At 72.0% G+C, this 52,693-nt stretch carries 70 protein-coding genes and 1 pseudogene (1 of these 71 cut by a window edge); 60 read left to right on the top strand and 11 right to left on the bottom strand.

The window, feature by feature from the left end; genetic code table 11:
- The 28 genes from J2S22_RS26735 to J2S22_RS26600 all read left to right on the top strand — a co-directional run.
- Positions 1–192, top strand: partial view of a hypothetical protein gene (locus J2S22_RS26735; protein ID WP_272778841.1) — the 3' portion only. Its footprint begins 177 nt before the window's first position; 192 of the gene's 369 nt are visible here — the last part of the coding sequence; its start codon lies off the left edge, out of view; the stop codon is at positions 190–192.
- Entirely contained in the window at positions 189–863 is a 675-nt protein-coding gene (locus J2S22_RS26730) for a helix-turn-helix domain-containing protein (protein ID WP_272778840.1), read from the top strand. Before J2S22_RS26735 ends, J2S22_RS26730 begins: the two co-directional genes overlap by 4 nt.
- Positions 844–1,554 (top strand): DUF3164 family protein, encoded by a 711-nt coding sequence (locus tag J2S22_RS26725; RefSeq protein ID WP_272778839.1) that lies wholly within the window; start codon positions 844–846, stop codon positions 1,552–1,554. Before J2S22_RS26730 ends, J2S22_RS26725 begins: the two co-directional genes overlap by 20 nt.
- Before the next feature lie 15 nt (positions 1,555–1,569).
- Positions 1,570–1,728 carry a hypothetical protein gene (locus J2S22_RS26720; RefSeq protein WP_272778838.1) on the top strand — a complete coding sequence of 53 codons (159 nt, stop codon included), beginning with the start codon at positions 1,570–1,572 and terminating at the stop codon, positions 1,726–1,728.
- Positions 1,729–1,739: 11 nt separating this feature from the next.
- Positions 1,740–1,934, top strand: a complete 195-nt coding sequence (locus J2S22_RS26715) for a hypothetical protein (protein WP_272778837.1) — start codon at positions 1,740–1,742, stop codon at positions 1,932–1,934.
- Positions 1,931–2,326 carry a LexA family protein gene (locus J2S22_RS26710; protein WP_272778836.1) on the top strand — a complete coding sequence of 132 codons (396 nt, stop codon included), beginning with the start codon at positions 1,931–1,933 and terminating at the stop codon, positions 2,324–2,326. The genes J2S22_RS26715 and J2S22_RS26710 overlap by 4 nt, the downstream gene beginning before the upstream one ends.
- Complete coding sequence (locus J2S22_RS26705; RefSeq protein WP_272778835.1) at positions 2,323–3,099, top strand: regulatory protein GemA; 777 nt, start codon at positions 2,323–2,325, stop codon at positions 3,097–3,099. Before J2S22_RS26710 ends, J2S22_RS26705 begins: the two co-directional genes overlap by 4 nt.
- Entirely contained in the window at positions 3,096–3,365 is a 270-nt protein-coding gene (locus J2S22_RS26700; RefSeq protein ID WP_272778834.1) for a hypothetical protein, read from the top strand. Before J2S22_RS26705 ends, J2S22_RS26700 begins: the two co-directional genes overlap by 4 nt.
- Entirely contained in the window at positions 3,362–3,895 is a 534-nt protein-coding gene (locus J2S22_RS26695; RefSeq protein ID WP_272778833.1) for an ASCH domain-containing protein, read from the top strand. The genes J2S22_RS26700 and J2S22_RS26695 overlap by 4 nt, the downstream gene beginning before the upstream one ends.
- Positions 3,892–4,272, top strand: coding sequence for a hypothetical protein (locus J2S22_RS26690; RefSeq protein WP_272778832.1), 381 nt, complete (start codon positions 3,892–3,894; stop codon positions 4,270–4,272). The genes J2S22_RS26695 and J2S22_RS26690 overlap by 4 nt, the downstream gene beginning before the upstream one ends.
- On the top strand, positions 4,269–4,583 hold the full coding sequence (locus J2S22_RS26685; protein WP_272778831.1) for a hypothetical protein: 315 nt from the start codon (positions 4,269–4,271) through the stop codon (positions 4,581–4,583). Before J2S22_RS26690 ends, J2S22_RS26685 begins: the two co-directional genes overlap by 4 nt.
- Positions 4,546–4,950 (top strand): hypothetical protein, encoded by a 405-nt coding sequence (locus tag J2S22_RS26680; RefSeq protein ID WP_272778830.1) that lies wholly within the window; start codon positions 4,546–4,548, stop codon positions 4,948–4,950. The genes J2S22_RS26685 and J2S22_RS26680 overlap by 38 nt, the downstream gene beginning before the upstream one ends.
- 5 nt (positions 4,951–4,955) lie before the next feature.
- Entirely contained in the window at positions 4,956–5,150 is a 195-nt protein-coding gene (locus J2S22_RS26675; protein ID WP_272778829.1) for a hypothetical protein, read from the top strand.
- Position 5,151: 1 nt separating this feature from the next.
- Entirely contained in the window at positions 5,152–5,700 is a 549-nt protein-coding gene (locus J2S22_RS26670; protein WP_272778828.1) for a GcrA family cell cycle regulator, read from the top strand.
- Positions 5,701–5,702: 2 nt separating this feature from the next.
- Positions 5,703–5,921, top strand: a complete 219-nt coding sequence (locus J2S22_RS26665; protein ID WP_272778827.1) for a hypothetical protein — start codon at positions 5,703–5,705, stop codon at positions 5,919–5,921.
- Positions 5,918–6,154 carry a hypothetical protein gene (locus J2S22_RS26660; RefSeq protein WP_272778826.1) on the top strand — a complete coding sequence of 79 codons (237 nt, stop codon included), beginning with the start codon at positions 5,918–5,920 and terminating at the stop codon, positions 6,152–6,154. The genes J2S22_RS26665 and J2S22_RS26660 overlap by 4 nt, the downstream gene beginning before the upstream one ends.
- The gene (locus tag J2S22_RS26655) at positions 6,151–6,375 is read left to right on the top strand and encodes a hypothetical protein (protein WP_272778825.1); all 225 of its coding nucleotides are present in this window, start codon (positions 6,151–6,153) and stop codon (positions 6,373–6,375) included. The genes J2S22_RS26660 and J2S22_RS26655 overlap by 4 nt, the downstream gene beginning before the upstream one ends.
- On the top strand, positions 6,372–6,731 hold the full coding sequence (locus J2S22_RS26650) for a winged helix-turn-helix transcriptional regulator (protein ID WP_272778824.1): 360 nt from the start codon (positions 6,372–6,374) through the stop codon (positions 6,729–6,731). The genes J2S22_RS26655 and J2S22_RS26650 overlap by 4 nt, the downstream gene beginning before the upstream one ends.
- Before the next feature lie 89 nt (positions 6,732–6,820).
- Positions 6,821–7,690: a glycoside hydrolase family 108 protein gene (locus tag J2S22_RS26645; RefSeq protein WP_272778823.1), complete on the top strand. Its 870-nt coding sequence runs from the start codon at positions 6,821–6,823 to the stop codon at positions 7,688–7,690.
- Positions 7,687–8,085, top strand: a complete 399-nt coding sequence (locus J2S22_RS26640) for a hypothetical protein (protein ID WP_272778822.1) — start codon at positions 7,687–7,689, stop codon at positions 8,083–8,085. Before J2S22_RS26645 ends, J2S22_RS26640 begins: the two co-directional genes overlap by 4 nt.
- Positions 8,075–8,314, top strand: a complete 240-nt coding sequence (locus tag J2S22_RS26635) for a hypothetical protein (protein ID WP_272778821.1) — start codon at positions 8,075–8,077, stop codon at positions 8,312–8,314. Before J2S22_RS26640 ends, J2S22_RS26635 begins: the two co-directional genes overlap by 11 nt.
- Entirely contained in the window at positions 8,311–8,685 is a 375-nt protein-coding gene (locus J2S22_RS26630) for a DUF2730 family protein (RefSeq protein WP_272778820.1), read from the top strand. The genes J2S22_RS26635 and J2S22_RS26630 overlap by 4 nt, the downstream gene beginning before the upstream one ends.
- A 5-nt stretch (positions 8,686–8,690) precedes the next feature.
- Entirely contained in the window at positions 8,691–8,984 is a 294-nt protein-coding gene (locus J2S22_RS26625; RefSeq protein ID WP_272778819.1) for a VpaChn25_0724 family phage protein, read from the top strand.
- A 1-nt stretch (position 8,985) separates the two neighbouring features.
- Positions 8,986–9,636 carry a DUF3486 family protein gene (locus J2S22_RS26620; RefSeq protein WP_272778818.1) on the top strand — a complete coding sequence of 217 codons (651 nt, stop codon included), beginning with the start codon at positions 8,986–8,988 and terminating at the stop codon, positions 9,634–9,636.
- Complete coding sequence (locus J2S22_RS26615) at positions 9,633–11,276, top strand: hypothetical protein (protein ID WP_272778817.1); 1,644 nt, start codon at positions 9,633–9,635, stop codon at positions 11,274–11,276. The genes J2S22_RS26620 and J2S22_RS26615 overlap by 4 nt, the downstream gene beginning before the upstream one ends.
- A 260-nt stretch (positions 11,277–11,536) precedes the next feature.
- Complete coding sequence (locus J2S22_RS26610) at positions 11,537–13,180, top strand: DUF935 domain-containing protein (protein WP_272778816.1); 1,644 nt, start codon at positions 11,537–11,539, stop codon at positions 13,178–13,180.
- A gap of 4 nt (positions 13,181–13,184) precedes the next feature.
- On the top strand, positions 13,185–14,654 hold the full coding sequence (locus J2S22_RS26605) for a phage minor head protein (RefSeq protein WP_272778815.1): 1,470 nt from the start codon (positions 13,185–13,187) through the stop codon (positions 14,652–14,654).
- A gap of 36 nt (positions 14,655–14,690) precedes the next feature.
- Positions 14,691–14,906 (top strand): hypothetical protein, encoded by a 216-nt coding sequence (locus J2S22_RS26600; RefSeq protein WP_272778814.1) that lies wholly within the window; start codon positions 14,691–14,693, stop codon positions 14,904–14,906.
- 104 nt (positions 14,907–15,010) lie between these two features.
- Here J2S22_RS26600 and J2S22_RS26595 read toward each other — a convergent pair whose 3' ends face one another.
- The gene (locus tag J2S22_RS26595; RefSeq protein WP_272778813.1) at positions 15,011–15,514 is read right to left on the bottom strand and encodes a hypothetical protein; all 504 of its coding nucleotides are present in this window, start codon (positions 15,512–15,514) and stop codon (positions 15,011–15,013) included.
- Positions 15,515–15,712: 198 nt separating this feature from the next.
- Between J2S22_RS26595 and J2S22_RS26590 the strand changes: the two genes are divergently transcribed.
- The 26 genes from J2S22_RS26590 (at position 15,713) to J2S22_RS26465 (ending at position 35,324) form a co-directional block, all read left to right on the top strand.
- On the top strand, positions 15,713–16,228 hold the full coding sequence (locus J2S22_RS26590; RefSeq protein WP_272778812.1) for a phage virion morphogenesis protein: 516 nt from the start codon (positions 15,713–15,715) through the stop codon (positions 16,226–16,228).
- A 271-nt stretch (positions 16,229–16,499) separates the two neighbouring features.
- Positions 16,500–17,558 carry a phage protease gene (locus J2S22_RS26585; RefSeq protein ID WP_272778811.1) on the top strand — a complete coding sequence of 353 codons (1,059 nt, stop codon included), beginning with the start codon at positions 16,500–16,502 and terminating at the stop codon, positions 17,556–17,558.
- Entirely contained in the window at positions 17,558–18,406 is an 849-nt protein-coding gene (locus J2S22_RS26580; RefSeq protein ID WP_272778810.1) for a hypothetical protein, read from the top strand. Before J2S22_RS26585 ends, J2S22_RS26580 begins: the two co-directional genes overlap by 1 nt.
- A gap of 14 nt (positions 18,407–18,420) precedes the next feature.
- Positions 18,421–19,314, top strand: a complete 894-nt coding sequence (locus J2S22_RS26575) for a Mu-like prophage major head subunit gpT family protein (protein WP_272778809.1) — start codon at positions 18,421–18,423, stop codon at positions 19,312–19,314.
- A gap of 11 nt (positions 19,315–19,325) precedes the next feature.
- Entirely contained in the window at positions 19,326–19,754 is a 429-nt protein-coding gene (locus tag J2S22_RS26570; RefSeq protein WP_272778808.1) for an HI1506-related protein, read from the top strand.
- A 132-nt stretch (positions 19,755–19,886) separates the two neighbouring features.
- Positions 19,887–20,081 (top strand): hypothetical protein, encoded by a 195-nt coding sequence (locus J2S22_RS26565; RefSeq protein WP_272778807.1) that lies wholly within the window; start codon positions 19,887–19,889, stop codon positions 20,079–20,081.
- A gap of 2 nt (positions 20,082–20,083) precedes the next feature.
- Positions 20,084–20,335 (top strand): hypothetical protein, encoded by a 252-nt coding sequence (locus J2S22_RS26560; RefSeq protein WP_272778806.1) that lies wholly within the window; start codon positions 20,084–20,086, stop codon positions 20,333–20,335.
- Positions 20,336–20,337: 2 nt separating this feature from the next.
- Complete coding sequence (locus tag J2S22_RS26555) at positions 20,338–20,766, top strand: gp436 family protein (protein WP_272778805.1); 429 nt, start codon at positions 20,338–20,340, stop codon at positions 20,764–20,766.
- A 43-nt stretch (positions 20,767–20,809) separates the two neighbouring features.
- The gene (locus J2S22_RS26550; RefSeq protein ID WP_272778804.1) at positions 20,810–21,391 is read left to right on the top strand and encodes a hypothetical protein; all 582 of its coding nucleotides are present in this window, start codon (positions 20,810–20,812) and stop codon (positions 21,389–21,391) included.
- Positions 21,391–21,666: a DUF2635 domain-containing protein gene (locus J2S22_RS26545; RefSeq protein WP_272778803.1), complete on the top strand. Its 276-nt coding sequence runs from the start codon at positions 21,391–21,393 to the stop codon at positions 21,664–21,666. The genes J2S22_RS26550 and J2S22_RS26545 overlap by 1 nt, the downstream gene beginning before the upstream one ends.
- Positions 21,667–21,688: 22 nt before the next feature.
- Entirely contained in the window at positions 21,689–23,164 is a 1,476-nt protein-coding gene (locus J2S22_RS26540) for a phage tail sheath subtilisin-like domain-containing protein (protein ID WP_272778802.1), read from the top strand.
- Positions 23,165–23,203: 39 nt separating this feature from the next.
- Positions 23,204–23,569 carry a phage tail tube protein gene (locus tag J2S22_RS26535; RefSeq protein WP_272778801.1) on the top strand — a complete coding sequence of 122 codons (366 nt, stop codon included), beginning with the start codon at positions 23,204–23,206 and terminating at the stop codon, positions 23,567–23,569.
- 23 nt (positions 23,570–23,592) lie between these two features.
- Positions 23,593–24,114 carry a phage tail assembly protein gene (locus J2S22_RS26530; RefSeq protein WP_272778800.1) on the top strand — a complete coding sequence of 174 codons (522 nt, stop codon included), beginning with the start codon at positions 23,593–23,595 and terminating at the stop codon, positions 24,112–24,114.
- A complete protein-coding gene (locus tag J2S22_RS26525; protein ID WP_272778799.1) occupies positions 24,111–24,239 on the top strand; it encodes a hypothetical protein in 129 nt (42 codons plus the stop codon). Before J2S22_RS26530 ends, J2S22_RS26525 begins: the two co-directional genes overlap by 4 nt.
- A 4-nt stretch (positions 24,240–24,243) precedes the next feature.
- Positions 24,244–26,073: a phage tail tape measure protein gene (locus tag J2S22_RS26520; RefSeq protein WP_272778798.1), complete on the top strand. Its 1,830-nt coding sequence runs from the start codon at positions 24,244–24,246 to the stop codon at positions 26,071–26,073.
- A gap of 4 nt (positions 26,074–26,077) precedes the next feature.
- Positions 26,078–27,376, top strand: a complete 1,299-nt coding sequence (locus tag J2S22_RS26515; protein ID WP_272778797.1) for a DNA circularization N-terminal domain-containing protein — start codon at positions 26,078–26,080, stop codon at positions 27,374–27,376.
- The gene (locus J2S22_RS26510; protein WP_272778796.1) at positions 27,373–28,557 is read left to right on the top strand and encodes a phage baseplate assembly protein; all 1,185 of its coding nucleotides are present in this window, start codon (positions 27,373–27,375) and stop codon (positions 28,555–28,557) included. Before J2S22_RS26515 ends, J2S22_RS26510 begins: the two co-directional genes overlap by 4 nt.
- Complete coding sequence (locus J2S22_RS26505) at positions 28,557–29,150, top strand: phage baseplate assembly protein domain-containing protein (protein ID WP_272778795.1); 594 nt, start codon at positions 28,557–28,559, stop codon at positions 29,148–29,150. The genes J2S22_RS26510 and J2S22_RS26505 overlap by 1 nt, the downstream gene beginning before the upstream one ends.
- Before the next feature lie 87 nt (positions 29,151–29,237).
- Entirely contained in the window at positions 29,238–29,639 is a 402-nt protein-coding gene (locus tag J2S22_RS26500; protein ID WP_272778794.1) for a hypothetical protein, read from the top strand.
- Positions 29,636–30,103, top strand: coding sequence for a phage GP46 family protein (locus J2S22_RS26495; RefSeq protein WP_272778793.1), 468 nt, complete (start codon positions 29,636–29,638; stop codon positions 30,101–30,103). The genes J2S22_RS26500 and J2S22_RS26495 overlap by 4 nt, the downstream gene beginning before the upstream one ends.
- Positions 30,103–31,191 (top strand): baseplate J/gp47 family protein, encoded by a 1,089-nt coding sequence (locus J2S22_RS26490; protein ID WP_272778792.1) that lies wholly within the window; start codon positions 30,103–30,105, stop codon positions 31,189–31,191. Before J2S22_RS26495 ends, J2S22_RS26490 begins: the two co-directional genes overlap by 1 nt.
- Complete coding sequence (locus J2S22_RS26485) at positions 31,188–31,820, top strand: putative phage tail protein (protein WP_272778791.1); 633 nt, start codon at positions 31,188–31,190, stop codon at positions 31,818–31,820. The genes J2S22_RS26490 and J2S22_RS26485 overlap by 4 nt, the downstream gene beginning before the upstream one ends.
- A gap of 10 nt (positions 31,821–31,830) precedes the next feature.
- Positions 31,831–33,030 (top strand): hypothetical protein, encoded by a 1,200-nt coding sequence (locus tag J2S22_RS26480; RefSeq protein WP_272778790.1) that lies wholly within the window; start codon positions 31,831–31,833, stop codon positions 33,028–33,030.
- A gap of 14 nt (positions 33,031–33,044) precedes the next feature.
- Positions 33,045–33,410, top strand: coding sequence for a hypothetical protein (locus tag J2S22_RS26475; protein ID WP_272778789.1), 366 nt, complete (start codon positions 33,045–33,047; stop codon positions 33,408–33,410).
- The gene (locus J2S22_RS26470) at positions 33,407–34,963 is read left to right on the top strand and encodes a sialate O-acetylesterase (protein WP_272778788.1); all 1,557 of its coding nucleotides are present in this window, start codon (positions 33,407–33,409) and stop codon (positions 34,961–34,963) included. Before J2S22_RS26475 ends, J2S22_RS26470 begins: the two co-directional genes overlap by 4 nt.
- A 10-nt stretch (positions 34,964–34,973) precedes the next feature.
- Positions 34,974–35,324 carry a hypothetical protein gene (locus J2S22_RS26465; protein ID WP_272778787.1) on the top strand — a complete coding sequence of 117 codons (351 nt, stop codon included), beginning with the start codon at positions 34,974–34,976 and terminating at the stop codon, positions 35,322–35,324.
- Here the strand turns inward: J2S22_RS26465 and J2S22_RS26460 are convergent.
- The 5 genes from J2S22_RS26460 to J2S22_RS26440 all read right to left on the bottom strand — a co-directional run bounded on the left by J2S22_RS26460 (position 35,269) and on the right by J2S22_RS26440 (position 40,027).
- Complete coding sequence (locus J2S22_RS26460; RefSeq protein WP_272778786.1) at positions 35,269–35,559, bottom strand: hypothetical protein; 291 nt, start codon at positions 35,557–35,559, stop codon at positions 35,269–35,271. The two genes, J2S22_RS26465 and J2S22_RS26460, sit on opposite strands and share 56 nt — an antisense overlap.
- Before the next feature lie 319 nt (positions 35,560–35,878).
- Complete coding sequence (gene glpX, locus J2S22_RS26455; RefSeq protein ID WP_272778785.1) at positions 35,879–36,901, bottom strand: class II fructose-bisphosphatase; 1,023 nt, start codon at positions 36,899–36,901, stop codon at positions 35,879–35,881.
- Between the two features lie 48 nt (positions 36,902–36,949).
- Positions 36,950–38,293, bottom strand: coding sequence for a homoserine dehydrogenase (locus J2S22_RS26450; RefSeq protein ID WP_272778784.1), 1,344 nt, complete (start codon positions 38,291–38,293; stop codon positions 36,950–36,952).
- 48 nt (positions 38,294–38,341) lie between these two features.
- Positions 38,342–39,559 carry an LL-diaminopimelate aminotransferase gene (locus J2S22_RS26445; RefSeq protein WP_272778783.1) on the bottom strand — a complete coding sequence of 406 codons (1,218 nt, stop codon included), beginning with the start codon at positions 39,557–39,559 and terminating at the stop codon, positions 38,342–38,344.
- Between the two features lie 129 nt (positions 39,560–39,688).
- The gene (locus J2S22_RS26440; protein WP_272778782.1) at positions 39,689–40,027 is read right to left on the bottom strand and encodes a hypothetical protein; all 339 of its coding nucleotides are present in this window, start codon (positions 40,025–40,027) and stop codon (positions 39,689–39,691) included.
- A gap of 933 nt (positions 40,028–40,960) precedes the next feature.
- Here J2S22_RS26440 and phaC point away from each other — a divergent pair.
- The 4 genes and pseudogenes from phaC to J2S22_RS26420 all read left to right on the top strand — a co-directional run bounded on the left by phaC (position 40,961) and on the right by J2S22_RS26420 (position 44,561).
- On the top strand, positions 40,961–42,706 hold the full coding sequence (gene phaC / locus J2S22_RS26435; RefSeq protein WP_272778857.1) for a class I poly(R)-hydroxyalkanoic acid synthase: 1,746 nt from the start codon (positions 40,961–40,963) through the stop codon (positions 42,704–42,706).
- A 225-nt stretch (positions 42,707–42,931) separates the two neighbouring features.
- Positions 42,932–43,621 (top strand): CBS domain-containing protein, encoded by a 690-nt coding sequence (locus J2S22_RS26430; RefSeq protein WP_272778781.1) that lies wholly within the window; start codon positions 42,932–42,934, stop codon positions 43,619–43,621.
- 55 nt (positions 43,622–43,676) lie between these two features.
- Positions 43,677–43,791, top strand: a pseudogene (locus J2S22_RS26425) (AbrB/MazE/SpoVT family DNA-binding domain-containing protein); the annotation flags it as partial.
- Positions 43,792–44,153: 362 nt separating this feature from the next.
- Positions 44,154–44,561 (top strand): hypothetical protein, encoded by a 408-nt coding sequence (locus J2S22_RS26420; protein WP_272778858.1) that lies wholly within the window; start codon positions 44,154–44,156, stop codon positions 44,559–44,561.
- 143 nt (positions 44,562–44,704) lie between these two features.
- On the opposite strand, the gene argC is transcribed toward J2S22_RS26420, so the two are convergent.
- The gene (gene argC, locus J2S22_RS26415) at positions 44,705–45,763 is read right to left on the bottom strand and encodes an N-acetyl-gamma-glutamyl-phosphate reductase (protein ID WP_272778780.1); all 1,059 of its coding nucleotides are present in this window, start codon (positions 45,761–45,763) and stop codon (positions 44,705–44,707) included.
- Between the two features lie 198 nt (positions 45,764–45,961).
- Here argC and J2S22_RS26410 point away from each other — a divergent pair, with 198 nt between their 5' ends.
- Positions 45,962–46,546 carry a methylated-DNA--[protein]-cysteine S-methyltransferase gene (locus J2S22_RS26410; protein WP_272778779.1) on the top strand — a complete coding sequence of 195 codons (585 nt, stop codon included), beginning with the start codon at positions 45,962–45,964 and terminating at the stop codon, positions 46,544–46,546.
- 108 nt (positions 46,547–46,654) lie between these two features.
- Here J2S22_RS26410 and J2S22_RS26405 read toward each other — a convergent pair whose 3' ends face one another.
- The 4 genes from J2S22_RS26405 to J2S22_RS26390 all read right to left on the bottom strand — a co-directional run bounded on the left by J2S22_RS26405 (position 46,655) and on the right by J2S22_RS26390 (position 50,118).
- Positions 46,655–47,647 (bottom strand): MBL fold metallo-hydrolase, encoded by a 993-nt coding sequence (locus tag J2S22_RS26405; protein ID WP_272778778.1) that lies wholly within the window; start codon positions 47,645–47,647, stop codon positions 46,655–46,657.
- A 99-nt stretch (positions 47,648–47,746) separates the two neighbouring features.
- Positions 47,747–48,295, bottom strand: a complete 549-nt coding sequence (locus J2S22_RS26400) for a DedA family protein (RefSeq protein WP_272778777.1) — start codon at positions 48,293–48,295, stop codon at positions 47,747–47,749.
- Positions 48,296–48,465: 170 nt separating this feature from the next.
- Positions 48,466–48,759 carry a hypothetical protein gene (locus J2S22_RS26395; protein ID WP_272778776.1) on the bottom strand — a complete coding sequence of 98 codons (294 nt, stop codon included), beginning with the start codon at positions 48,757–48,759 and terminating at the stop codon, positions 48,466–48,468.
- 15 nt (positions 48,760–48,774) lie between these two features.
- On the bottom strand, positions 48,775–50,118 hold the full coding sequence (locus tag J2S22_RS26390; protein ID WP_272778775.1) for a S8 family serine peptidase: 1,344 nt from the start codon (positions 50,116–50,118) through the stop codon (positions 48,775–48,777).
- A 250-nt stretch (positions 50,119–50,368) separates the two neighbouring features.
- On the opposite strand from J2S22_RS26390, the gene parE reads away from it, so the two are divergent.
- The gene (gene parE / locus J2S22_RS26385) at positions 50,369–52,465 is read left to right on the top strand and encodes a DNA topoisomerase IV subunit B (RefSeq protein WP_272778774.1); all 2,097 of its coding nucleotides are present in this window, start codon (positions 50,369–50,371) and stop codon (positions 52,463–52,465) included.
- Positions 52,466–52,693: the final 228 nt, after the last annotated feature.

The raw sequence follows: 52,693 nt of genomic DNA, 5'->3' as shown, positions 1-52,693 counted from the left end.
GCGCGCGACGATGGCCTCGGCGGCGCCGTGCCGCGGCCGTCGGCCGAGCCGCCGATCCCGTCGGATCACCTCACCACGCTGGTGGCGATCGCCTCCGGCCAGGTGCCCGGCGTGGTGCTGCTGCCGGTGCGCCACCAGGCGGCGCCGCGCTTCGGCGAGGCCGGCGGCCCCATGGGAGGCGACGCGGCATGAGCGACGGCACCGTCAGCATCCGGATGATCCTGCGCGCCGTCGGGCTGGCGTGGGGCATTCCCGGCCACGTGATCCGCTCGGCGCGGCGCACCGCCGACGTCGCGGCGCCACGGCACGCCGTCTGCCTGCTCGCCCGGGAGATGACGCAGCTGAGCTTCCCGGCGATCGGCCGCCTGCTGGGCAACCGCGACCACAGCACCATCATCCAGGCCGCCCAGCGCGCCGAGGAGCTGGCCGCCACCGATGCGGGCTTCGCGCACCGCCTGTCGGTGGCGCGGCAGACCGTTCTCACGTCGCTCGGCACGGCCGAGCAGTGGCAGGACGCCGACGCCGTCCAGATCGCCGAGCGCGTGATGGCCGCCGACCCGTGGCGGGCCGCGACCGACCTCGCCGTCGACGAGGTCGTCGCGGTCGCGGCCCGGGCCGTCGCGCTGGAGGAGGTCGCGGCGACCTCCTATCGGCTGCTCGCCCTGCTCGACGAGCACGACCGGCTGCGCCGCGGCGGCTTCGCCGACGCCGCGGCGATCCGGCGCGCCAACGACATCGCCGTGCAGGCCCGTGCCTTCGCCGATGCCCTCGCCGATGCCCTGCAGGGCCTCGGCTACGAGTACGCCGAGCCCGCCGAACTCCCCCAGCCCCAGGAGACCGCCGATGCAAGTCCTCGCCCCTGACGGCACGCCCGTCGACACCGGCGCCTATGCGGCGTCGACGCCGCCCGCGCCGCCCGCGCCCGCGCCCGACACCGGCGTGATCACGGTGGGCCCGCACCGCTACATGCGCGATGCCGCCGGCCGGCTGGTGCCGGTCGAGACGGTGCGTCCCGAGCACCTGCTGGAGGACCAGATGGTCCGCAAGATCGTCGGCTATGCCGAGGATCTGTCGGCCCAGATCGCCCGCTTCCGCGGCCACACCTTCGACGACGTCGCCAGCTTCGCGGAGTTGATCAGCGAGCGCTGGGGCGTCAAGTGCGGCGGTTCGCGTGGCAACGTGACCTTCACCAGCTACGACGGCTGCCTGAAGGTCCAGGTGCAGGTGCAGGACCAGATCGGCTTCGGGCCCGAGCTGCAGGTCGCCAAGACCCTGGTCGATGCCTGCATCACGGCGTGGTCGGCCGACTCGCGGCCGGAGATCCGGGCCCTGGTCGAGCACGCCTTCCAGGTCGACCAGGAGGGCCGGATCAACCGCGCCGCCCTGTTCCAGCTGCGCCGGCTGCAGATCGACGACGCCGGCTGGATCAGGGCCATGGAGGCGATCGGCGCCGCCATTCGGGTGATCGGCTCGAAGCAGTACGTGCGCTTCTACAAGCGCGCCACCCCGCGCGACGCGTGGGTTCCCATCACCATCGACCTCGCCAGCGCCTGATCAGGAGAGTCGCCGATGTTGAAGATGACCGAGCCCGGCGAATGGCGGTGGCGCTTCGCGCTGCTCCCGTTCCGCTTCACCGACACCTACACGGGGCAGTCCGTGTGGATCTGGTGGCACTGGTACCGCATCCGCCAGCACGGGGCGGTGACACAGATCTGGATCAGATCCTGAAGGAGACCGTCATGACATCCCCGACCACCCCGCCCACCGACGCCACCATCCAGCGCGCCGGCTGCGCCATGGGCGGCAACACCGTCACGCTCACGCTCACCTGCACCACGGTCCCGGCGGCGCGCGATCTGTTCCGCCGGCTCAATGCGGCGGTCGAGCGCGGCGAGCTGACCACCCTGCTGCGCGCCGGCGAGGTGTCGCCATGATGGGGCTCACCGCACGCCAGCGCGAGACGCTCGACTGGATCACCCGCTACATGGCCACCCACACCCACGCCCCGAGCCTGCGCGAGATCGCCGCGGGCCTCGGCATGGCGACGCCCAAGCAGGCGCAGGCCGTGCTGCAGCGTCTGGAGGATCGCGGCCACCTCACCTGGCGCCGGGGCGCGGCCCGCTCCATCGTGCTGACCGGCGCCGCCTCGCCGCCCGTTCCGGCCGGCCTCCCGGCCGATCTGCAGGCCCGGCTCGCCGCCTACTGCGCGTCCGCCGGGCTCGCGCCGGCCGACGTCGTCGCCCGCGCCGTCTCGGACCATCTGCAGGCCGCGCACATCAGGACGGTGTGTGCCGCTGCCGGCGTCACCGCGGTGGTGTCGTCATGACCGCCGCCGCCCCCACCTCCGGCCCGGCCTCGTCGCGTCAGATCGGCGCCATGCACGCGCTCAAGGCGCGGCTGGGGCTCGACGACGCGGCCTATCGCGACCTGATCGAAGGCCTCACCGGCCAGCGCTCCGCCAGGGCGCTCACCGGCGCGCAGGCCGGCGTCGTGATCGACCACTTGAAAGTGCTATCGGGCCAGCGCCCGAACGTCCCTCGAACGGCCTTCGAGAGCGGCCTGCCGGCGACGCTGCCGGCCAGCCTCGCCCCCGAGCCGCTGGCCAAGGGCGCGCTGACGATCGACGGCCCCTACGGCGCCAAGCTGCGCGCCCTGTGGATCGCGGCGCACGACCTCGGCGTGGTGCGCGACCGCACCGACGTGGCGCTCGTCCGCTTCGTCGAGCGCCAGACGAAGATCGCCCATCCGCGCTGGCTGCGCGACGCGGCCGACGCCATGAAGGCGATCGAGGCGCTGAAGGGCTGGATCGCGCGGGAGGGCGGCGTGGACTGGCCGGCCCGCGACAAGCAGCAGACCAACGAGCAGCACGCCGCCGAGGTCAAGCGCGCCGTGATCACGGCGCAGTGGCTGGGCCTGGTGAAGCTCGGCGCCGTGCGGGTCTACATCGCCGCCCGCCCGCTCGAGTCGCTGGACGGCTACGCGCTCAAGGTCGCCGGCCGGCCGGGCTGGGCCCAGTTCCAGCCGCACGATTACGCCGTCGTGCAGGCGGCGCTGGGCCGCAAGCTGCGCAAGGCGCTGGCCGGGAGGGCAAAGCCGTGAGCAGGCACCCGAAGGCCGTGGCGCTGTCGAAGGAGCTCGTCGCGATGCTGGCGGCCCATCTCGACGACGGCGGGTCGTTCCCGGAGATCGCGGGCGCGGTGACGTCCGCCGTCGCCCTGGTGCTCGGGCTCGCGTCTCGGGCCGAGCGCGCGGCGGTGGTCGAGACGATCGTCGAGAAGCTGCCGGAGACGGCCGAGAAGATGGCCGTGCTGGTCGTCGAGACGCGGCTCCACATGGCGCTCGGCGAGACGGGAGGGGGGTCGTGAAGATCATCACCGTCTTCCAGCCCTGGGCCTCGCTGATCGCCATCCAGGCGAAGCCGTACGAGTTCCGTGAGCGGCCCTACAACCACTACATCAATCCGCCCGAAACCGGCGAGCGGATCGGCATTCATGCGGCGCAGCGGCCGGTGCGGCTCTCGGAGGTCGGCAATCTCCTGGACCGTCTCGACTCGCACGATCCGGACGACACGCCGTGTCTCGTCGAGGAGATCGCCCGGCCCTTCCTCATGCGCGCCTACGCATGGCTCGTCGCGGAGCGCGAAGCCGGCCTGCGGCGCCGGCGCTCCGCCGCCGTGACGGTAGACACCGCCGAGATCGCGGCCGCCATGGGCCACGCCGACGCACTGCGATTGCCGCTCGGCGCCATCGTCTGCACGGCCGTGATCGGCAAGCCGATGCGTGGCGACGACACCTTCAACTGGGGCTGGCCGATGCAGGACGTCGAGCCGGTCGTGCCGCCGTTCCCCTGCAAGGGATCGCAGGGCTGGTGGCAGTACAACGGGGCGCTGTCATGACCGCCGCATCGTCCTCTGCTCGTGAGATCGCGCTGGAGCGGCCGCAGATCCGTGTCGCAGCCAGCGCGGCCGGGCACACCGTCGTCCAGTTCCAAGGCGTCTTTGGGGCATTCAGCGCATGGCTGACTGCCGCCCAGCGCCGGCTGCTGGTCGCTTCGCTCCGTCACGTGATGGACAGCCGCACCCTGGGCGGCCTCACCGTCACGATCGATCTCGATGTTTCTCCAGACCATCCGCCACGTCGGGCCAGCGCGGTGTTGATCTCGTCGGATGGCGCGAGCCTGGTACTGGCGCTCCTTGGATTCGACGATCAGGTGCTGGCCGCATCGCGCCTCGACCAGGCATCGATCGACATCCTGCAGGGAGAGCCCGGGTGAACGCCATCGTGATGCCGGCCGAGAGCTTCGCCGAGCTGGCCTTCGAGCTGCGCGTCTATGCGCGCCGCGAATGCGCCTCGAACCTCGACGTCGAGGTGTTCCTGGCGTCGCAGCCGGGGGGCCCGACGCCGGATCACCGACGCCTCGTCGCGGACCTGCAGGCGTCGGCCGAGCGGATCGGCCGCGCCGCCATGCTCCTCTCGCTTCTCGCTCCTCACGAGGCCGCGGTGCGGGCGCTCGTGGCGGCTCCCGTTCCCGCACCGGAGAACGTTCATGGCCTTCGAGCAGCTGATCATCGCGTCGCCGGCTGACGCCTGGGATGCGCGCGTCTCCCTCGTGTGCCTCGGCACCGCCGCCCGCCGGAGCCCGAAGCCGAGCATGACGGTGATGCTGAGCCGTGCCCTGATGGCGCGCGCGAAAGTCTATCACGAAGACCGGTTCGACGTGCTGCTCGGCACCGGCGACGACGCCGGCATGATGCGGCTCGTTCGGGCGAAGAATGGCGCGGCGAAGGGCGTCGTCGTCGGCGGCGGCAAGGCGATGAAGATCAACTGCGGCCATGTCGCCCGCTTCGGCGAGAGCGCGCAGCCGCGGCAGGACTGTGCGGTCGACCTTCTGGCCGACGGCGCGATCGAGATCACCCTCCCGCGCTGGGCGCTGGCGAGCGAGACGGAGTGACGCCCATGCCCGTGCATCTCGGCCGCGAGATCTTCCCAGACGAAGTGATGACGGCCGACTGGGGCCGCGTCATGCGCATCTTCCTGGAGCGCGTGAAAACCCTGCCTCTCGCGGGCACGTCGGCCCGCGACCTGATCGACCTCTGGATGCACGAGCTGAAGATCAGGCGCCGCAACGCGGCTCGCCGCCGGGAGGCGTGAGATGTGGACCCTCGATCGCATCGACACGCTCAAGTCGCTGTGGAGCGCCGGCCGCAGCGCCGCCATCATCGCCTGCGAGCTCGGCGTCACCCGCAACGCCGTGATCGGCAAGGTGCACCGGCTGCAGGAGGCGGGCGAGTTCGACACCTTCCCGCGGCCGCCCGGGCCGCCGGTGGTGCGGCTGCCCAGCGGCCCGGCCCGCAAGGCGCCGGCGGCCCGGCCGCCGAAGCCCCCGGCCGAGCCCCGGACGAAGCCCGCCAAGCCGCGGCGGGCGACGCTGCTGCGGCAGATGGGCATGGACGTCGTGCCGGCCACGCCCGCGCAGGCGCGGCCCGAGCAGCTGGCGGCGGAACGCAGCACGGCCTGGACGCGCGCCGAGGTGCGGGCGCCGGGCGAGCGGCCTTGCACCCTGATCGAGCTGACGCACGACCGCTGCCGCTGGCCGCTCGGCGATCCGGCCGCCGAGAGCTTCCGCTACTGCGGCGGGGCGCGCGCTCACAAGTCCTACTGCGCCCACCACGGCGCGCTCGCCTACCAGCCGAGGAGGTGATCATGTCGGTCGACGACGAGGTGACGGTGCGGGTGCTGGAGGCGCTGCCGACGACCCGCCGCGAAAAGGGCCTCTCCCTGCACGGCGTCCAGAAGGACGCCGGCGTCTTCGCCCCCGTGACGGTCTACAACGAGCTGCAGGCCCTGAAGCGCAAGGGATGCGTCGAGGCGGAGCGCGGCCGGGTCCGCGGGCGGGACGGGGACCTCTGGAGGCGCACATGACGCTCGACGTCACCGTCTCCGACCACGCGGTGCTGCGCTGGCTGGAGCGCGAGGGCGGGCTCGACGTCGAGGCGGTGCGGCGCGCGCTCGCCGCGTCGGTCGGCCGCGCCGTGGCGGCCGCCGACCGGGTCGGCGGCGGGCGCTACCGGATCGTCACCGACACCTCGACGTTCGTCGTCGTGTCCGGCGTCGTCGTCACGGTGCTGCCGAGCCGGCGGGGGGCGCGGCGATGAAGCGATACGGCACCGTCGATTTCGAGCAGGTGGTCGCGGGCGAGGAATACCTGCGAGCCATCGACGAGCTGTGGCGCGGCGCCGGCTACAGCCGCGCAGGGGCGCGAGGGTGGGCCGACGGCGCAGGGCATTTTTCGGTGACGCTGACCTGGAGCCTGACCACGAAAGGCGGCGCCCAGCGCCTCGCGACCTACACGATCAAGAGGCTGCGCCGAGCATGACCCCGCTCCCCGATCCGCCGCCCGAGGTGATGCGGCTCGCCGAGGTGATCGGCGTGCCGGCCGCGCTGGCGCTGATCGAGGCGTTCCCGGGCCTGCGCGTCTACGTCCCCAAGGCGCCGACCGAGCGCATCGTCTCGGCGATCGGCACCGCGGCGGCGGCGCAGCTCGCCCGCGCCTATGGCGGCGAGTATCTCAAGGTGCCGTCCGCCAAGCCGTGGCGGGTGGCGATCTACCGGGGCCGCGGCCTCTCCTACGCGGAGATCGCCCGCCGCACGGGCTTGTCAGAGGACGGCGTCTGGCGCATCTTGTCGCGCGCCGAGATGACCTCGCCGCAGCTCGACCTGTTCGAGCGCTGAGGGCCTCCGAGCCCCTCACACCCGCCGCGGCGGGCGTGCCCCGAAATCCGGATCCCACCTAGTGTCATCCCCGCTCCTGGGGGATGGCCGTGAAGCAGAATTTCGCGAAATCGCTGCAGCGCGTGCTCGTCTACGAGGGCGGGTACAGCAATCATCCGAGCGACCCCGGCGGCCCGACCAACAAGGGCATCATCCAGCGCGTCTACGACGGCTACCGGAAGGCGGAGGGCCTGGAGCCGCGCAGCGTGCGCGAGCTGACCAAGGCCGAGCTGACCGACATCTACAGGCGCCAGTACTGGGACAAGGTCCAGGCCGACCGGCTGCCGGCCGGCGTCGACTTCGTCATGTTCGATTCGGCCGTCAACTCCGGTCCGTCGCAGGCCACCAAATGGCTGCAGCGCGCGCTCGGCAGCGTGCAGGTGGACGGCGAGCTGGGCGAGGCCACGATCGCGGCCGCACAGGCGCATCCGGATCACGACGCGCTGATCGCCGGCGTGCTGTCGCGCCGGCTCGGCATGCTGCAGAACCTGCGCACCTGGTCGGTGTTCGGCGTGGGCTGGGGCCGCCGCGTCGCCAGCGTCCGGGCGATCGGCCAGGCCTGGGCGGCCGGCAGCGTCGGCCCGCCGCCCCAGGTGTCGGTGCACGAGGAGGGCGGCGCCGCCAAGGCGCTGCCGTCCGACGTCGCGCTGCCCAAGGTCTCGGCCGAGGCCGGCACCACCACGGCGATCGGCGGCGGCGGCGTGGCCGCAACGATCGACCAGGCCAAGGACGCGCTCGCGCCCGTCGTCGGCACCAGCAAGACCATCGACCTGATCTTCACCGTGCTGACCGTGGTCAGCGTCGCCGTGGTGATCGGCGGCGCCGGCTGGGCCCTGTGGGCCGCCATGAAGCGCCGCCGCGCCGAGCGCGCCTGGTCGGGCGAGGCGACGGCCGATCTCGACAGCGGGGTGCCCGCATGACCATCGCCCGTATCGTCGCATGGACCCTCGCCGGCGGCTGGAAGAAGCTCTTGCTCGTCTTGGTCGCGCTGGCCATCGGCTGGCTGGTGTGGGCGATCTGGGACGCCGGCTACCAGACGGCCGAGCAGAAATGCGATGCCGCCGCCGCGCTCGCCCGCGCCCGGAAGGCCGAGCGCGAGCGCGACGCCGCCGGCACGCTCGCGACATCCCAACAGCAGACCGCCGCCGCGCTCGCCGCGCGCGACCTCGCCGCACAGGAGCAGATCCGTGACCTCACCTCCGAGATCGAGCGGCTGCGCGCCGCGGCCCGCCCGGGCGTGGCGCCGGGCGCCGGCGCTCTGCTCGACGATCGTTGCGGCCTCACTGATCGGGGGCTGCAGCTCCTTGGGCGGTAGTGCCGTCAGGCCCGAGACGACCGCGGCGATCCCGCCGGCGCCGGCCTATCTGCAGCCGGTCGCCGTGCCGGCGCCGAAGCGGGGCGAGAACGCCCTGCTGGTCGCCAAGCGCGAGAAGCTCGGCCGCGAGAAGGCGAACACGATCATCGGCGCCGCGAGGCGCGACTGGACCTGCATGCGCACCGGCCTCGCCGGCGAGGCGGCGGGCAACTGCGGGAGCGCGAAGTGAGCGTCGACGCCACGCTGCTCGCGCTGGCCGGCCCGGCCGTCGCGCTCGCGGCGCTCGCCTACACGATCGTGCAGACGCGCAAGAAGGCCTCGGCCGAGGCGCTCGCCAAGATCGAGGGAAAGGTCGAGGCGAAGGCCGACGCCGCGGTCGTCACCGCGCTGGCCGGCCGGATCGACGACGTGACCCACCGCGTGACGAAGGTCGAGGACGAGATTGCACACATGCCGGATCGCGAGACCACCCACCGCCTCGAGCTGTCGATCGCCGAGATGCGGGGCGAGATGAAGACGCTGGCCGAGCGGATGAAGCCGGTCGCCGCCATCAGCGAGCGGCTGCAGGAGCTGATGCTGCAGGAGGGCCGACCCCGGTGAACACCATGGACCGCATGATCCGCGAGGAGGCCCGACTCATCCTGCTGCGCACGCTCGCCGGCCAGGTCGACGGCCGGCTGAACTCCGAGCTGCTGCGCCTGCAGCTGACCACCTTCGGCATCTCGAAGCCGCGGCCGTGGGTGCACGACGAGCTGGCCTATCTGGCCGAGATGGGCGCCGTGACGCTCGTCGACGCCGGCTCCGTGCGGGTCGCGACCCTGACGGCGAAGGGGCAGGAGCACGTCGACCGCCTGCGCGTGATCGAGGGCGTCAAGCGCCCGTCGCCGCCCGAGGCCTGAGATGGCGCAGGGCCGCGGCCAGATCTCCGCCCTCGACCGCCTGCCCGACTGGGCCGACGAGGCGAAGCTGTGGGCGTTCGGCGAGCTGAAGAAGCGGGAGCGGACGCAGCTCGACATCCTGGAGGAGTTCAACGCCCGCCTGCGCGCCGCCGGCCTCACGGCCGGGGTCATGGACCCGCCGCAGGTCTCGCGCTCCGCCTTCAACCGGGCCTCGATGCGGCTCTCGGTGCTCGGCCGCCGCCTCGCCGAGGCGAAGGAGATCGCCGCCGTCCTGGCGCCGAAGCTGGAGGAGGCCGGCGACGACTCCCTCACGCTCCTGGTGTCCGAGTCGATCAAGATGCTCGCCCACGAGATGCTGTCCAACGCCGGCGAGCTGGAGGCCGACGGCGACACGGCCCAGATGCTGATGTTCACCGGCCGCGCCCTGGAGCACGCCGAGAAGGCCAAGCGCATCAGCAGCGACACGCGGGTGAAGCTCGAATCGGAGTGGCGGGCCAAGACGGCCAAGACGGTCGACGCGGTCGCGAAGCAGCAGGGCCTCTCGGCCGACGTGGTCGAGCAGATCAAGTCCCGCATCCTCGGCGTTGCGGTGCCGACGCCGAGGACGGCGGAGCCGGCGCCGCCGGAGCCGCCCGCCGGTGACGCGTCGTGACCGGGCCACTCGTCACCCCCGAGGACTGGGCGCGCCATCGGCACGAGATGCTGGCCGCGCTGCCGCCGGCGCTGGCGGGTGAAAGCCTGCCGGCCGTGCTGCTGCCCTACCAGCGCGAGCTGCTCGCGGCGACGGCGCGCACGCAGCTGGTCGTCGTCGACAAGAGCCGCCGGATCGGGGCGACCTGGGGCATCGGCGCCGACGCGGTGCTGACGGCCGGTAGCCAGAAGTCCGCCGGCGGCATGGACGTGCTCTATCTCGGCTACAATCTCGACATGGCGCGCGAGTTCGTCGACTGCTGCGCCATGTGGGCCAAGGCGTTCATGCCGGCGTGCTCGTCCGTCCAGGAGTTCCTGTTCGTGGAACAGGACGAGAAGGGCGCCGACCGCGCCATCCAGGCGTTCCGGATCAGCTTCGCGAGTGGCTTCGAGATCGTCGCCCTGTCGAGCCGGCCGCGCTCGCTGCGCGGCCGCCAGGGCTACGTGATCCTCGACGAGTTCGCGTTCCACGACGATGCCGACGCGCTGCTGCAGGCCGCCATGGCGCTGCTGATCTGGGGCGGCAAGGTGCTGGTGATCTCCACCCATTTCGGCGTCGACAACCCGTTCAACGCGCTCATCCAGGAGATCCGCGAGAAGCGCCGGCCCGGCGAGGTGGTGCGCTGCACGTTCGACGATGCGCTCGAACAGGGCCTCTATCAGCGCATCTGCCTGGTCGGCGGCAAGCCCTGGTCGCCCGAGGCCGAGGCCAGGTTCCGCGCCGACATCCGCGGCTTCTACGGAGCCGGCGCCGCCGAGGAGCTGGACTGCGTCCCGTCGCAGGGCACCGGCGTCTATCTCACCAGCGCCCTGATCGAGGCCTGCATGACGGCCGAGGCGCCGGTGCTGCGGCTCGCGTGCCCGAAGGGCTTCGAGCTGCGGCCGGACGCGGAGCGCGCGAGCGTCGTCGACGACTGGCTCGAGGAGCACGTCGCGCCGGTGCTGAAGACGCTCGATGCCCGGCTGCGCCACGCCTACGGCTGGGACTTCGCCCGCTCGGGCGACCTCTCCATCATGGCACCGCTGGCCGAGGGTCGCGACCTGGTGCGGCGGACGCCGTTCGTGATCGAGCTGCGCAACGTGCCGTTCCGCGAGCAGGAGCGGGTCCTGTTCCATGTCGTCGACCGGCTGCCGCGCTTCTGCGCCGGCAAGCACGACGCCCGCGGCAACGGCCAGGCGCTCGCCGAGTACGCCATCCAGAAGTACGGCGCGCTGGCGATCGAGGCGGTGATGCCGAGCCAGCCCTGGTACATCGCCAACGTGCCGCCGCTGAAGCGGCGCTTCGAGGACCGCACGATCGCGATTCCGCGCGACGCCGACCTCAAGGACGACATGCGCCAGATCAAGATGGTGCGCGGCGTGCCGAAGGTCCCGGACGATGCGCACACGTCGGGCACGGACGGCGGCCAGCGGCACGGCGACTTCGCCATCGCCCTGGTGCTCGCCAACGCCGCCATGGACGCCGGCGCGATCGAGTACGGCTACCGCCCCGTCACGGCCGCGCCCCGCGCGCTCGGCGAGGCGCCCCGCGATTCGTGGATGTATGCCGACGCCGAGGACCGTCCCTCGGCGCGGCCGCAGGACGTCAGGGGGCGGCTGTGAGCCTGCCGGAGCCATCGACCCCTTTCGGTCGCGCTCTCACGCGGGCGTCGACGCGTGCAGCGGCCGTCCACGGGCTCGCCGAGCAACGACGAGCTGCGGGCGATCTACGGCAAGCGGGGGCACCGATGACCTCGCCCCTCCGGAGCCCCGTGGTGCGTCCGGCGCGGCGGAGCGCCCGTCGGGGCGGATCGCGTACGCAGAGCCTTCCATGGGCTTTTAAGCCCCTTCAAATCGCCCGCTGATCGCGGACCGGAGGTCCCATGCCGCGGCTGTCGAAAATCCTCGGGCCCGACGGGTCGCCGGTCGACCTCGACGCGCTGTTCGGGCCGCCCAAGGCGGGGCCGTCTCTCACCAGCGTGCGCTCGCCGATCTCCGGCCATCCGGCCGAGGGGCTCACGCCGGCGCGGCTCGCCGCCATCCACCGCGCCGCCGCCAACGGCGACCCGCTCCTGTACCTGGAGCTGGCCGAGGACATCGAGGAGCGCGACCTGCACTACGCGGCCGTGCTCGGCACCCGCCGGCGCCAGGTCGCCCAGCTCCCCGTCACCGTGGAGGCGGCGAGCGACGCGGCCGAGCACGTCGCCCATGCCGACCTGATCAGGGACTGGCTCAAGGAGGGCGTGCTCGACGCCGCCCTGTTCGACATGCTCGACGCGATCGGCAAGGGGTACTCGATCCTGGAGATCGAGTGGGACTCGACCCCCGGCGCCGTGCTGCCGCGGCGGCTCGACTTCCGGCCGCAGCGCTGGTTCGAGCTCGACCAGGTCGACTACGAGACGCCGATGCTGCGCGAGGCGACCGGCCTGGAGCCGCTGGCGCCGCACAAGTTCGTCGTGCACCGGCATCCGTCCAAGAGCGGCCTCACCATTCGCTCCGGCATTGCGCGGGTCGCGTCGTGGGCCTGGATGTACAAGGCCTTCACGCTGCGCGACTGGGCCATTTTCGTCCAGAACTACGGGATGCCCGTGAGATTGGGCAAGTACCACCCGGCCGCCTCCGAGCAGGAGAAGGACGTGCTGTGGCGTGCGGTGGCCAACATCGCCGGCGACTGCGCCGCCATCATTCCACAGGGCATGGAGATCGACTTCGTCGAGGCGGCCCGGGCCAAGCAGGGCTCGGCCGGCGAGCTGTACTCCGATCGCGCCGACTGGTTCGACCAGCAGGTCAGCAAGGCCGTGCTCGGCCAGACCGCGACCACCGACGCGATCGCCGGCGGCCATGCCGTCGGCCAGGAGCATCGCCTCGTGCAGGAGGACCTGGAGCGCTCCGACGCCAAGCTCCTCGCGGCGACGCTCACGCGGCAGCTCGTGCCGCACCTGATCGCGTTCAACTTCGGACCGCAGAAAAGGTATCCGAAGATCCTGATCGGCCGACCAGACGAGGTGCCGATCGAGATCATCGTCAACGCGCTCGACAAGCTCGGCCCACAGGGCCTCACGGTCGAGGTGAGCCAGATGCGCGACCGCCTGGGCTTCGAGGAGCCCGCCGCGGGCGCCGAGGTGATCGGCGGGCGTCCGCCGGCGCCGGCTCCGTCGTCGCCGGGCCGCGCGAGACCCGGTGATCCGTCCCTGCCGACGGAAGGCCCGGTCGATCCCGGCCGTGACGGCTCGCCGTCCCTCAACGCCGCCCGCCTGATCGTCTCGCGGCATGCCGTGCAGGCCGACCCCGAGCATGTCGAGCGGCTCACCGAGCGCGTCGCCCGCGACGCCGCCGGCGCCATGGCCGGGCTCACCGACGAGGTCGCCGCCGCCTTCGACGCGGCCACGGATCTGCGCGACCTCGCCGATCGCCTCGCCGCCCTGCAGCTCGACCCGACGGCGCTCGCCGAGGCGATGACCCGCGGCATGGCGCTGGCGCACCTCGCCGGCCAGGCCGCCCTGCTCGACGAGATCGAGGGGGAGTGAGGCCGTGACCACCACGGTCTCGGCCCTGTCGCTCCCGTTCGAGCAGGCGATCGCTTTCTTCGGGGCGAAGACGAACGCCACCTCGGAGCACTGGACCGACGTCTGGCAGCGCGCCAATGCGCGCGCCTTCACGGTGGCCGGCGCCGCGACCGACGCGCTCGTCTCCGACTTCCGGGCCGAGATCGAGAAGGCGCTGGAGAAGGGCACCACCCTCGCCGAGTTCCGCAAGGGCTTCGACCAGATCGTCGCCAAGCACGGCTGGGAGCACACCGGCACGCCGGGGTGGAGAAGCCGCATCATCTACGAGACCAACCTCTCGATGGCCTACGCGGCCGGCCGCTACAGCCAGCAGACCGAGCCCGAGACGCTGGCGCAATACCCGTACTGGCAATACGTCCACTCGGGCAGCCTGCACCCGCGCCTGAACCACCTCGCCTGGAACGGCCTCACGCTGCGGGCGGACGATTCGTGGTGGGACACCCACTACCCGCCCAACGGCTGGCGCTGCGGCTGCCGGGTGCGCCCGCTCTCGGCCCGCGGCCTCGCCCGCCAGGGCAAGGCCGCCCCCGACCAGGCGCCGCCGATCGTGACCAAGCCGTGGGTGAACCCCAAGACCGGCGAGGTGCACGACGTTCCGGTCGGCATCGATCCGTCGTTCGACTACAACCCGGGACAGGCCTGGCTCGCGGCGAAGCCGGCGATCCCGCCGAACGCCACCTTCGCGGTGCCGCCGCTGCGGCCGGCCGAGCCGGTTCCCAAGCCCAAGGCACCGCCGAAGCCCACGCCCGAGCCGAAGTTCGCACCGGCCCCGGCCGAGCTCGTCTCCGGCATACCCCGGCCTGCCGCTCGCAGCCGCTCGGACGGTGAGGTGAAGACGGGCCGAACCCGGGTCATGTTGCCACCGCGTACGACGGCGGCGTGGCACCCGGCCGACTACAAGGCCGCGGTCGCCGATCAGTCGTCGGCGAGGAAGGCGGCCAGAGCCGGAGCTACGCCGGCCGAGGCCGAGGCCTTTGCCTCCTACCTCAGCGACGGATATCTCGCGCTCAACCAGGCGCTGCGCGACGAGGCGGGCCGGATTCCAGCCGGCGTCGCCGACCTGGTCGGGCGGCTCGACGCGGTCGTCGCCAGGTCGAAGCTGCCCACCGACTTGCGCCTCCACCGCGGTACCGCCTACGTCGAGGTGTTCCCGTCGGTGGAGGCCGCGCTGCAGGCCAAGGGCGCGGTCTACGTCGACGACGGGTATTTTTCGACGACTCTGCAGCGATCGACGGCCGAGGTGTACGGAGAGGCCGCGACACGGCCGCCAGCCCCGGCAGTCGTGTTCACAATTCGCGCCAGGGCCGGAATGGCGGCCGCGCCCGGCACCGACTACGAGGTCGAGTACGTCTTTCCGCGCGGCCAGCGGTGGAGAATCCTCGACGTCCAGCCGGTCGACGACGGGGCCGTGCATGTCCTGCTTGAGCCGGCGTAACCGGAAGCCTATCCTGGACGACCCATGGAGCGAGCCATGCCGGATCCGCGAGACGAGATCGTCACGGTCGACGGCGTCGATATGCGCCGCGGCGACACGCCTGCCTATCGCCGGATCTGGGAGGAACACGTCACCGGTGGGCGGCTCGAATTCCCCGACGGGACGGTGGTCCGCGCCGGGAAGGTGACCGTCGCTGGCCCGCGCGCCATCGTCGGCGAAGACGGGACTCTCGTCGGAATGAAGCCGGAATAGCGAGGTCGTCGCTGGCCGTGGGGTGTCCTAGCTGGCCCCGACGTCCGGACGGCAAGAGGCCCGGGGTTGCCGCCCCGGGCCTCACGCGTTTCAGGGAGTGTCGATCAGCGCTGCGTGGCGATGTAGAGCGCCACCGAGATCCGGGTCAGCACGTAGATCAGGCACGGGATGGCGATGCCCAGCACGATCGCCGGCGCCAGCCACCAGCCCGTGACGGCCTCGCCGAACGCGAAGGCGTTCATGCAGGCCGAGCCGATCAGCACGCCGAGGATCGACGGCCGGGCCCAGCGGGCGATCTCCTTCCTGACCGCCTCGCTGATCGCGCAGAGCTGCGCCGACTCGAGGGCGATCAGGGTGAGGTCGAAGCCGATCGCCGTGGCCCAGGCCTGCCAGGCCGGGATGCCGGTGACGATCGCCACCCCGTGCGCGAGGTGCGAGAGCGACAGGGCGGTGAGCACCAGCCCGATCGCCGCGACGGCCGCCGAAGCGGCGAGCTGCCGCTGGACGCGGCCGCGGTGGATCGAGGACTTGGCCGGCTGCGCCAGCCGGCGGCGGTGGACGCGGCCGGACGGGAGCCGGACGACGGTGGTGAAGAGTGCGGTGGTCATGGTGGTCTCCTAGCTGTGGACCGGGTTGCCGCCCGGCGTCCCTGCGGGACTAACTTAACTATCTCACGAAAGCCTCGCCGGGTAAATGCGGGCGAGATAGGTTTCGTCATTCGCTCGCCTCGCGTGGTCGCGCGGCCACGCTCGTGATAACGTCGCGGCGACTGCACGGCGCGCCCATCGCGCGCAAGGAGGACCTCCATGGCCGGCGCGACGCTGGAGACCACGATCGACGACGCGGTGGTGCTGAAGGCTTTCGCAGCGCTGCAGCGGCTGATGACCGACACCACGCCGGTGCTGCGGGCGATCGGCACCGGCCTGGTGGAGAACACCCACACGCGGTTCGAGGAGGCGCGCGATCCGCAGGGCAATGCGTGGGCGGCCCTGAACCCCGACTACGCGCCGCTCAAGCGCGGCCCCGGAACCTTGCGCGAGAGCGCGATGCGCGGCGGCCTGATGGGCTCGATCACGTTCCGCGCCGCGCGCGATTCCGTCGAGGTCGGCACGAACAAGATCTACGCGGCCGTCCATCAGTTCGGCGCGACCATCGAGCCCGTGAAGGCGAGCCACCTGGTGTTCCGTCTGGCGAGCGGCCTGCAGTTCCGCGACTCCGTCACCATCCCGGCGCGGCCCTTCCTCGGCATCTCCAAGGCCGACGAGGAGACGATCGCCGACACGATCGCCGACGCGATCGACCGCCGCACCCCGCGCGCGTGATCGTCGCCGTGATCGTAGCCCGGGCGGAGCGCAGCGACGGCCGGGACGGCGCTCCCGCATGTCGCTGCGCTCCCTCGGGGCTGCAGGGCCGTCTCGAAGGGTCTTAAAAGGGCGTGGAAGGGCCTGACGGAGGCGGTCCGGGCGTCGGGGGCTCCGGCGCGGCCGTCGCACCGGTGGCCGCCGCAGCGGCTCGCGCGATCGGGGCTGGTCAGGGGCACGCCCGCCGCGTCGGGCATGACGGGATCCGGGGCGCATCTCCAATATGCCCCGCATGCCCGACCTCGTCATCCATTTGTTTTCGGCACTCGCGGCCGCCGGCGCTGCCGGCGCCGGCGGCGTGCCCGAATGGGTGCACCTGGTCCCGGCCGGGACGTTCTCGGGCGTCGACGGCCGCGGGCCCTACCGGCTTGCCGACGCGCAGGCCGTGATCGCGGCGTCGATGGCGGCCGGCAAGCTGGCGATCGACGAGAACCACGCGATCGACAAGGCGGCGCCCGACGGGCGACCGTCGCCGGCGCGCGGCTGGATCGTCGAGATGCAGGCCCGGCCCGACGGTCTGTGGGGTCGCGTCGAGTGGACCGCCACCGGCGCCCAGCTCCTGGCCGATCACGCCTATCGCGGCATCTCGCCCGCCTTCGTGGCCGAGAAGGACGGCGGCCGCGTCGTCCGCGTGCTCCGCGCCAGTCTCACCAACGACCCCAATCTCCAGCTCGCAACCCTCCACGATCGGAGCAGCTCCATGGATCTCGACGCGCTGCGCAAGGCCCTCGGCCTCGCCGCCGACGCCGACGAGGCCGCGATCCTCGCGGCCGCGACGAAGGCCCACACGGCCGTCACCACCCACGCCGCCGAGGTGTCCGGCCTCTTGGCCCGCATCGCCGCGGCCGCCGGCCTCGCCGCCGACGCCGCGGCGACGGCGACGCCGGACGGCCTGGTCGTGCACCTGCAGGCCGTGACCTCGGCCGGCACCAAGACCGAGGCGGAGCTGCGCGGCACCGTGATCGCGCTGCAGACCAGGCTCACCAAGCTCGAGGGCGACCAGGCGCGGGCCGAGGCCGAGCGCGCGATCGACAAGGCGATCGCCGACGGCAAGCCGATCAAGCCGATGCGCGACCACTACATCGCGCGCCACACCAAGGATCCGGCCGGCGTGACCAAGGAGCTCGAGGCGCTGCCGTCGATCCACGACGGCGGCACGGGCGGCCGGCGCGAGCCCGGCGCTGCCGGCGCCGACGGCCTGACGGCCGAGCAGCGCCAGGTGTGCGCCCTGATGGGGGTCGATCCGGCGAAGTACGCCGAGACGCTGAAGGCCGAGAAGGAGACCGTCTGATGGCGCTCGCCAAGGACCGCAACACGCCCGAGCAGGTGGGCGACCTCGCCGAGTATCCGGTGCTCGCCGCGACCACGATCTACGCCGGCGCGCTCGTCGTGCTCGACGCCGACGGCTACGCCAAGCCCGGCACGGCGGCGACCGGCCTGATCGCCGTCGGGCGCGCCGAGGCGCGCGTCGTCAACGCCGGGTCGTCCGGCGACGAGACGGTGCGGGTGAAGCGTGGCGTCTACCGCTTCGCCAACTCGGCCGGCGCCGACGAGATCACGGCGGCCGAGATCGGCGACGCCTGCTACATCGTCGACGACGAGACGGTGGCCAAGGTCGGCACCGGCCGCTCGGTGGCTGGCCTGATCCGCGGCCTCGACGCGCAGGGCGTGTGGGTCGAGATCGGCTTCGGCCCGCTGGTCGGCGCCGGGCTGCTCGCCGCCAACAACCTCTCCGACGTCGGCACCAAGGCGACGGCGCGCGCGAACCTCGGCGTCTACGAGCGCTTCGGCACGCCCACCTTTACGGTCGGCGCCGAAGCCGCCAACGCCATCAACGTGGCGATCCAGCTGAAGGACTCGGTCGGCGACGACCTCGCGGTGCGGGGCAGCGTGTTGGCCTATCTGTCGAGCGACGCCAACGGCGACGCCATCATCGGCACGGCCCCCTCGGGCGGCGTCGCCATCGGCACCGACGGCCTGCTGATCCCGCTGGTCGCTGGCAAGGCGTTCCAGCTCGTCAGCGAGTCGGACGGCGACATCGACATCACCATCACGGAGGCCGGCACCGCCACCTGGCGGCTCGTCCTCGTTCAGCCGGACGGCCGCCTCGCCGTCTCCGGCGCCATCACGTTCGCCTGATCGGAGCCGGCACCATGCTGATCAACGCCGCCAATCTCGACGCCCTGCGGGTCGGCTTCTCCGCCCTGTTTCAGTCGGGTCTCGGTCTCGCCACCTCGCAGTACGCGCGGGTCGCGACCGTCGTGCCGGCGACCACCAAGGAGCAGAAGTACGGCTGGCTCGGCAAGATGCCGGGCGTGCGCGAGTGGATCGGCCCGCGCGTCGTGCACAACCTCGCGCAGCACGACTACGCCATCAAGGAGAAGGCGTTCGAGCTGACCGTCGGCGTCGACCGCGACGACATCGACACCGACAATCTCGGTATCTACTCCCCGATGTTCCAGGAGATGGGCCAGTCGACCGGCTCGAAGTGGGAGGAGCTGGTCTGGGCTGCCTTGAAGGGCGGCTTCACGGGCACCTGCTACGACGGCCAGAGCTTTTTCGACACTGACCATCCGGTGCTCGACGCGAACGGCGTCGAGACCTCGGTCGCCAACACCGACGGCGGGTCCGGCACGCCGTGGTTCCTGCTCTGCACCCGGCGCGTCATGAAGCCGATCATCCTGCAGAAGCGGCGGGACTTCGAGTTCGTCAGCAAGACCAAGGTCGACGACGACCACGTGTTCATGAACAAGGAGTTCCTGTACGGCGCCGATGCCCGCGGCAACGTCGGCTACGGCTACTGGCAGCTCGCCTGGGGCTCCAAGCAGACCCTGAACGCCACCAACTACGCGATCGCCCGCGCCGCCCTCATGGACATGAAGGGCGACTACGGGCGGCCGCTCGGCAACATGCCGGACCTCCTGGTCGTGCCCGGCACGCTCGAGTCGGAAGCGCGCAAGCTGCTCAACAGCGAGTACGGTACCGGCGGCGTCACCAACGAGTGGAAGGGCACGGCCGAGCTGCTCGTCGTCCCCTGGCTCGCCTGATCGGGTGACGCATGGCCCGCCCCCGCAAGCCCAAGGCGTCCGAGACGCCATCCGAGACCAAGGCGCCCGCGCAGAGCGCCGCCCCGGCCGGGCCCGACCAGGCCCCGCCGGCGCCTGCCGCCGATCCGCAACCCGCACCGGACGGCGGCTCTCCTCTTCCCTCCTCCCTCTCGACACCGAGCGAGGCAACGCCGGTCACCGATAACCCGCGAGCGACGACCGTGGAACCGGCGGCGGGGTCCACACCCGCCGCCGGCGATACCCCGGACCCGCAGCTGCGGCCCCACATGGTCGTGCGCTCGCGGCTGCCGCTCGGCCGCCGCCGCGCGCGGCGCAGCTTCGCCCCGGCCGAGACGACGCTGTGGCTCGACGACCTCTCGGAGGCCGATCGAACGGCCATCGAGAGCGACCCGATGCTGATCGTCCGCCGCGTCGGTTGACGCGGGCGTGATCGGCGCCGTCACGGGGGTGCGGCGCCGCCGGGCGGCAGCCGGAGGGTTCTCGGGCCGGCCGCCCCTGCCGGAGAGGCACGCCTCTCCGGCCTCGTTTCGCCGACGTCGAGGCTCCTGATCATGGCCGACACCGACACCGTCCACCGAGATGCCGGCCGTAGCGCCTTTCGCGCGGGCCTGCCGGTGAGCGAAATCTTCGTCCAGGCCTGGTCCGGCCGCAGCGACGACGAGGCGGAGGCGTGGCTGGACGGCTACGTCGACGCGCTGCAACAGACGATCCGGCGCATCGACGCCGTCTTCGACACCAGGAGCTGATCATGAGCGATGGCACCCCATTCGCGGACGAGCAGCCCGAGCCCGACGCGGCGCGGTCCGACTATCACGAGGGCCGGCAGGCCTTCTTGGCCGGCGTGCCGGTCGGCACCGTGATCGCACGGCTCCAGTGCGAGAGCCTCGACACGGCCGACGCCGATCTCGACTACGTCTGCGGCTTTGCCGACGCCGCGCTCGACGCGCTGCGCCGCGCCTCCGGCGTCGCCTGCAACCTCTCCGGCCCGATCGGCGCCTGATCATGACCGCCTACGCCACCGTCGCCGACATGGTGTCTCGCTTCGGCGAGACCGAGGTCCTGCGCTTCAGCGCGGGCGACGGGGCGTTGCCCGAGACCATCCAGCCGGAGCGCATCGAGCGGGCGATCGGCGACGCCTCGGCACTGATCGACAGCTACCTGCGGCGCCGCTACGCCGTGCCGCTCGCCGTCGTGCCGCAGGCGGTGGAGCGGGCCGCGTGCGTGCTGGCCCGCTACGACCTGGCGCAGGGCGGCGACCGCGAGCCGACCGAGCAGATGAGGCTCGCCCGCAAGGAGGCCATCGCCTGGCTGGAAGGCATCGCGGCCGGCACCGTCACGCTGGAGGGGGTCGCCACGCTCTCGGCCGGGTCGAGCGCCCGCGTGCAGGACCGCGACGCCGTCTTCGGCAGCGCCTCGCTGAGGGACTGGTGATGCAAGAGGCGGGGAGCGCCGCAGGCGCGACAGGGACGAGACGATGAGCACCGATCCCATCACGGCCGTGCACCAGGCCGTCGAGGCGCGGCTGCGCACCGTGTTCGCGCCGAGCCGCTGGCCGTTCGAGCTGGTGCCGTCGCCGATGACGCTCGACGAGTTCAAGGGCGTAGTCGCGAAGGCGACGCCGTGGCTCGGCTTCTCGTGGCGCTCGATCGAGCCCGACGCCAATGCGGGGCGCACCATCACGGGGCGCCTCGGCTTCACGCTGACCATCGTGATCAAGAACACGAGCCGCGCGGCGCGCTTCCTCGGCGACCGGGTCGGGCCAGGTCTCTATCCGTCGACCATCGCGGCGGCCGCGTTGCTGCACGGGCTGACCGTGCCGGGGGTCGGCACGCTGTCGGTCACACGCGCCGGCTCGGCCTTCGCCGACGGCTGGAGCGACGTCGGCATCGCCATCGCCACGGTCGACGTCGACGTCGGCGTCGACCTGTCCGATGCGCTCGATGCCATCGCATCGAGCGACGACTTCCTGCGGCTCGTGACCGCCTGGGACCTCGACGCCGAGGCCGGCCAGGCCGCCGGCGAGCCGACCGACACCATCCTGCCGAGGGGGACCTGATGCCCGCCGAGACCGCGTTTCTGAAACCCGCCGAAGGCCGCCGCGTGCCGCTGCCCGACGGCAGCCCGTGGCCGGCCGAAGGCAAGCGGGTGGAGCTCGACCGCTACGTCCGCCGCCGCCTCGCCGACGGCGACCTCTTGCCGGCGCAGCCGGCCGTGCCGGCGCAGCCGGCCGTGCCGGCGCAGCCGGCCGTGCCGGCGCAGCCGGCCGTCGCGACCGAGCCCGACGTGCCGGCCGTCGCGGCCGAGGCCGCCGTCAAGCCCAAGAAACGCTGAGACGTAGCGCTGAGGAGCAGCCATGACCATCACGTTCGACGAGATCCCGTACGACCTGCGCAAGCCCGGCACCTATGTCGAGGTGGCGCCGGTCTACGATCGCAAGTCGGGGACCTATGGCTGGCCGGCCCGCGCAGTGCTGCTCGTGCAGAAGCTGAGCACCGGGTCGGCGGCCGCCGCCACGATCTACCGGATCACCCGGCCGGCGCAGGGGGCCAGCCTGTTCGGCGCCGGCTCGATCGGCGACCGGATGGTGCAGGCCTTCAAGGCGGCCAACAAGACCACCGACCTCTACGCCATCGCGCTCGCCGACAAGGGCGACGGCGTGCAGGCGACCGGCACCTTCGTCTTCACGGGCCCGGCCACGGCGGCCGGCACGATCGCCGTGCACGTCGCCGACCACCGCGTCACGGTCGGCGTCGCGGCGAGCGACAGCGCCACGACGATCGGCGCCGCGGTCGCCGCGGCCCTGACGGCCGTGGCCGACCTGGAGGTGACGGCCTCGGCGACGACCGGCACGGTGACGGTGACGGCCAAGCACAAGGGCGAGGCCGGCAACGCCCTGCAGCTCGCCGTCAATCCGCGCATCGACGACGTGATGCCGGCCGGCGTCGGCTGTACCGTCACGGCGATGAGCGGCGGCAGCGGCAACCCGGACGTGACGACCCTGCTGGACGCCATCGCGGCCGAGTGGTTCACGGGCGCCGTCACGGCCTGGACCGATTCGACCAGCCTCGCCGCGCTCGCCGCCTGGGCGGCGGAGCGCTACACCGCGATGGCGCACAAGGACGTCAAGATCTACTGGGGCCCTCACGGGACCTTCGGACAGCTCGGCACGCTCGGTGGCTATACCAACTCGCCGCACATGCCGTCGGCGCCCGGCGCCAACCGGTCGGCCTCGCCGCCGTGGGCCTGGGCGGCATCGCTTGCCGGCATCGCCGAGGCCCAGCTCGCCGCCGATCCGGCCCGTCAGCTCCGCGGCCTGGCGCTGCCCGGCATCGCGGCACCGGCCTCGGCCGACAGGTTCACCGAGGAGGAGCAGGACCTGCTCCTCCATTCCGGCATCTCGACCTTCGAGGTCGACACCGACGGCACAGTCAGGCTCGACCGTGTGATCACGACGTTCAAGACGACGAGCGACGGCGCCGAGTCGGACGCCTGGCTCGATATCACGGTGCCGGCGACCCTCTCGCGCATCCGCTACGACTGGCGGGCCCACACGGCGGCGACCTATCCGCGCCACAAGCTGGCGTCCGACGGCTCGCCGGCGGCCGAGCACTCGCCCACCGTCGTGACCCCGCAGAAGCTGCACGGCTCGTGGGCCGCGCGGTGCCAGGTCTACGAGCGGAACGGCTGGATCCAGGACGCCACCGAGACGGTCGGCCGGTCGAGCTTCGAGCGCGACGCCGACGACCGGCACCGGGTCAACAGCATCCAGCGCGTGAAGGTCATGGACAATCTCATCGTGCTGGCCGGCCGGCTCGAGTTCGAGGTCTAGCGGCCGACGGCCGCCCGAAACAGGAAGGGAACCGCTGCGATGGCGCAGACGCTCGGGATCGTCGACGTGGTGTGGAAGGGCCAGAACCTCCAGGTCGAGAAGGGGGCGAAGTTCAAGCCCGGGGGCATCAAGAACAACCCCGTCACCTATGGCCGCGCGGTCGGCCGGGCGCAGGAGTTCACGCCCGGCGAGGTCAAGGCGACGGTGCCGCTGCGCAAGGGCCAGCGCGCCTCCGACCTCTACTCGGCCGAGGAGGGCGAGCTGCAGGTGACCTGCGACACCGGCCAGGTGCTGACCTGGTCGGACGCCTTCATGACCGAGATCCCCGAGTTCACGGGCGGCGAAGGCGGCAAGGTCGAGCTGACCTGGGCGGTCGGCGAGCCCGAGGAATTCACCGTCTCCTGATCCCCACGAACGGAGCCCCCATCATGGCGAAGCAGCCTGCCACCGAGACCGTGATCGACCTGGACGAGGGCTTCGTGCCGCAGCAGGCCGGCGCGCTGGAGCGCATGCGCGCGGCCGGGCCGACCGGCCCCGTCGTCCCGGCCGGGCCGGACGTCGTCGTCGACGAGGACCCGGCTGCGGCCGCCGTCGTGGACGAGGACGCCGACGAGAGCGGCAAGCTGCCGAAGCGGGCCGTGCGTCATCCCGACGGCACCATCGAGCTGCCGCTGCGGGAGCCGCGCAGCCTCCAGGTCCGCTCGTCCTCGCGCGGCCTTCGCGAGGAGACGTACGACCGCCTGACCTTCCACCGGCTCACCGGCGCCGACCTGCGGGCGATCGCCGCGGCGTCGAAGGAGACGCAGCCCGTGGTGATGCTGGCGCGCTCCGCCCGCATCCGCCAGCCGATCATGAACGCGCTGTTCGACGCCATGGACGCGGCCGACCTCGCCGACGCGGCGGAGTGCGTGAACTGTTTTTTCGGGAGTGGCCCGACGACTGGCCGGTGAAGCTCGGCGGCCTCGCGGCGAACACGGGCTTCGCCGCGGCCGAGCTGGAGGCCATGACGATCGACCAGGTCCTGTTCTGGTGGGGCGCCGTCGGCGCCTGGCAGCAGGCGAGCAGGGACGCGTGACGCCATGAACCGCCAGCTCGCTCTCTCCGTCATGGTGCGCCTGGTCGACCGTTTGTCCGGCCCGATCGAGCGGCTGATGGGGCGGGTCCGCGCGCTCGGCGCGCTCGGCGGCCGCATCGGCGACCTGACCCGCCGGGTCGGCGATCTCGGCACCCGCATCGGTGCGGTCGGCGCGATCGGTGCCGGCCTCTCCTTCGCGGCGCCCCTGCAGGCGGCGGCCGCCTACGATGCCGTGGTCCGCGACATCGGCATCACGGCAGACCTGACGGGCGAGAAGCTCTCGGCCATGATCGGCACGGCCGGGCCCGCCATGGAGAAGCTGTCGTTCGAGGTCGGCCAGCGCTCGATCAATCTGGCGAAGGCACTGCAGAGCCTCGTCTCGTCGGGCCTCGATTTGCCGACCGCGCAGGGGCTGATGCGCACGGTCGGTCGGGTGGCGACGGCCGCCGGCGCCGAGGTCATGGACGTGGCGCGAGCCTCGTTCTCGCTGTCGAACAGCCTCAGGATCTCCGTCGCCGAGATGGAGACGGCGCTCGCCAAGCTGGTCACGGCGGGCAAGCTCGGCCGGTTCGAGTTCAAGGACATGGCGCGGGAGCTGCCGGAGCTCACGGCCGGCATCCAGAAGTTCGGCATGTCGGGCATGGAGGCGGTCACGACGCTCGGCGCCGCCCTGCAGGTCGTGATGTACGGCACGAGCAGCCCGTCGGTCGCCGCCAACAACCTCTCGAACCTGTTCCAGAAGTTCTTCGGCAAGGAGACGATCGAGAACTTCAAGAAGGAGTTCGACACCGACATCATCGGGACCATCCAGAACGCCACCGCCCGCGGCCTCAACCCCTTCGAGGCGGCGATGCGGAAGCTGTTCGACAAGACCGGCATCTCGGCCGAGGAGGTGAAGAAGGTCTACGACGAGGCGGCGGCCGGCGGGGCCAACCAGCTCGAGGCCTTCGAGAAGGTCCGCACACACCTCGAGCGCATCGGGGCGGCCGCGAAGATCCAGCTGGTCTTCGGCGACAAGCAGGCCCTCGACGCGATCATCCCGTTTCTGGCCAACCTCGACAAGTACAAGGAGTTCAAGGCCTCGATCGCCATGGCCGACACCGCGATCATCGCCCGCGACCTGGCCGGGCGGATGGCGGGCCTGACGGCCCGGATCGAGGTCTTCGCCGAGACGGCCGAGCAGGCGATGCGGCGCGTCGGCAACGCCTTCTCGACCAACCTCGCCGGGCTGACCTGGATCCTCCAGCAGGTGATGACCGTCGTGGCGTGGCTCGACACCGCGATGCCCGGCAGCGTCGACACCGTGCTGAGCTGGGGCGGATCGCTGCTTCTCGCGGCCGCGGGGCTCGGGCTGGTCGGCAAGGCCGTCGGCTTCGTCGCGGCGGGCATCGGAGTCCTGGTCGGGCTGATCGGAGGCCCGGTCGTGGTCGGCTTCGCCGCACTGGCTGCTGCCATCACGGGGGCCGCCATGGCCGTCTACACATACTGGGAGCCGATCAAGGGCTTCTTCGCGGGTCTCTGGACCTCGATCGAGACCACGTTCACGAGCTTCGGCGCCCGCATCGCGGCGTGGTGGGAGGGGCTGATCCCGGACTGGGCCCGGCCGCTGATCCGCGGCGCCGCCGCCGTGGTCCCGGGCGGCGGCCTGGTCGCCGCCGCGGCCTCGGCCGCGGGGCCGGCCCGCGACGGCCCGGGCCCGACCGCGCAGAAGCAGGAGGTCGGCGGCAAGATCGTCGTGCAGGTCGACGGGCCCGCCAAGATCACCAGCGTCACCAGCGACAGCCGCGCCGTGCCGATCGAGGCCGACCGCGGGCAGATGCTGTGGGTGCCGTAGCGCCATGAGCCTGCTCGACACCGCACTCGACGAGATGCTGCCGGGCCTGCTGCCCGGCGCCTTCCGGGGCGTGCGGTTCTGGGTCCCCGACGCCCGGCACGAGGCGGGGCGGCGCACCATCCGCACGCTGTTCCCCGGGCTCGACGACGTCGCGATCGACGATCTCGGCATCCACCGCGGCGTCGTCGACGTCGTCGGCGTCATCGTCGGCGACGACTACGTGGCCCGGGCCGAGGCGCTGCGGGTCGCCTGCCAGACGCCCGGGCCCGGCATCCTGCTGCATCCCTGGCTCGGCGAGATGCGGGTGACGGTGGCCGAGGCCGCCTCGATCTCGTTCGCCGCCCGCGAGCTGCGCGTGGCGCGCTTCCGGGTCGGGTTCTTCCCGACGCCGGAGCCGAGCATCGTCTCGTCGACCCTGTCGGCCGTGCTGGGCGCCGTCTCCGGCCTGCTCGCCGCCGCGGCGGTGCCGATCGCCACCGTCACGGGCGCCGCCATGCTGCCGGTGGCGCTGTGGTCGGCGGCGCGCGGCGTCGCCCGCGAGGTGGCGACGCTGGTCTCCACGGCGGCGGGGGCGCAGCGCGGCGCCGCCTCGCTCACGGCCGTGCTGGTGCGGCCGCTCGCCGGGCTCGATGCGGCCGTGCAGGCGGCCGCCGGCCGCGACAGCGCTGCCTCCCTCGCCGCCGCGCTCACCGCGCTGACCGTGCCCGTGGCGACGCTGGCGATCGGCGCACCGGTGGCGGCGATCGGCTCCGCCGTCGCCGAGACGGTCGACGCCGAGACCTTCGGAGCGCGCGACGGCGCCGGCATGCTGCTCGGCCTGGTCGATGCGGTGCTGGGCCTCGAGGCGACGTCCCGGCCCGAGCAGGCGGTGCGGCTCGGCGCCAGCGCGGCGATCGCCAGCCAGGCCGCCCGGGTGATCACCGAGATCGACCACGAGTCGCGCCAGGAGGCGGCGCGCTGGCGCAGCCGGCTGTTCGCCGCCATCGATGCCGTCGAGGCCGCGGCCGTGCCGCTGGCGGCCGACGGGCCCGAGGCGGTCGCCGGGCTGACGGCGGCGCTCGGGGCGCTGCGCGCCTCGGTCGCCCGCGACATCAACGAGGCGATCGGCCGCCTGCCGGCGGTCGTGCTGGTGACGCCCGCCGCCACGCTCTCGGCGTGGCTCGTCGCCGACCACCTCGCCGGCGACGAGCCCGGCGCCGTCGTGCCGATGCTCGACGACATCGTGACCCGCAATGGCCTGCGCCACCCCGGCCTGGTGCCGCCCGAGCCGATCGAGGTGCTGACCGAGGCGCCGGCGTCATGACGCTCGCCACGACGCGCCGGATCGCCCTGCATCTCGACGGCGAGGTCTACGACCAGTGGAGCGCGGCCGAGATCGGCCGCGACCTCGGCGACCTCTCGGGCGCGATCAGGCTGGAGCTGCGCGACCCGGAGGCATCGGCCGCGACGTGGCCCTATGCCTCGCTGGTCGAGGCCATGGCGAGCCCGGCGCCCGGGCTCGCCGCCACCGTCACGATCGACGACGAGCCGGTGCTGGTCGGGTGGGTCGACGACGTCGACACCGAGGCCGGCGAGGACGGCTGCCGCGTGACGATCGCCGGGCGCGACAAGGCCGGCGACCTGATCGACTGCGCGGCACAGCCCAAGGGGCCGAGCGAGTACAAGGGCCTGTTGCTCGACGCCCTGGTGCGCAAGCTGGTCGAGCCGTTTGGCCTCGCCGTCAAGGTCGAGGTCGACGTCGGAGAGAAGTTCGACCGCGCCGTGATCGACGCCGGCGAGACGGTGCGCTCGGCGATCGAGAAGTGGGCCCGCCAGCGCGCCGTGCTGGTCGTCTCGGACGGCGTCGGCGGGATCGTGCTCACGCGCAGCGGCAAGACCCGCGGCCCGGGCGATCTGGTGTTCCCCGGCAACGTGATCCGCTCCGCCGGCCGGTTCTCCTGGCGCGAGCGCTTCAGCGACTACTTCGTCCAGTCGCAGGCCGAGAAGGGGCAAAAGCTCGACCGCACGGCGGCGCCGCTCGACGCCCGGGCTGCGCCGCAAGCCGAGCCCGTGAAGCCCGACAAGGCAGCCGAGGAGGCCGGCGTGATCATCACGGGGCATTACAAGGACCAGGCCGTCGGCCGCTGGCGCCCGCACGTCTCGCCGAGCCGCACCACCACGTACAAGGCGCCGGCCAAGACCGTGGCCGAGTGGATGGCACGGACCGCGAAGGCGAAGTCCCGCGTGATCGAGCACACCGCGAAGGGGTTTCGAGGACCCTCCGGCGGGCTGTGGAAGCCCAATCAGCTGGTGTTCGTCGACGACGCCTATGCGGGTGTGCGCCGCGACATGCTGGTCCGCGGCGTCGTCTACGGCTTCGACGACCAGGACGGCGAGACGACGCGCCTGGCGCTGGTCGGCGCCCAGGCCTTCGACCTGCTGCCCGAGGGCGACAGCGAGCAGGACAAGGGCGGCACGCTCGACAAGACCGCGGCGAGGTTGTGATGCGCGAGCTCGTGCACATGATCCGCGGCCTGATCACGCGGGCCGTGGTGCGGTCGAGCGACGACGGCAAGGCGACGCAGCTCGTCGACGTGACGATCCGCGAAGGCCACGACCGCGCCGGCGTCGAGGTGCTGCAGCCGTTCGGCATCGCGTCGCGGGCTCCGGCTGGTGGCCTGGTGCTGGTGCTCGCGGTCGGCGGCGACCAGGGCGACCTGGTCGCGCTGCCGGTGTCGGCACCCGGCGTGCGGCTCGGCTTCCTCGAGGAAGGCGAGGCGGCGCTCTACGGCGCCGACGGCAGCCGCGTGCACGTCAAGGCGGACGGCACGATCGAGGTGCAGGCCCACAAGGCCTACCGGGTGATCACGCCACACGGCGAGATCACGGTCGACGAGGCCGGGCTCGTGCTGAAGCGCGGCGACGACGTGACCGTGACGCTCACCGACACCGCGATCGAGGCGAAGGTCGGCACCAGCACGGCCCGGGTGTCGGCCGCCGCGGCCAAGCTGCTCGCCGGCGGCCACCGCCTGGTCGTGCACGCGAGCGGCATCAAGTGCTCGATCCTGCCGACCGTCGGCGCCGACCCGGACCCGTGACCAGGTCGCATCGACCCCCGCCGCGGCGGGCATGATGCCGGGCCCGCGCGCGCGCGAGACTGGCGCCCTCATCGAAGGAGAGCCCCCATGCAGGTGATCGTGAACGTCGCGGACCGGACCGTCGTGGTCGACGGCCTGCCGCTGCGGATCGAGGAGAGCGCCTGGCCGCCGACCGACGCCACGCAGATCCAGTGGCACGGGCCCGACCTGGTCGGCGCCGTCGCCGGCGGCAGCGCGCCCGGCACGTTCCGGGATCCGCGCACGGTCAAGCCGTGGCTCGACGCCTGGCAGGCCGAGATCGGGCGCCGCCTCGATGCGAGCCACGAGGCCGAGGCGACCGACCTCACGCGCTACGAGGACTGGCAGGAGGCCGAGGAGGCCCGGCTCGCCGCCGAGCGGGAGGCCGAGGCGGCCCAGGAGGCACGCCTGGAGGCGTTCCGGGCCGAGCAGGCGGCCATCGCCGCGGCGGCGGAGGCCACCGCGTCGTGACCGACTGGCTCGACCTCGCCCTCGTCTACGACCCGGCGACGCGGCGCTGCGACCTGGTGCTCGGCGACGACGGCGACCTCGTCCTCGACGAGACGCCGGCGACCCCGATGCTGGTGTCGCTGCTCAGCGACCGCCGGGCGCGCGCCGAGGACACGCTGCCCGACGGCACGGTCGCCGGCGCCGCGCCGGCGGCGGCGATCGGCGCGCGGCGCGGCTGGCCGGGCGACGCGCTCGACGCCTTCGGCCGGCGCATCGGCTCCCGCCTGTGGCTGCTCGCCCGCGCCAAGGGCGGCGACCTCACCCCGCGCTTCGCGGCCGAGTGGACCCGCGAGGCCTTCGCCTGGGTGCGCGACGAGACCGGCACGGCGGCCGTGGTGGCGGCCGAGTGGCTGCGCCGGGGCTGGCTCGCGATCGCCGTGACGGTCGACGGCCGCACCGTCACGGTCAACCAGAGGATCGGCTGATGCCCTGGCCGGTGCCGACCCCGACCGAGCTGATCCGGCGCCAGGAGGCCCGCATGGAGGCGGCCATCCTGGTCGCCCGGCCGGACGCCTCGCCGGCCGCGGTGGCCCGGGCGGTGCGCTCGCCGCGCGGCGTGATCGCCGCGCTCCTGCGCGTGCAGGCCATGGAGCTGTACGAGGTCCATCTGCACCAGGCGTGGTGGGCCCGGCAGTACCTGCCCGACACGGCGGCCGACGAGCTGATCGAGCGGCACGGCGACATCTGGGGCATCTACCGGCGGGCCGCAACCCGGGCGATCGGCCTTGTCGAGATCATCGCGACGCCGGGCGTCGGGATCGAGGCCGGCACCGAGCTGCAGTCCCCGGCCGGCGTCGCCTATGTCACCACCGAGGGCGGCACCGTCACGGTCGAGGGCACGCTGCAGCTCGCCGTCGAGGCCGTGGAGGCCGGGCCCGACGGCAATCTCGACGCCGGCACGGCGCTGTCGCTCGATGCCTCGATCGCCGGCGTCACGGCGATCGCGGTGAGCCAGGAGGGGCTCGCCGGCGGCGCCGACCGCGAGAGCCTGGACGACATGCTGGCCCGCATCCTGGCCCGCATCCGCGCGCCGGCGCACGGCGGCAACGCCGCCGACTACGAGCAGTGGGTGCAGAACAGCTTCGCGGCCTCGCATGTGCGCGCCAACGGCTTCACGGGCGGCGTCACCGTGGTGGTGGCGATGGGCACCAAGGCGGCGCCGCGGGTGCCGACCTCCACCGAGATCCAGGCGATCGCCGAGTATCTGGCCGGCCAGGCGCCGCTCGGCATGAGCGACCTGTTCGTGCTCCCGGTCACCCTGGTCGAGATCGACCACCAGATCGCCATCGACCCCGACGAGACGCGGGTGCGCGAAGGCATCGCGGCGGCGCTCGCCGTCACCTATGCGCGCGACGCCGCGATCGGCGGCACGGTGCGGCGCTCGCGCCTCTCCGAGGCGATCTCCTCGGCCGACGGCGAGTATGCGCACCAGCTGCTCGCCCCGGCCGACGACGTCGTCATGGCCGACACCGAGCTGCCCGTTCCGGGCGACCTCACCTGGGGGAGCCTGTGAGCCGCAGCGCCGACCAGGTGTGGGCCGAGATGCTGACGCTGCTGCCGCGCGGCGCCGCCTGGCCGGCCGGCACGACCGGCGCAGCCGGCACCGGCGGAGCCGGCAGCAGCCTGCTCGCCGCGGTGCTGCGCCCGCTCGCCGAGGGCATCGCCGAGGTCGAGGCGGCCGCCGAGGCGCTGATGCGCGAGGTCGATCCGCGCAGCGCCACCGTGATGCTGCCGGACTTCGAGCGGCTGCTCGGCGCCGACCCGTGCGGCCGCAACATCGCGGCCCTGCCGCTCGACGAGCGCCGCCGCCTCGCCCACAGCCGCTACACGGCGCGCGGGGGCGCGAGCCGGCTCTACTTCGAAGGGGTCGCCGAGAAGCGCGGCACCCCGATCGTCATCACCAACCTGGTGGTGTCGCAGGCCGGCCTCCTGGAGGCCGGCGACGAGATCGTCGGGATCTCCGAGGCGTTCACCTTCTCGGTGCAGCTGCCGCTCGGGCTCTGGAAGGTCGCGGAGGCCGGCGAGCTGGCGGCCGGCGACCTCATCTACTCGTTCGAGCCGTCCGATCTGGAATGCGAGATCGGCCGGCTCAAGCCGGCCCACACCGAGGCGGTCTTCACCTACGCGGAGTCTGGCACATGAGGTCCCGCACATGAGACGGATCGAGGGCGCCAACGCGGTCGAGATCGCGACCGGCAAGCTCGGCTTCCGCGGCCGCAACACGGCGGCCGGCCTGCCCGGCACGGCCGTCACCGAGCAGTTTCTCAACGACGTGCAGGAGGAGCTGGCCGGCGTCGTCGAGGGCGCCGGCCTCGCGCTCTCGTCCGACCGCGCGCAGGTGCTGAAGGCCATCAAGGCCCTGGTCGGCGAGCCCTACGCGGCCGACACGGGGACCGAGAATGCCCTGGTGGTCGACCTCGCGACGCCCGGCTTCACGCTCGCGGCCGGGAAGTCGATCAAGGTCAAGGTGCTGAACAGCGTCACCTATGCGGCGACCATCCAGGTGTCGAACAACGGCAGCCTGGTCGGCACCTATCCGCTGGTGCGGCACGACGGCACGGCGCTGGCGCCCTACGACCTCGTGGCCGGCCAGGTCGCGCGGCTGTCCTTCGACGGGACGTCGATGCAGATCCCGCGCGTCGACGGCCGCACCGGCGACGAGGTCACGCGCCACGCGACCGGCACGCTGGCCGGCTACGTACGCAAGAACGGCCGCTCCATCGGCGCGGCCGGCTCGGGGGCCACCGAGCGGGCGGCGAGCGACTGCCGGCGCCTTTACGAGCTGTACTGGGCCGACACCAATCTCACGGTCACCGGCGGCCGCGGCGCCACCGCGGCGGCCGACTGGGCGGCCGGCAAGGTGCTGACGCTGCCCGACGCCCGCGGCCGCGTGCAGGCCGGGCTCGGGGACATGGGCAACAGCGACTCCGGGCGCCTGACCGCGACCTATCTGGGGGCGGACGGCACCGTGCTGGGCGCCGCCGGCGGCCTGCAGTCGGCCAGCCTGGTCACGGCCAACCTGCCGGCGATCCCCCACACCCCGAGCGGCACACTGAGCATCACGCTCAACTCGCACGGCCACGGGGTCACAGACCCGACCCACACCCACCCGTACCGGAAGCCCAACACGCCGGTGAACGCCGCCGGCGTCGGCCCCGGCTCGGCGATCGTCATCAACTCCACGGAGGGACAGCCGACCGACGCCGCGGCAACCGGCATCACCATCAACTCGGCCACCGTGACCGTGGCGACCGCCACCTTCGCGGGCGCCACGGTGGCGCTCGGCGGCTCCAGCCAGGCCTTCTCGGTGGTGCAGCCGACCATCACGGTCGGCATCTACATCCGGCTCTAGAGGGACTGCCGGCCGTGACCAACATCCTGCAGCTCCCACTCTTCGAGGCCGTCATCGAGACACACTCGAACGAGCGGGCCCGCACGAGCTTCCTGGTCCAGACCGGCGACCCGCCGGCCGACCTGGCGCTCGCCGGCATCGCCTTCAAGCTGCAGCTGCGCACGGCTGCGAAGGACCGCAACGTCCACCTGGAGGCCTCGACGACCGACAGCCGACTCACCATCACGGGCGCGACGCTGGGCGTCGACATCCCCCGCACCGTGATGGCGGCCCTCGGCGAGGCCGACTACGTCTTCGACATCGTGGCCACGGCCGACGGCATCGAGCGCCGCTTCATGTACGGCACCTGGCGCCACCGCATCGGAGTGACCAAGCCGTGAGGATCATCTCGATCACCGAGGTCCCCCGCCAGGCCGCCACCCCGCCCGGCACCGTGATCGTCGGCACACAGGGGCCCCAGGGCATCCAGGGCGAGCAGGGCATCCAGGGGCCGCCGGGGGCGACGGGAGCAACCGGGGAGACGGGCCCGGCCGGCGCCGACGCGACGTTGCCCGAGGTCGACCCGATCGTCGTTCTGGCAACGGGCCAGAGCAACTTCGTTCGGAAGGAGACCTATTCCTGGTCTCCGCCGGCAAACCTTCAGGTGTGGAACTGGTCCGGTGCGGACGGGAATGTCGGAACCGCATTCGAGGCCGCGGACGAGACCAGGATCAACACGACCTGGGCCTTCGCCGCCGAGATTGCGAAGGCGAACCCGCTGCGGCAGGTGCTGGTCGTGACCGTGGCCTTCGGCCGGGCGATCTCCTACTGGCTGCCGGGCACGCCGGCTCCGGACGTGTGGGCGAATCTCACGGCCAACATCGTGCCCGCACTTGCCGCCGCCGGTGTCTCGACGGTCGACTATCTGCTGTGGTGGCAGGGCGAGTCGGACGCCGCGTCACCCTCCAGCTATCTGGCCAATTTCGAGACCCTCATCGCCCGCTTCCGGGCCGAGTCCTGGTTCCCCGTCGAGACCCCGATCGTCATCTTCGGGATCGCCAACAGCACCGTTGCGGCCAGCGCCTACCACGGCCCGATGAACCAGGTCCTCGCGCGCTGCGCCGCGACGGACCCGGACCGGCGGCTCTTCGTCTACACCGCGGCGCTCCCGGCTGCCCTGTGGGACGGCATCCACATGTTCGCCGCCGGCTATCGGGCCGCTGGCGTCCTCGCCGCCCACACGGTGATGTCCGGCGTGGGCCGGCACACCGGGGCTGGCCCGATCTACGACCCCGAGCTTGCCCGCTGGGGGTTCGGGACGGAGAAACCCAAGGCGAAGGTCGACATCAGCCTGAACGCCGGCGATCTGCCGGATACGGTCAGCAACTCGTCGACCGGCTTGCGGGTGGCCGGTGCCGATGCGACGGGCCTCAACATCGAGTACGACAGCTTCGGGTCGGTCATCGGGCTGATCGGGCGCCGAGCCAACGGCACGGCGGCGTCGCCGAGCGCGCTTACGTCCGGTGCCGTGATCCTCAACCTCAATAGCAGAGGGTACGGCGCGACCGGCTATTCGACGCCGCGAGCTGCAATCCAGTTTATGGCGTCCGAGAATTGGACCGACTCTGCCCAAGGGTGCGAGTTCCGGCTCTGGACCACGAAGATCGGAACCGCGACGCTGAGCGAGCGCCTGCGCGTCAAGGATACCGGCGCCCTTGCTCACCGCGCCGGTGCACAGGAGATCGTGACCGAGGACTCGCTGCTCGTGGACCGCCCCTACACGGTGGCGACACTGCCGGCCGGCGTCACCGGCGCCTCAGTGTGGTGCTCGGACTGCCGGGTGTTCGACGGTGCTGGCAATCGAGAGGGCGTCGGTGCCGGCACCGGCGGCGCGGTCTCCTGGAACGGGTCGGCGTGGGTGATCTCCGGCACCAACGTCGTAGCCGCAGCCTGAGGAGCAGGGGATGGAGAAGATCGAGACGCACCCCTACGAGGTGCTGGTCCGGTTCACCTGCGAGCGCGGCGAGGTCGCCGGCGCGGTTCGCGGCATCTCGCTCGCGCAGCGGGCCTATCTCGTCGAGGGGGGCACCATCGTCGGGCGGGTCGAGCGGGCCGGTGCCGACGACCCCGCAGACGTCCCACAGGCCTTGGTCGCGGAGCTTCTGGGGGCCGCCGCCACCGCCACGGCGGCGGAGCACGCGCGCGTCGTCGCCGCGCTGCAGGCCGAGCTTCAGGCGCGGGACGACGCGATCGCCGAGATCAGCGCGCGTCTGGCGGCATTGACGGCGACGCGAACTCCTCCCGAAACGCTTTGATCAGGCGGGAGATCAAGCCCTTCGGCTGGGGCGGCAGGCCGCACATCGCACGCCCTGCGTCGGTCAACGACCAGAGGGCGTGGAAGGTCCCGGACAGCCTGGTGTCGATCAACCCCCGCCGCACCGCCTCGGCCGCCACGTCCCGGTCGATCGGATACTGGGTTTCGAGCGTCTCGACCGTCCCGCCCAGGGCGGCGATCTTGTCGAGCTCGATGCGGATGTCGGCATCGTCCATGGGGTCAGTCCTCCGCGGCGCGTCCCGACATTTTAGGGTTGTGGTACCCGACTGCAACCGTCTCGCGGCACAAGCCGGAGCCAGGGCCGGCCCTGGACCTCCTCGAAGCCCCTTCGAAGCCCCTCCGAGCCGCCTTGCACCCCCGCCCGCCGGCGCGCTACAGGGGGGGGCGATGCGGCCTCAGCGAGTGCTACAAAATCAAGTGTCCAGGACTCCAGTTTCATGTGTCCGGCTACAACCCGGTTCCGCGCGACGCGCGGACCCACCCTCTCCCACGAGGGGAGAGGGTCAGGAAAGGCCGTCTTCGGGAAAGCTGGCTTCACCCCATCTGGAACTTCTGGAAGTGGCGGTGCTCGGCGCGGATCCAGCGCACCGTGCCGGTGGTGGAGCGCATCACCACGGTCTCGGTCTCGATGATGCCGGGGCGGAAGCGGACGCCGCGCAGCAGCGAGCCGGAGACGATGCCGGTGGCGGCGAACACGCAGTCGCCGGTGACCAGATCCTCGAGCTGATACTTCTTCTTCGGGTCCTTGATGCCCATGCGGCGCGAGCGCTCGCGCTTCTCCTCGTTGTCGAGGATCAGCCGGCCCTGGAACTGGCCGCCGATGCACGACAGGGCGGCGGCCGCCAGCACGCCCTCGGGGGCGCCGCCGATGCCCATGTAGATGTCGACGCCGGTCGTCTCCGGGTCGGCCGTGTGGATGACGCCGGCGACGTCGCCGTCGGTGATCAGCTGCACCGAGGCGCCGGTGCGGCGCACCGCGGCGATCAGGTCGGCGTGGCGCGGCCGGTCGAGGATCAGCGCCGTGATCTCCTCCGGCTTGACGCCCTTGGCCATGGCGAGCGCCCGGATGTTCAGCTCGGGCGGCGCGTCGAGATCGACCACGCCCTTGGAGTAGCCGGGGCCGATCGCGATCTTGTCCATGTAGACGTCGGGGGCGTTGAGCAGCGAGCCGCCCTCGGCCATCGCCATGGTGGCGATCGCGCCCGGCATCGCCTTGGCGCACAACGTGGTGCCTTCCAGGGGATCGACCGCGATGTCGACCTTCGGCCCCTTGCCGTTGCCGACATGCTCGCCGATGAACAGCATCGGCGCCTCGTCGCGCTCGCCCTCGCCGATCACCACGGTGCCGGAGATCGGCAGGCGGTTGAGCTCGCGCCGCATGGCGTCGACGGCGGCCTGGTCGGCGGCCTTCTCGTTGCCGCGGCCGCGCCACTGGGCGGCGGCGACGGCGGCGCGTTCGGTCACGCGCACGATCTCGATCGAGAGCACGCGGTCGAGAGTTTCGCGCTGGCGGGTGGCGGCGATCAAGTTGCGATCACCTTTGACGACCTCGCTCATGCTCACGAGGAATCCTTTCACTGCGACCGGAACGCAGGGGCCCTCCGGTCAGTTCTTTTCGATCCGGATGACCTGAGGGTTACCCGCGATCACACCCCTGTTTTTGATCTCGCTCAAGGCTTTGCGCACGGCGTCCTCGGTCGTGGCGTAGGTCACCAGGATGACCGGGGCGGGGGTCTGCGCGCTGTCCGGGCTGGAGCCGCCGTGCGGCTCGCCGTTGCGCCGGCGCTGGACGATCGATTCGAGCGAGATGTGCTCGTCGGCGAGATGCTTGGCGATGGTGGCGAAGGTGCCGGGCCGGTCGACGGCGGCGAGCCGGATGTAGTAGCCGCCCTCGTGCCGCTGCATGGGAGCCCGGCGGCTGCCGATCAGCGCCTCGGTCGGCCGGCCGAACGGCTTGGCCTTGAGGCCGCGGGCGATGTCGGCGAGATCGGCCACCACGGCCGAGGCGGTCGCCGCGCCACCGGCGCCCGGTCCCACCAGGGTGATGGGCGAGAAGCCGGCCGGATCGACCGTCACGGCATTGGTGACGCCCATCACCTGGGCGAGCGGCGAATCGAGCCGCACCATGGTCGGATGGACGCGCTGCTCGATGCCCTGCTCGGTGCGCACCGCGACGCCGAGCAGCTTGATGCGGTAGCCGAGCTCGGCCGCCGCCTCGAGATCCTCCGGGGTGATCGACGAGATGCCCTCGACATAGACGGCGTCGGGGTCGACCTGCACGCCGAAGGCGAGGCTCGCCAGGATGGCGATCTTCTGGGCGGTGTCGAAGCCCTCGACGTCGAAGGTCGGGTCGGCCTCGGCGTAGCCCAGCTTCTGCGCCTCCCGCAGGCAGTCGGCGAAGGAGAGCTTCTCGCTCTCCATGCGCGACAGGATGTAGTTGCAGGTGCCGTTGAGGATGCCGTAGACGCGGTCGAAGGAGTTGCCGGCGAAGCCCTCGCGCAGCGTCTTCACCACCGGAATCGCGCCGCCGACCGCCGCCTCGAAGTTGAGCGCCACCCCGCTCGTCTCGGCGAGCCGGGCGAGCGCCACGCCGTGGCGGGCGATCAGCGCCTTGTTGGCCGTCACCACCGGCTTGCCGGCCGACAGCGCCGCCGTGATGGCCGCCTTGGCCGGGTCGCCCTCGCCGCCCATCAGCTCGACGAAGGCGTCGATCTCCGGGTCGGCCGCGAGCGCGGTCGGGCTCGGCACGAAGCGCAGCCCCGGGATGCCGAGCGCGTGCATCTCGGATTCGGCCTTGGCCGACACCGCGACCAGCTGGACCGGTCGGCCGCAGCGCGTCGCCAGCACGTTCGACTCCGGCGCGTTCGACTCCTGCTTCTGCAGCAGGCGGGCGACCGAGCCTCCGACGGTGCCGAGGCCCGCGAGACCGACTTTCAGCGGCGCAACCATTTCGAGAACGACCTGACCACGGGGGTGGAGACGGGAGGGAGCCGCGCCTCAGCGCGACTGTGCGAGGGGTACGACGTTGTGCAACTTTTCAGGGCCGGTTTCAAGAAACCGCCGCAAGTTGCGGGCCGCCTGACGGATCCGCTGTTCGTTCTCCACCAGTGCGATGCGAACGAAGCCGTCGCCGTGCTCGCCGAAGCCGACGCCCGGCGCGACCGCCACCTCGGCCTTCTCGACCAGCATGGTGGCGAACTCGATCGAGCCCAGCGTGTCGAACGGCTTCGGAATCGGGCACCAGGCGAACATCGAGGCGCGCGGCGGCGGGATCTCCCAGCCGGCGCGGCCGAAGCTCTCCACCAGCACGTCGCGGCGGCGCTTGTAGGTCTCGCGCATCTCGCGGATGCAGTCCTCCGGACCGTTCAGGGCGGCCGTGGCGGCGACCTGCACGGGCGTGAAAGCGCCGTAGTCGAGATAGGACTTCACCCGCGCCAGCGCCGCGATCAGCCGCTCGTTGCCGACCGCGAAGCCCATGCGCCATCCCGGCATCGAGAAGGTCTTGGACATCGAGGTGAACTCGACCGCGACGTCGAAGGCGCCCGGCACCTGCAGGATCGAGGGCGGCGGGTTGTCGTCGAAATAGACCTCGGCGTAGGCGAGGTCGGACAGCACGATCAGGTCGTGCTTCTTCGCGAAGGCGACGACGTCCTTGTAGAAGTCGAGATCGGCGACCTCGGCCGTCGGGTTGGACGGATAGCAGACCACCAGCGCGGTCGGCTTCGGGATCGAGTGCATGCAGGCGCGCTCGAGCGCGTGGAACAGTTCCGGCCCCGGCGCGCACGGCACCGAGCGGATGACGCCGCCCGCCATCAGGAAGCCGAAGGCGTGGATCGGGTAGCTCGGATTGGGCACCAGCACGACGTCGCCCGGCGCCGTGATGGCCTGCGCCATGTTGGCGAAGCCCTCCTTGGAGCCGAGCGTCGCCACCACCTGGGTGTCGGGATTGAGCTTCACCGAGAAGCGGCGGCCGTAATAGTTGGCCTGGGCGCGCCGCAGGCCGGCAATTCCCTTGGAGGCGGAGTAGCGGTCGGTGCGGGTCTTGCCGACTGTCTCCTTGAGCTTCTCCACCACGTGGGCGGGCGCCGGCAGGTCGGGATTGCCCATGCCGAGGTCGATGATGTCGGCACCGGCGTTGCGGGCGGCGGCCTTGGCGCGGTTCACCTGCTCGAAAACATAGGGCGGGAGACGGCGAATCCGGTGAAATTCTTCCATGATGCGAAAGCTCCGCTGCGAGGTCGGTGCCTGACCGGCTCGTGCGCGGCTTTTAGCACGACGATCGCCGGATCAGTAAAGCGTCGGAACCCTATCGGGCTGCATTTCCAGAGGGGAGGTCGGGCCGGCTCACTGGGCCTGGAGGGGAGGCCCGGCGGCGGCCCGTCTAGCCGCGGCGGCGCGGGCGGCGTCGAGATCGGCCTGGACCTTCCTGCGCTCGGCGTCCGTCATCGGGCGGTCGGCGCGGGCCTGCGGCACGTCGTTCACGGCCGGGTAGCTGGGCGGCGTGGCCGGACGCCGCGGCGCGTCGGCCGGCAGGCCGCCGACCTGCTGCGGCATTTCCGACAGGATGGACGAGCAGCCCGCGACCGTGCCGGCGGCGACCACCAGGGCCGCGACGGTGAGCCAGCGGCCGGACCGACGGTCCGCCGATCGGTCACACGGGCGCCGGGTTACGCTTCTGGACATGGCGCGAGGCGACCAACATCTAACGGATGGATTGAAAAGCTGGGCTGACGGTTGCGGTACCGGCATAATATGTCCAAACCAAGGAGCGCCAACCCGATGGACACCGCCCAGGAGAGGCCGACGGCACCCGTGACGCCGGAGCCCGCGACCGCCCACGAGGCCGGCCCGCCGGCCGCCGACCCGCTGGCGGGGAACGGGGCCGCAGCGGCGCCCGCCACCACCGAGACGACCGGGGAGACGACCGGGGCGACGGAGACGACGGGGGAGACGGAGGTGTCGCAGGACGCCACCCGCGTCGCCGAGGCCGCCGGCCTGACCGCCGAGGACGACGGCCTGCCGCCGCTCAGCTACGAGACGCCGCCGCTGCCGGAGGCCGGATCCGGCCCCAAGCCGGCCCCGCATCTGGACGGCAACGGCTACGACGCCGCCGGCCTTCCGCCCGACCTGGGGACGCCGGACCTGGGAGCGCCCGGCCTGGGGACGCCCGACCTGGCGACGCCCGACCCGGCGGCGCTCGCCCTGCCCCCGGTCGAGCCGGCGCCGACCGCCCCGGCCACCCCGCCGGAGGGCTTCGAGAAGGCCGAGGCGCCGCAGCCCGGCCCGGGCACCACGCCGGACGCGATCGCCGCGGCCGCCGAGGCCGTCGCCGTGCCCCCGCCCCTGCCCGAGGCCGCACCGGCGCCCGCGGCCGCCGAGTCCAGGCCGGCGGAGTTCCAGCCTGCGGAGTCCGAGCCTGCGGCCGCCGCGCCCGCGCTCGACGCGAAGCCGGAGCCCGGGCCGGAGCCCAAGACCGAAACCAAGACCGAAACCAAGACCGAAACCAAGCCCGAGCCGAAGCCGGAGAAGCCGAAGGCCGCCAAGGGGCCGAAGCCGCCGCCCGACACCAGCCCGCCGCATGTCGACATCGAGAAGTTCGCCACCAACGTCGCCCGCATGATGGAACAGGGCGGCCGGGCGCTCGCCGCGTTCATGAAGCCGCGCGAGGAAGGCAAGATCCACGACGAGCCGCCCCAGCAGGTGGTCGACATCGTCACCACCTTCGGCCGGGTGATGGAATACTGGATGCGCGACGCGACGCGCGCCATCGAGCTGCAGACCTCGATCGGCCACGCCTATCTGGATCTGTGGGCGACGACCATGCGGCGGCTGGCCGGCGAGACCTCGCCGCCGATCGCGACGCCCGATCCGCGCGACCGCCGCTTCTCCGATCCGGAGTGGTCGACCAACACCTATTTCGACTTCCTCAAGCAGGCCTATCTGCTCACCAGCCGGGTGGCGACCCATCTGGTCGAGGACGCCGAGGGGCTCGACCCGCTGACCCGGCGCAAGGCCGACTTCTACATGAAGCAGGTGGTCAACGCCCTCGCCCCGTCGAACTTCGTGCTGACCAATCCGGAGCTGCTGCGCCTGACGCTGCGCTCCAACGCCGACAACCTCGTGCGCGGCATGAAGATGCTGGCCGAGGACATCGAGGCCGGCCACGGCGAGCTGAAGATCCGCCAGTCCGACAACTCGCAGTTCGAGGTCGGCCGCAACCTCGCGATCACGCCCGGCAAGGTGGTGTACCAGAACGAGCTGATGCAGCTCATCCAGTACACCCCGACCACCGGGACGGTGCTGAAGACGCCGCTGCTGATCGTCCCGCCGTGGATCAACAAGTACTACATCCTCGACCTCAATCCCGAGAAGTCGTTCATCAAGTACGCGGTCGACAACGGCCTCACGGTGTTCACCATCTCCTGGGTGAATCCGGACGAGCACCTCGCCCGGAAGACCTTCGCGGACTACATGCGCCAGGGCCCGCTGGAGGCGCTCGACGTGGTGCTGAAGATCACCGGCGCGCCGTCGGCCCACACGCTCGGCTACTGCGTCGGCGGCACCATGCTGTCGGTGGCGATGGCGTATCTGTCGGCGACCAGCACGGCGGAGCGGATCCGCTCGGCCACCATGTTCACGGCCCAGGTCGACTTCGAGAAGGGCGGCGACCTCAAGCTGTTCACCTCGGACGAGAGCCAGATCGAGGCGATCGAGCGGCGGATGGCCGAGATCGGCTATCTCGAGGGCGGCAAGATGGCCATGATCTTCAACTTCATGCGCTCCAACGACCTGGTCTGGCCCTACATCATCTCGAACTATCTCAAGGGCGAGCAGCCGTTCCCGTTCGACCTCCTGTACTGGAACTCGGACTCGACCCGGATGCCGGCCGCCAACCACTCCTACTACCTGCGCAACTGCTATCTGGAGAACAATCTCAGCCAGGGCCGGATGGAGATCGACGGCGTCACCCTCGACCTGAGGAAGATCCTGGTGCCGATCTACACGGTGGCGACCCGCGAGGACCACATCGCGCCGGCCGAGTCCGTCTACATCGGCGCGGCGATGTTCGGCGGCGACGTCGAGTTCGTCTGCGCCGGCTCCGGCCACATCGCCGGCATCATCAACCCGCCGGCCGGAAAGAAGTACCAGTACTGGACCGGCGCACGGCCGTCCGGCGAGGCCGGCGACAGCGTCGAGGCGTGGATCAAGCGCTCGGCCGAGCATCCGGGCTCGTGGTGGCCGCACTGGCTCGACTGGATCCGCCGGTTCGACCCGACCGAGGTGCCGGCCCGCGTGCCCGGCACGGCCGAGTTCCCGGCGATCGAGGAGGCGCCCGGCAGCTACGTGAAGGTGCGCAGCTGACGCGGACGGGGCGCGAACCGTCGGGTCCGCGCCCCGGTACGACCGGGCACAGACGCGAAGCCCTTCTGCGAAGCGAGACGCGGCATCGGCCGAAGACTTGCGCGGCGTCAATGCCGTCCGCGCGGGAGCGGCGGAGTCTGTCCGGACGACGGTTCCACTCCGCCGCGGCCGCGGGCCGGGCGGACAACGAGCATCGAACAACACGCCTCTGACAGGAGTCCCGTCATGAAAGCCTCCGACATCATGGCCACCAGCGTCGTCACGGTGACGCCCGACACGTCGGTGCAGGACGTCGCGGAGATCCTCCTCAAGAACCGGATCAGCGGCGTCCCGGTGGTCGACCCGGACAACCGCCCGATCGGCATCGTCAGCGAGGGCGACCTCTTCCGCCGCGCCGAATCCGGCACCGGCCACGAGCGCTCGTGGTGGCTGAAGCTGCTGATGGGCCGCGAGACGCTGGCGGCCGAGTTCGTCAAGGAGCACGCCCGCCGGGTCGCCGACGTGATGACGCGCGAGCTGATCACGGCGACGCCCGACACGCCGGTCGCCGAGATCGCCAGCCTGCTGGAGCGCCACCACATCAAGCGCGTGCCGATCGTCCAGGGCGGCCGGCTGGTCGGCCTCGTCAGCCGCGCCAACCTGCTGCACGCGCTCGCCACGCTGCGCCGCCAGGCGCCGACGAGCCCGGTCGCCGACGCCGACCTGCGCAAGACCATCATGGCGCGGCTGGAGGACGAGCCGTGGCTGTCCACCAGCCTGATCAACGTCACGGTGACCAACGGCGTCGTCGACGCCTGGGGCGTCGTCGACTCGGCCGCCGAGAAGCAGGCCCTGCGGGTCGCCATCGAGGAGATCCCCGGCGTCAGGACCGTCAACGACAACCTGGTGATCCGCCCGGTGGTCGCCGGGGTCTAGCGCACCGCGCCCGCCCCCGCGCTTGGAGGCAAGGCACACGTGCCTTGCCTTCGGGGTGCACGCGGAGGTTCGGACGAGCACGCTCACCGTCACGGCGAAGGGTCAGGTCACGCTCCGCAAGGACGTGCTCCGGCATCTCGGCGTCCGGCCCGGTGACAAGGTCACGGTGGAGACGCTGGACGACGGTCGGGTGATCGTGGCGGCGGCCAGCCCCTCCGGATCCATCTCCGACGTCTTCGGGATCCTGAAGAGGCCCGGCCAGCCGACGCACTCGATCGCGGAGATCGGCCGCTGCGGCCGCAGCGTGGCCCGATCGTGGCGGTCCACCGCATCCCGGCCGATTGGTGAACAACGGCTCCATGGTCTCGCGGCGAATTGCGCGGACCGACACAGCGGTCTCGTAAGAGCTGGAGGCGTAGATCTGTCGCCGAAGACGGCGCTCGCGCGGCCGGCCGGGAGGCCTGCCGCCGGAACCGCCGCGACCGGCCGGCGGATCGTCCGCCGCGGCCGGCGACGACAGGGAAGACGTGCCTTGCGACCTCTGCGTGCAGCCTCCGGCGGCTCCCTCCTGCGGGCCGACAACGACAATCGCCGCGAGTGCGAGGCGGCCCGGCTCGCCCGCCGCAACATTCTCGCGAGCCGCACCGTCGTGGCCTGCGCGGCCGCCACGGCGGCGGCGCCGACGCGGCGCGAGGCGTTCTACGCGGCCGAGCACGCCTGGGCGGCGGACCGCCTGCTGCTCGCCGTCGGCCGCCAGGACTTCGCCGGCTGGAACGCCGGCGACGAGGGCGCGAGCCCCGAGCGCTGGCGGCTCGCCCGCCGCCGCCTCGAGCTGCACCTGCTCGCCGACCCGAGCGCCTTCGAGACGCTGCTGCGCGACGAGTTCGACCGCCTGTGGACCGAGATCGCCGCCCCGGCGCTGGCCGGCTGCGCGGCGTGATCCTGTTTCCAGGTGATCGGGTCGCGGTCATTCCGGGGCGCGGCGAAGCCGCGAACCCGGAATCCAGCGACCGATGCGGAGACTGTGGCTGGAGTCCGGGTTCGCCGCTGCGCGGCGCCCCGGACTGACCGGCAGCCCGCCCCTCAGGGGAACAGCGCGACCTGCTCGATCCCCAGCGTCTCGGGGAAGCCGAGCATCAGGTTCATGTTCTGCACGGCCTGGCCCGAGGCGCCCTTGACCAGGTTGTCGAGCGCGGCGCCGACGATGGCGCGGCCCGGCACGCGGTCCTTGGCGACTCCGATGAAGGTCATGTTGGAGCCGCGCACGTGGCGGGTCTGCGGCATCTCGCCGAACGGCAGCACGTGCACGAAGGGCTCCTCCCGGTAGGTGTCGGCCAGGATCGCATAGAGCTCCTCCGGCCCCCTGCCCTCGGTGCCGCGCACATAGATGGTCGAGAGGATGCCGCGGTTCATCGGCACCAGATGCGGCGTGAAGGTCGGCACCACGGTGCGACCCGCCGCCTTGGAGAACTCCTGGTCGAGCTCGGCCATGTGGCGGTGATGCCCGACCCCGTAGGCGTGGAAGCCTTCCGACACCTCGGAGAACAGCATTGCCTCCTTGGCGGCGCGGCCGGCGCCGGTCATGCCCGACTTCGCGTCGACGACGATCTCGTCGACGTCGATCGCCCGCGCCCGGATCAGCGGCAGCAGCGGCAGCTGCGCGCAGGTCGTGTAGCAGCCAGGATTGGCGACCAGCCGCGCGCCCTTGATCTTGTCGCGGTACACCTCGACGAGGCCGTAGACGGCCTCGCGCTGCAGCGCCTCCGCCTGATGGGCGTGGCCGTACCAGCGCGCATAGGCCTCGGGGTCGGCGAGCCGGAAGTCGGCCGAGAGATCGACCACCCTGGTCTTCGGCGCCGTCTCGAGCAGCGACGCGATCACGGTCTGGGTCGTCCCGTGCGGGAGCGCGCAGAAGACGAGGTCGAGCCCGGCGCTCGGCCAGTCGATCGCGTCGATGGCGACGAGGCGCGGCAGCGCATAGGGCGAGAACTGCGGGAACACGTCGCGCATCGCCTGGCCGGCGCGGCGGTCGGCGGTGAGCACGGCGATGTCGACGCGCGGATGGCGCAGCAGCAGGCGCAGCAGCTCCGAGCCGGTGTATCCCGAGGCGCCGAGGATGCCGATGTTCGCCTTGTCCGCCATGACCTGTCCTTCCGCGGTCCGGTACATTTCAGTGCGGCGGACACATAGACCCTCGTTGCGTCGGGCGAAAGACCCCGCCGGGCGCGGGGCGGCCGTGCGCGGCGGCGCGGACCTGCCCGGCGGCGGCTTGAATTCGCCCGGCGACGGGCCGATCGTCGGGTCGTCCGTCCTGCCCGACCGGAACGCCGGAGGCCCTTCATGGCGACGCCGCAGCCGTCCGACCCGCCCATCGACCGGTCGACCCGCCCCTGCGCCTTCGACCTGTTCGAGACGGCGCTCGGCACCTTCGGCATCGCCTGGAGCCGCGACGGCATCGTCCGGCTGCGCCTGCCCGAGAGCGACGCCGCCGCCCTCGCGGCGGGGCTGGAGCGCCTCGGCTGGACGCGGGCCGCGGCGCCGCCGCCGGTCGCCGCCGCGATCGCGCTGCTGCGGCGCTACGCGGCCGGCGAGCGGATCGACTTCGCCGCGGCCGCGCTCGACCTGCACGGGGTGCCGCCGGTCCACCGCCGCATCTACGCCGTCACCCGAAGGCTCGGCTTCGGCGAGACCGCGACCTACGGCGCGATCGCCGCGGCCGCCGGCCCGCCCGTCATCGCCCGGACGGTCGGCGTGGCGATGGCGAAGAACCCGGTGCCGATCCTCGTGCCGTGCCACCGCGTGCTCGCCGCCGGCGACCGCCCCGGCGGCTTCTCGGCCCCCGGCGGCACCGCGACCAAGCTCCGCTTGCTCGCCCTCGAAGGCGTCCGGCTCGACGGCGGCCAGCCGATGCTGCCGGGATTCTGACGCGGCCGCGCCGGACGGACGCGCAAAGGGGCCGCGCGAAGCGAACCCGCAAAAGCAAAGGAGGCGCCACCCGGGGTGGCGCCTCCTCGTCTCGCGGCGTGCGACAGATCAGAGCGTCGGGTTCCAGGCGACCGGCACCAGGCGGTAGTTGCTCGCCCCGTCCTTCTCGACGAAGCCGGCGGACGGGAACGGGAAGTGGAAGCCCTGCACCTGCAGCTTCTCGGCCCCGGCCATGTCGAACAGCCGGCGGCGGGTCGCCTCGGCCTTGGCGCCGTCCATGTCGTACATGGCGTGCCAGCCGGGGTTGCGCACGAACAGCGCCGGGTGGTTGGTCACGTCGGACTGCACCAGCACCTTGCCGTTGCCGGAGGCGAGCACGAAGGAGGTGTGGCCCGGCGTGTGGCCGGGCGTCGCGATCGGCGTGATGCCGGCCAGCACCTCCTTGTCGTGCGGATAGCGGGTGACCGTCTCGCCGAACACGCCGAACACCCGGCGCACATTGGCGAAGTTGCCCTTCAGCCCCTCCGGCGCCCTGGCCATGGCGGCGTCATCCATCCAGAACGCCCACTCGGCCTCCGGCACCAGGATCTCGGCCTTGGGGTAGAGCGGCTTGCCGTCGGCGGTGAGCAGGCCGTTGATGTGGTCGCCGTGGAAGTGGGAGATGATGACCGCGTCGACCGCCTCGGGCGCGATGCCGGCCGCGGCGAGATTCGTCGAGAACTGGCCGACCGCGCCCTTCGTCTGCTCGAACGCCGCCGGGCCGTTGCCGGTGTCGATCAGCACCAGCTTGCCGCCGGTGCTCACGGCGAGCGGGTTGAACACGATGGTCATCTTGCCGGGCTCCATGTAGGCGGCCTGGAGCGCGGCATCGACGGCGGCCTTGTCGGCGTTCCTCACGAAGCCCTCCGGCATCGGGAAGGTGCGGGCGCCGTCGGTCGCCACCGTCACCACCATGCTGCCGACCCTGTAGCGGTAGAAGCCGGGCGCCTGGCCGGTCGCCGGCGGCGCGGCGGCGCGGGCCGGGCCGGCGGCCGGCAGGCCGGCTCCGGCGGCGCCCACGGCGGCTCCGGCCAGAACGGTGCGGCGGGTCATGTCGCTCATCCTCTCCTCCACGGTCGGGGGTGTGTCACTTCGGGGATCGAAGGGATTTCGGCACGGCGCTTCTACGACGGCGGCGCGGCGCGCGCACGACACGCCCGTTCACGCTCCGGTGAACCACTTGAGCCCGAGCGCGCCGGGCACCAGCAGCACGGCGGCCCAGACGAAGGCGGAGGAGAAGTTGGCCGCCTGGAAGTGCCACCACGGCATCACGAAGATGCCGGCGACGAGCGGCACCGAGGCGCGCAGCGGCCCGAAGAAGCGGCCGATGAAGATCGCCGCCACGCCGAACCGCTTGATGAAGGCCTCGCCCTTGGGCAGCAGCTCGGGATGCCGCGACAGCGGCCACACATGGGCGACCCTGTCCTTGAAGGTGAAGCCGAGCCAGTAGGACAGCCAGTCGCCGAGCGCGGCGCCGACCGCCGCCGCCACCCAGATCGGCCAGAACTCCAGCCCGCCGAGCCCGACCAGCGCGCCGATGCCGATCAGCGCCGCCCAGGCCGGCACGATCAGCGAGAAGAAGGCGAGCGACTCGGTGAAGGCGAGCAGGCCGACCACCGGGGCGGCCCACACCTGGTTGTCGCGCACGAAGTCGATCAGGGCCTGGGTGTATTGTTCGAACATGTCCGGGAACAGATGGGAGCCGAGCATGGGCCTGGGTAGGTTCCCGGGTGCCGGAGCGTCCGCGGCAGCGTGACGCGGCACCCGCACCACCCCGCCCCGGGCTCCGGCCGGGCCTGCGGCGATGCCGCGGGCGCACTCTTCCACGGCCGCCCCCGTCTGTCACGCGCGGCGCCGGGGCGGCGCGCCGGCCATGCCGGTCAGCGGCCGCCCTTCTTCGCGGGCTCGGCCGGCTGCACGGGACCGAAGGGCGCGATCTCGGGGTTGGAGAATGGTCCGCGATAGACCTCGCCGGCCTGCCCGGGCGCGGCCGGGGGAACGCGGTCGGCGCGCACGCCGACGGCGAAGAGGTTGCGCTCCGGATCGACCGGGACGACACCGAAGCCGGCATCGAGATCGGCGGGGCCGAGGCCGAGTTGGGTCGCCGCCTCGGCGAGCGTCGGCGGCCCGCCGCGGCCCGTCACCGTCATCAGTGCCGTCTTTGGCTCGCCCATCGGCCGTGCCTCCGGTCAAACGCCGGCGCTCTGGCCCGCCGCATCCGGGTCGATAATGCCGTGTCCGTAATTCCTGTTCCAGCCCGGCCCGCCCTGCACCTGGCGGGCCGTCGTGGTGAGCTGCGCGAACAGGTTGCGGGGCGGCATCGCCTGCGGCGACAGGCGGGTGCGCAACGCCGCGACGCATCCGGCCGCCACCGGGCAGGCCGCCGAGGTGCCGCTGTCCGGCGACCCCTGCCCGAACGCCTCCGACCCGAGGAAATGCGTGTAGGCCGTGATGTCCGGCTTCTGCTGGAACATGCCGGCGATCGACGGGCCCTGCGACGAGTAGCCGACCCGCGTGTCGGTGACGTCGCAACCGGCGAGCGTCAGCACGTCGGGGCTGGCATTGGCGCCCATGATGGTCTCGGTGGTGCGCGCCTGGCAGCGGCCGTCGGCGCATTCGCCGCCGCAGTTGCCGGCCGCGAACAGGATGTCGGCGCCGGCCCGGGCCAGCACGCCGACGATCAGGCTGAACGGGTGGTTCGGATTGTCGATGTAGCGGCCTGGATGGCCGGGCGGGAAATCCCAGCTCGGATGGAAGATGCCCCAGCTGTTGTTGACCACCAGGGCCTTGTAGCGCAGCGCCCCGCCGGGCGCGAAGGCGACGGCCCAGAACGCGATCAGCTGGGCGAAGGCCTGCAGGGCGACGCTCAGCGTGCTGCCCGTCACCGAGCCGCCCGGCGCCGTGGTGGCGAGGATCGGGTAGTCGAGCAGCGTCGCCTTGGGCGCCGCGATCAGGGCGTCGTAGGCGCACATGGTGCCGTGGTCGACCGGATGCTTGCCGGGACCCGCGGTGGCCCCGGCCGGCGTCCACGAATTGCCCACGTCGAGACGCGGGAAAGCGCCGAGCTTGCGCTGCAGATGGGCGAGGTTGATCCCGGTGTCCATGATCGCCACCGCGACGCCGTCGCCGTCGAGGCCCCGGGCCGCGAGCGTCGGGACGTTCAGCCTGGTGGCGACGTCGGCCGCGGTGCCGACCGGCGGCGTGCCGCCGCAGGTGAGGAACGGCGCGATGACCGGGTCGGCGAACAGCGGCCGGCCGTCGCTCTCGGTCGGGATCTCGCGGGGATCCTCGGCCTCGATGAAGCCACGGACCGCGAAGTTCTGGGATTGCGTCGGCGCCAGCGCCTCCAGCGTCGCACCCGCGGTGAGGCCCTTTCCCACCGGTACGGCAGGAAAGGCCGGATCGAGGGTCAGGCCGGGCGGCACCGTCGTGGACTCGAGCCCGATCTGGGGCGCGCGGCGGACCGCCGCAGCGGTCGCCGACTCGATCAGGGGCTCTTGGGAAGGCAGGATCGCGAGCACGGGTATGCGCATGCCGTTTCCTCCTGTCGTCGGACGCAGCAAGAGTACGAAAGGGTTGCATCGTTCGGCAATTCACAACCCTGGAAGGCACGCACGACATCAGCGATTGTTGCCCCGCAGCATTTCCCGCCACGATCGCGCCACACCTTCGCCCGGCCGCGTGGCATAGTGCGGCCATCCCGATTCGGCCGGTTCCCGCGCCCCCGCGCAGGATGCGCGCGCAGGACCCCGGCCGTCCGACCGTGAAAGACCGACACGTCCGATGGCCAAGTCCGCCCAGAAGCCCGCTTCCAAGACCCCCGACGACCTGTTCGGCGCCGGCGCCCCCGCGGCCCGCCGTCCGGAGCCGGCGAAGCCGGATCCGGCCCGGCCGGATCCGAAGCCCGAGCCGCGCCGCGCGCCGGCCGGCGCCGGCGGCGACGGCAATTACACGGCCCAGGACATCGAGGTGCTGGAGGGGCTGGAGCCGGTGCGGCGCCGGCCCGGCATGTATATCGGCGGCACCGACGAGCGCGCCCTGCACCACCTGTTCGCCGAGGTGATCGACAACTGCATGGACGAGGCGCTGGCCGGCTTCGCCACCTTCATCGAGGTGTCGCTGGAGGCCGACGGCTGGCTCACCGTGACCGACAACGGCCGCGGCATCCCGGTCGACCCGCATCCCAAGTTCCCGAAGAAGTCCGCCCTCGAAGTGATCATGTGCATGCTGCACGCCGGCGGCAAGTTCGACTCCAAGGTCTACGAGACCTCGGGCGGCCTGCACGGCGTCGGCATCTCGGTCGTCAACGCGCTGTCGGAAAGGCTGGAGGTCGAGGTGGCGCGCGGCGGCCAGCTCTATCGCCAGGTCTTCGCGCGCGGCAAGCCGCAGGGGGGGCTCGAGAGCCTCGGCAAGATCAACAACCGGCGCGGCACCCGGGTGCGCTTCAAGCCGGACGCGCAGATCTTCCCGAAGTCGCGCTTCAGCCCGCAGCGCCTGTTCAAGATGTCGCGCGCCAAGGCCTACCTGTTCGGCGGCGTCGAGATCCGCTGGCGCTGCGACCCGAGCCTGCTGGTCGGCCTCGACGGCGTGCCGAGCGAGGAGACGTTCCACTTCGCCGGCGGCCTCAAGGACTACCTGGCCGGTGCCGTGGAGGGCCAGACCCTCGTCCATCCGGACCTGTTCACCGGCGCGAACGGCCGGCCCGGCCAGAACGGCGCGGTCGAGTGGGCGATCGCCTGGACGGCGGACGGCGACGGCTTCGTCTCCTCCTACTGCAACACCATCCCGACGCCCGAGGGCGGCACCCACGAGTCCGGCCTGCGCTCGGCGCTGCTGCGCGGCCTGAAGGACCACGCCGAGCGCGTCGGCCAGGGCAAGCGGGTCGCCGGCGTCTCCTCCGACGACGTGATGAACGGCGCCGGCGTGATGCTCTCGGTGTTCGTGCGCGAGCCCGAGTTCCAGGGCCAGACCAAGGACCGGCTCGCCACCGCCGAGGCGAGCCGCATCGTCGAGGGCGCCGTCAAGGACCAGTTCGACCACTGGCTGGCCGGCAACCCGAACCAGGCCAACAAGCTGGTCGACTGGGTGGTGGAGCGCGCCGAGGAGCGCCTGCGCCGCCGCCAGGAGAAGGAGATCGCCCGGAAATCGGCGGTCAAGAAGCTGCGCCTGCCCGGCAAGCTCGCCGACTGCACCGGGACGGCGGCGGAGGGCTCGGAGATCTTCATCGTCGAGGGCGACTCGGCCGGCGGCTCGGCCAAGCAGGCGCGCGACCGTTCGACCCAGGCCGTCCTTCCCCTGCGCGGAAAAATCCTCAACGTGGCGAGCGCCGGCAAGGACAAGCTCGCCCAGAACCAGCAGCTCGCCGACCTCGTGCAGGCGCTCGGCTGCGGCACCGGCGCGAGCTATCGCGACGAGGACCTGCGCTACGAGAAGGTGATCGTGATGACGGACGCCGACGTCGACGGCGCCCACATCGCCTCGCTGCTGATCACGTTCTTCTACCGCCAGATGCCGCAGCTGATCGAGAGCGGCCATCTCTATCTCGCGGTGCCGCCGCTCTACCGCCTGTCGCACGGCGGCAAGACGGTCTACGCCCGCGACGACAAGCACAAGGACCAGATCATGGCGAAGGAGTTCCGCTCCAACGCCAAGGTCGAGATCGGCCGCTTCAAGGGGCTGGGCGAGATGATGCCGAACCAGCTCAAGGAGACGACGATGAGCCGCAAGACCCGCACGCTGCTGCGGGTGAAGCTGCTCGCCGAGGACCGCTCCGACACGGCCAGGTCGGTCGAGCGCCTGATGGGCACCAAGGCCGAGACCCGCTTCGCCTTCATCCAGGAGCGCGCCGAGTTCGCCAGCGACGAGATGCTGGACGTGTGAGGGGGCGCGGCGCCTCGGCGCCGACCACTGACTCTCCCCGTCACCCTGAGGTGCCCGGCGAAGCCGGGCCTCGAAGGGTGATGGCCCGAGCAGGTAGTGTCTCAGTTTGATATGCTCCACTTGACGCCGCTCGGTAAGCGTCGTTTTGGCCCCACCTTCTTCGGGGGTTCGTGAGGGCGGAGGGTGCCGATCATCGAGGTCTGAATCGGAGATCGGCTTGTGTCTAAA

The sequence above is a fragment of the Rhodoplanes tepidamans genome (assembly GCF_030813915.1).
In the GTDB taxonomy this organism is placed as follows: Bacteria; Pseudomonadota; Alphaproteobacteria; order Rhizobiales; family Xanthobacteraceae; genus Rhodoplanes; species Rhodoplanes tepidamans.
The sequence above is the reverse complement of the archived record's forward strand: the minus strand, read 5'-3'. Positions and strand labels throughout refer to the sequence as shown.

Coding starts and splice junctions, on each gene's coding strand:
- J2S22_RS26730 (WP_272778840.1), top strand. CDS start 189: ATGAGCGACGGCACCGTCAGCATCCGGATGATCCTGCGCGCCGTCGGG.
- J2S22_RS26725 (WP_272778839.1), top strand. CDS start 844: ATGCAAGTCCTCGCCCCTGACGGCACGCCCGTCGACACCGGCGCCTAT.
- J2S22_RS26720 (WP_272778838.1), top strand. CDS start 1,570: ATGTTGAAGATGACCGAGCCCGGCGAATGGCGGTGGCGCTTCGCGCTG.
- J2S22_RS26715 (WP_272778837.1), top strand. CDS start 1,740: ATGACATCCCCGACCACCCCGCCCACCGACGCCACCATCCAGCGCGCC.
- J2S22_RS26710 (WP_272778836.1), top strand. CDS start 1,931: ATGATGGGGCTCACCGCACGCCAGCGCGAGACGCTCGACTGGATCACC.
- J2S22_RS26705 (WP_272778835.1), top strand. CDS start 2,323: ATGACCGCCGCCGCCCCCACCTCCGGCCCGGCCTCGTCGCGTCAGATC.
- J2S22_RS26690 (WP_272778832.1), top strand. CDS start 3,892: ATGACCGCCGCATCGTCCTCTGCTCGTGAGATCGCGCTGGAGCGGCCG.
- J2S22_RS26680 (WP_272778830.1), top strand. CDS start 4,546: ATGGCCTTCGAGCAGCTGATCATCGCGTCGCCGGCTGACGCCTGGGAT.
- J2S22_RS26675 (WP_272778829.1), top strand. CDS start 4,956: ATGCCCGTGCATCTCGGCCGCGAGATCTTCCCAGACGAAGTGATGACG.
- J2S22_RS26670 (WP_272778828.1), top strand. CDS start 5,152: ATGTGGACCCTCGATCGCATCGACACGCTCAAGTCGCTGTGGAGCGCC.
- J2S22_RS26665 (WP_272778827.1), top strand. CDS start 5,703: ATGTCGGTCGACGACGAGGTGACGGTGCGGGTGCTGGAGGCGCTGCCG.
- J2S22_RS26660 (WP_272778826.1), top strand. CDS start 5,918: ATGACGCTCGACGTCACCGTCTCCGACCACGCGGTGCTGCGCTGGCTG.
- J2S22_RS26655 (WP_272778825.1), top strand. CDS start 6,151: ATGAAGCGATACGGCACCGTCGATTTCGAGCAGGTGGTCGCGGGCGAG.
- J2S22_RS26650 (WP_272778824.1), top strand. CDS start 6,372: ATGACCCCGCTCCCCGATCCGCCGCCCGAGGTGATGCGGCTCGCCGAG.
- J2S22_RS26640 (WP_272778822.1), top strand. CDS start 7,687: ATGACCATCGCCCGTATCGTCGCATGGACCCTCGCCGGCGGCTGGAAG.
- J2S22_RS26625 (WP_272778819.1), top strand. CDS start 8,691: ATGGACCGCATGATCCGCGAGGAGGCCCGACTCATCCTGCTGCGCACG.
- J2S22_RS26620 (WP_272778818.1), top strand. CDS start 8,986: ATGGCGCAGGGCCGCGGCCAGATCTCCGCCCTCGACCGCCTGCCCGAC.
- J2S22_RS26610 (WP_272778816.1), top strand. CDS start 11,537: ATGCCGCGGCTGTCGAAAATCCTCGGGCCCGACGGGTCGCCGGTCGAC.
- J2S22_RS26600 (WP_272778814.1), top strand. CDS start 14,691: ATGCCGGATCCGCGAGACGAGATCGTCACGGTCGACGGCGTCGATATG.
- J2S22_RS26595 (WP_272778813.1), bottom strand. CDS start 15,514: ATGACCACCGCACTCTTCACCACCGTCGTCCGGCTCCCGTCCGGCCGC.
- J2S22_RS26590 (WP_272778812.1), top strand. CDS start 15,713: ATGGCCGGCGCGACGCTGGAGACCACGATCGACGACGCGGTGGTGCTG.
- J2S22_RS26585 (WP_272778811.1), top strand. CDS start 16,500: ATGCCCGACCTCGTCATCCATTTGTTTTCGGCACTCGCGGCCGCCGGC.
- J2S22_RS26580 (WP_272778810.1), top strand. CDS start 17,558: ATGGCGCTCGCCAAGGACCGCAACACGCCCGAGCAGGTGGGCGACCTC.
- J2S22_RS26575 (WP_272778809.1), top strand. CDS start 18,421: ATGCTGATCAACGCCGCCAATCTCGACGCCCTGCGGGTCGGCTTCTCC.
- J2S22_RS26570 (WP_272778808.1), top strand. CDS start 19,326: ATGGCCCGCCCCCGCAAGCCCAAGGCGTCCGAGACGCCATCCGAGACC.
- J2S22_RS26565 (WP_272778807.1), top strand. CDS start 19,887: ATGGCCGACACCGACACCGTCCACCGAGATGCCGGCCGTAGCGCCTTT.
- J2S22_RS26560 (WP_272778806.1), top strand. CDS start 20,084: ATGAGCGATGGCACCCCATTCGCGGACGAGCAGCCCGAGCCCGACGCG.
- J2S22_RS26555 (WP_272778805.1), top strand. CDS start 20,338: ATGACCGCCTACGCCACCGTCGCCGACATGGTGTCTCGCTTCGGCGAG.
- J2S22_RS26550 (WP_272778804.1), top strand. CDS start 20,810: ATGAGCACCGATCCCATCACGGCCGTGCACCAGGCCGTCGAGGCGCGG.
- J2S22_RS26545 (WP_272778803.1), top strand. CDS start 21,391: ATGCCCGCCGAGACCGCGTTTCTGAAACCCGCCGAAGGCCGCCGCGTG.
- J2S22_RS26540 (WP_272778802.1), top strand. CDS start 21,689: ATGACCATCACGTTCGACGAGATCCCGTACGACCTGCGCAAGCCCGGC.
- J2S22_RS26535 (WP_272778801.1), top strand. CDS start 23,204: ATGGCGCAGACGCTCGGGATCGTCGACGTGGTGTGGAAGGGCCAGAAC.
- J2S22_RS26530 (WP_272778800.1), top strand. CDS start 23,593: ATGGCGAAGCAGCCTGCCACCGAGACCGTGATCGACCTGGACGAGGGC.
- J2S22_RS26520 (WP_272778798.1), top strand. CDS start 24,244: ATGAACCGCCAGCTCGCTCTCTCCGTCATGGTGCGCCTGGTCGACCGT.
- J2S22_RS26515 (WP_272778797.1), top strand. CDS start 26,078: ATGAGCCTGCTCGACACCGCACTCGACGAGATGCTGCCGGGCCTGCTG.
- J2S22_RS26510 (WP_272778796.1), top strand. CDS start 27,373: ATGACGCTCGCCACGACGCGCCGGATCGCCCTGCATCTCGACGGCGAG.
- J2S22_RS26505 (WP_272778795.1), top strand. CDS start 28,557: ATGCGCGAGCTCGTGCACATGATCCGCGGCCTGATCACGCGGGCCGTG.
- J2S22_RS26500 (WP_272778794.1), top strand. CDS start 29,238: ATGCAGGTGATCGTGAACGTCGCGGACCGGACCGTCGTGGTCGACGGC.
- J2S22_RS26490 (WP_272778792.1), top strand. CDS start 30,103: ATGCCCTGGCCGGTGCCGACCCCGACCGAGCTGATCCGGCGCCAGGAG.
- J2S22_RS26480 (WP_272778790.1), top strand. CDS start 31,831: ATGAGACGGATCGAGGGCGCCAACGCGGTCGAGATCGCGACCGGCAAG.
- J2S22_RS26465 (WP_272778787.1), top strand. CDS start 34,974: ATGGAGAAGATCGAGACGCACCCCTACGAGGTGCTGGTCCGGTTCACC.
- J2S22_RS26460 (WP_272778786.1), bottom strand. CDS start 35,559: ATGGACGATGCCGACATCCGCATCGAGCTCGACAAGATCGCCGCCCTG.
- glpX (WP_272778785.1), bottom strand. CDS start 36,901: ATGAGCGAGGTCGTCAAAGGTGATCGCAACTTGATCGCCGCCACCCGC.
- J2S22_RS26450 (WP_272778784.1), bottom strand. CDS start 38,293: ATGGTTGCGCCGCTGAAAGTCGGTCTCGCGGGCCTCGGCACCGTCGGA.
- J2S22_RS26445 (WP_272778783.1), bottom strand. CDS start 39,559: ATGGAAGAATTTCACCGGATTCGCCGTCTCCCGCCCTATGTTTTCGAG.
- J2S22_RS26440 (WP_272778782.1), bottom strand. CDS start 40,027: ATGTCCAGAAGCGTAACCCGGCGCCCGTGTGACCGATCGGCGGACCGT.
- phaC (WP_272778857.1), top strand. CDS start 40,961: ATGATGGAACAGGGCGGCCGGGCGCTCGCCGCGTTCATGAAGCCGCGC.
- J2S22_RS26430 (WP_272778781.1), top strand. CDS start 42,932: ATGAAAGCCTCCGACATCATGGCCACCAGCGTCGTCACGGTGACGCCC.
- argC (WP_272778780.1), bottom strand. CDS start 45,763: ATGGCGGACAAGGCGAACATCGGCATCCTCGGCGCCTCGGGATACACC.
- J2S22_RS26410 (WP_272778779.1), top strand. CDS start 45,962: ATGGCGACGCCGCAGCCGTCCGACCCGCCCATCGACCGGTCGACCCGC.
- J2S22_RS26405 (WP_272778778.1), bottom strand. CDS start 47,647: ATGAGCGACATGACCCGCCGCACCGTTCTGGCCGGAGCCGCCGTGGGC.
- J2S22_RS26400 (WP_272778777.1), bottom strand. CDS start 48,295: ATGCTCGGCTCCCATCTGTTCCCGGACATGTTCGAACAATACACCCAG.
- J2S22_RS26395 (WP_272778776.1), bottom strand. CDS start 48,759: ATGGGCGAGCCAAAGACGGCACTGATGACGGTGACGGGCCGCGGCGGG.
- J2S22_RS26390 (WP_272778775.1), bottom strand. CDS start 50,118: ATGCGCATACCCGTGCTCGCGATCCTGCCTTCCCAAGAGCCCCTGATC.
- parE (WP_272778774.1), top strand. CDS start 50,369: ATGGCCAAGTCCGCCCAGAAGCCCGCTTCCAAGACCCCCGACGACCTG.